The sequence below is a fragment of the Collinsella sp. An7 genome (genome assembly GCF_002159335.1).
GTDB lineage: Bacteria > Actinomycetota > Coriobacteriia > Coriobacteriales > Coriobacteriaceae > Coprousia.
The window spans coordinates 1-57,671 of record NZ_NFHP01000006.1 but is presented as its reverse complement, the minus strand read 5'-3'; the positions used below and the strand labels follow the sequence as shown (position 1 = coordinate 57,671).

Genomic DNA, 57,671 nt, shown 5'->3' with positions numbered 1-57,671 from the left:
ACTCACCGCGCTTCTTGCGCGCCAGGTACCCGGCGCCGGCAAGCGCCGCGCCAAGGGCGGCCGTAGCGCCCACCGCAAGCATCGCGGCGTCGCCCGTGGCAGGGATAACCTCCTGCTTGGGCTCCTCGGGCTTAGGCTCCTCCGGCTTGGGCGCCGGCGGCTCGGCAGGCTCGGTGTAGGTGTTGGTAAACACCGGCAGCGTCGCCTCGCCGTTTCTTTTCACCAGCGGAATAAATCTCAATCCCGCCGTTGTCCTCAGCCGGCTCGCCGGTAAAGAACGAGACGATCTGGTCTAATAAATTGGGAGAACCCCCGTCTGATCTTCGGCTGCGGCATACGCCGGAGCAGCGAACAACGCGGTCGAGGCAATCAGCAGGGCGGCGAGCGCCAAGACAAACTTGCGACTCCGCTGCGATCTCTTCCCCAAAACCATGAGCGACACCTATCCTTTTCTCCCAACATGCGCGTACGTTTCTGCTTCGTTTGCGCACAGCTATCGCAACGGTATAGCGATAGACATGGAACGTTCTATGTCGCCCGTGCTCAACAGTCGCTACTCAATAATGTACCTCCCCCTATATAAGAACCCTGCCACGATGCAGTATTTTTGCAGGTAAATATGCTTATTTTTGATTGGCAGAAAAGATTACCTCTGAGGGTCCATTTATATGTCCGTCTGGTAACAAAAACCGGTCCCTACACGAGCCTCCCACACTCTGGGCGTCGACAGGCCCGTTGCACCCGCCATGCCAACAGACGGCAAACCTCACGCAAACGCTGATGCGCCGTGGATGGAGTACGAACCGCATCGCGAGGGGTCAACGAGATACGGCGCAGTTAATGCACCTCATTTCCACTGTCCGACCGTCGAGATAGGTGATACGACTCGCACCAACCCCTCCTACTTGGATGCACCCTATCCCGCTAATCGACTGTGCGGTGCCTCCACCAGATGCCATCGCTCCCCTCCCGGCAAGAGCCTGCACATCCAAGCATTTTGCGATTCACTCCCCTACACATCATTTCAGAGCTGCATTTTGCCGTTTAGGTGAGTGAACCGCAAAATTGGAATGTCGCGCCAGTTGGACACGGCGACCGTGCGCCCGCACCAAAACGGACACACCGAACCAGGCTCGCGGCGAACTTCCGCAATGTTGTCACAAGTACGGACACCAGAATCGACGGTCCCACAACTTCTAACGTCAACTTTCCGTCGTTAGCGCCGCCAAGCAACCTCTAACGACAGGAAAACGCCTTTTCCCGTCATTAGAATCTGCGACAAAGCTCTAACGATGGGAGGTTGGCGTTAGCTGAGGGCGTTGAATGCCGACCCGTTGCAAACAAGCCGCCCCACGACGGCGTAAGACTGGACGCATTGGTTCGGTGGACTGATCGTTATAAGGAAAGGCTGCTGCTGGTCCTTTCTCATAGAAGGGGCTGGCGGCTCGGGCATGCTGGGTGTGGACCATTTTGTCGTTCACCCATCTAAACGGCATTTTGATTTTGCTGTTTACTCAGCTAAACGACGTTTTGAGGCTGGATTTTGCTGTTTAGATGAGTGAACGACGAAACTGGAGCCGGGTAAGCGAAAGACGTGGCTTGACCGCCGGCATGGGGCCGCCGCCGGCATGGGGCCGTCGGCAGCCCGCAGCGCCGCCCTTGGGCCGCGCCGGGCCACCGCCGCTCCCCAACCAAAAACGACGGGGCAGCCTCTCAGCCACCCCGCCGCCCTCGGCGTCCTATCGCACGAGCCTACTTCCAGGCATCGCGGCCGCGCAGCGCACGCAGACCAATGTCGTGGCGGAGCGTCTTGCCCTCAAAGTCAATCTTCTCGCAGGCCTCGTACGCCAGGTTGCGCGCAGCCTCAAAGGTCTCGCCCAGCGCCGTCACGTCCAACACGCGGCCGCCGCTCGTTACCAGCTCGCCGGCCTCGTTGACCGCCGTGCCCGCGTGGTAGACCGTCACGCCGTCCATCGCTGCGGCATCCTCAACACCCGTGATGACCTTGCCCTTCTCGTAGCTGCCCGGGTACCCCGCGCTCGTGAGCACCACGCTCACCGCCCACTCCGGCCGCCAGCTGAGCTCAACCTCGTCCAGACGCTGCTCGGCGCAGGCCAGCATAACCTCTACCAGGTCGTTCTTGAGCCTCGGCAGCACCACCTGCGTCTCGGGGTCGCCAAAGCGCGCGTTAAACTCCAGCACCTTGGGGCCGTCCTCGGTGAGCATAAAGCCGCCGTAGAGGCAGCCGCGATAGTCGATGCCCTCGGCCGCGAGCTCGGCCACGGTGGCCTCCATGATGCGCTCCATCTCGGCGTGCTCGGCCTCCGTCACAATAGGCACCGGGCTGTAGACGCCCATGCCGCCCGTGTTGGGGCCCAGGTCGCCCTCGAGCGCGCGCTTGTGGTCCTGTGAGGTGGCCATCGGGCGCACGGTCTTGCCGTCGGTAAACGCCAGGAGCGAGCACTCCGGGCCGGTCAGGCACTCCTCAATCACCACGGTGGCGCCGGCCTCGCCAAACGCGCCGGCAAAGCACGCGTGCACGGCCTCCTCGGCCTCCTCGAGCGTCGCGGCGACCACAACGCCCTTGCCCGCGGCCAGGCCGTCGGCCTTGACCACCACGGGAGCGCCCTGCTCGCGCACGTACGCAAGGGCCGACTCCTCGTCGGTAAACGAGCCGTAGGCCGCCGTGGGAATCCCCGCGCGGGCCATGAGCTCCTTGGAGAACTTCTTGGAGCCCTCCATCTGCGCGCCGGCCGCACCCGGGCCAAAGCACGCGATACCCGCCTCGCGAACGGCGTCGGCCACGCCCGCTACAAGCGGGGCCTCGGGGCCGATCACCACGAGCCCCACCTCGGCGCCACGGGCAAAGTCAGCCACCGCTGCCGGGTCGTTCTCGTCAAGCGCAACGTTCTCGCCCACCTCGAGCGTGCCGCCGTTGCCGGGCGCCACGTACAGCTCGCCGCAGCGCGGGCTCTCGGCCAGCTTAACGGCCAGCGCGTGCTCGCGGCCGCCACTGCCCAAAAGCAGGATGTTGATCTTGTTATCCATCGGTCCCGTCCTCCTCAGATAGCCTGTCTTTCCATCATACCAAGCCGCAGCGCACACACGGAGGGCCGGCACGCATGACCATGGGGACAGGGTATATTGTCACGTGACAATATACCCTGTCCCCATGGTCACCCTAGAACTGTGGGGTGAGGTAGTCGGCCAGATCGTCCAACTCGGGCGAATGCAGTGCCGCCGGGAAGGTAAAGATCCCCATCGCCCCGTTGCCCACGTGCGTGGCGATGACCGGCCCGATCGTCGCGTCGGTGAGCCAGCGCACGTGTGCGCCGGTCTTTTCCAGCGACTCGCGAATCTTGGCCGCACGGTCCGCCGCGTTGGTATGAAGCGCGTAATAGACCAGTTCGCCGTGCTCCGCCGCGTCGGCCGCCACCTGCTTGACCATATACGAGATGGCGCCCTTAACACCCTTGGCCTTGTGCTCCACCTCGATGGAGCCGTCACGCAAGAGCCCAATCACCAGCTTGATGTTAAGAAGCGCCGTTGCAAAGCCCTGCGCCTTGGTGGCACGCCCGCCCTTTACCAAGTTGTCGAGCGTGTTGGGCGAGAAGTAGATATGGTAGCTGTCTTGGATGGCCCTCACGCGCTCGAGCGCCTGCTCGATGGTACCGCCGTTCTGTGCGATTACCGCCGCCTCGAGCGCCATCGTGCCCTGTGCCACCGTGGCCGAGCAGCTGTCCACCACCTCAAACCGCACGCCCTCGGGCATCTGCGAAGCCAGGGCGCGGGCGCTCTCAATCGTGGCGGAGAGGGCGCGCGCCAGGTGGATAGAGAGGATCTGCGTATAGCCCTCATCGATAAGCTCCTGGTAGACCACCATAAAGTCGGCCGGCGTGGGCTGCGAGGTAACCGGCAGCGTGTTGGCGCCGTCCATAAGGCGCAGCAGCTCGGGCGTGGAGATATCGATGCCGTCGCGGTAATCCTTCCCCTCAAACACGCAGTGCAGCGGCACCACGCGGATCCCGTACTTCTGGGCAAGGTCGAGCGGAATATCGGCGGCGCTATCCGTCACGACGGCAAACTGGTTCATTGAGCTTCCCTCCCATGGCGGGCCGCGGCCCGTGGAGTGTAGACACGTATGCTCCCAGCCTACCCCTCTTGCGCGGCGGGGCGGCCCGGAGCGGCAGGTTTTCGGTAAAGTGCCCCAAAGATGCAAGTAGCCGGGGCGGCCGAGGGGCCTGTGCGCAACGCGCCTCAGCCCACGGGGCCACCCCGGCTCCCTTACCTCTCAAGCCCGGGTAGTGCAGCAGCGCTACTCCCAGCCGCAGTTGATGGTCTGGTCGCGATCCGGACCAACCGACACAAACGAGACCTTGGCGTGGGCGAGCTCCTCCACGCGGCGCACGTAGCTCTGCGCGGTCTCGGGCAGCTCGTCAAAGCTGCGGCAACCCGAGATGTCCACCCCGCGCCAACCAGGCAGCTCCTCGTACACGGGCACTGCCGCGTCAAAGACGAGCTCGTGCTCGGGCACGGTGGTGTAGCGCACGCCGTCGCAGTCGTAGGCCACGCACACCTTGATGGCGTCAAAGGCCGAGAGCACGTCGAGCTTGGTGAGTGCGATATCGGTCAGGCCATTCACGCGGGCGGCGTAGTTGGCGATCACACCGTCAAACCAACCCACGCGGCGGCGGCGACCGGTGGTAACGCCGTACTCGTAGCCCTCCTCGGTGAGGGTATGACCCTCGAGCGTCTCGTAGGCGAGCTCGGTGGGCATGGGGCCCGACCCCACGCGCGTGATGTAGGCCTTCATGATGCCGAGCACGCGGTCGATGTTCTTCATGCCCACGCCAGAACCCGTCACGGCGCCGCCGGCGGTGCAGTTGGAGCTCGTCACAAACGGGTAGGTGCCGTGGTCGATATCGAGCAGCGTGGCCTGGGCGCCCTCAAAGAGAATCTTCTTGCCGTCAGCGGCGAGGTCGCCCAAGAGCTGGGCGGTCTCGGCAATGTAGGGGCGCAGGCGCTCGGCCATGGGCAGATAGGACTCGCAGATCTGGTCCACGGTGTAGGTGGGCAGGTGGAAGATGAGCTCGAGCTGCGGGTTTACGCGGTCGAGTGCGCGCGCGAGCTTCTCGCGGAAGACCTCCTCGGAGAGCAGGTCCTGCATGCGGATACCGATGCGCGCCATTTTGTCCTGGTAGCACGGGCCGATACCGCGCTTGGTGGTGCCGATGTTGTGGTCGCCCAGAAGCGCCTCGTAGGCCCCGTCGAGGTCGATGTGGTACGGCATGATCACGTGCGCGTTGCCCGAGACCTTGAGGTTGGCCGTCGAGATGCCGTCGTGCTCAAACATATCGATCTCTTCGAGCAGCACGGCCGGGTTGACCACGCAGCCGTTGCCGATCACCGAGGTGCAGCTGGGGTACATGATGCCCGAGGGAACCTGGTGTAGACCGTACTTTTTGTCACCTACCACAATGGTGTGGCCGGCGTTGTTGCCTCCCTGGTAGCGCACGACGCAGTCAAAGTCGCCGGCGATCAGGTCGCAAATCTTGCCCTTGCCCTCATCGCCCCATTGGGTTCCGACTAACACGGTCGACGGCATGGTGTCTCCTCACCTAGCGCATAGAACAACCTTTTTAGTATAGCAATAAGGTTCTGCGGGAGGCAGGGGGTCGGCGCAATGGTTCATTTGGGGACGTGTTCCGTCTGACCCATTTGTCACCAAATGGGTCAGACGGAACACGTCCCCAAATGAACCATGTCAGTTCTCGTCGTGGACTGCGTCGAGCTCGTAGAACTTGGTCGAAGCCGGCACAAAGGCCAGGTCCACATCGCCAATGGGGCCGGAACGGTTCTTGGCCACGATGATGCGCGTTACGCCCAGGTCGGGGCGGTCGTCTCGCGAGGCCTCGGTCTCGTCGGCCGCACGGTCGAGAAACATGACGATGTCGGCGTCCTGCTCGATCGAGCCCGATTCACGCAGGTCAGAGAGCTGCGGACGCTTGCCGGTACGGCTCTCCACGGCACGGCTCAGCTGCGAGAGCGCAATCACGGGAATCTCGAGGTCCTTGGCCATGATCTTAAGGCCACGGCTCATCTCGGACACCTCGACGGTACGGCTCTCGGCGCGGCGGCCGGGCGGCGGGCTCACCAGCTGCAGGTAGTCGATGAGCACGATAGCGTGCTCCTTGTTGTGGAGCATACGGCGCGCCTTGGCACGAATCTCGGTCACCGTGGTGCCGGGCGTGTCGTCGATAAGAATATCGAGCTTAGAGAGCTCCTGCGTGGCCTCGTTGATACTCGACCACTGCTCGGGCGTGATGCGGCCCGTACGGAAATCCGAGATGGAGAGCATCGCGTGCGCGCAGATAAGGCGCTGGGCGATTTCCTTACCGCTCATCTCGAGCGAGAAGAAGCCCACGGTAAAGCCAGCAGCAGCGGCGTTCAGCGCCAGGTTGAGGGCAAACGACGTCTTACCCACGGCCGGGCGGGCGCCCACGATGATGAGCTGACCCTCGCGAAAGCCCAGCAAAAGCCGGTCGAGGCTCGGAAAGCCCGTGGGCACACCGTGCGCTGCCCCGCCCGCCGCGCAGACCTCGGCCGCCTCGTTATAGGCCTCGATCATAAACTCGGTGAGCGACTTGTAAGCCGTCGAGACCTCGCGCTCCGTCACCGAGAGGAGCATGCTCTCGGCGCGCTCCACAACCTCCTTGGTGTCGAGCGGCGCGTCGTAGGCGAGCGCGTTGATCTGGTTGGTGGCGCCGATGATCTCGCGCAGCATCGAGTCGCGCCGGACGATGCCCGCGTGGTGCTGCCAGTTGACGAGCGAGAGCGTATTGCCCACCAGCTCGAGAATGTACGCCTCGCCGCCCACGGCCGACAGCTTGTCGATAGAGGCGAGGTAGTCGATGACCGAGATGGAGTCGATGGGGATGCTCCGCTCGTTCATGTCGATGAGCGCCTGGAAGAGCGTTCGGTGGGCCGGGCGGTAGAAATCGTCCGGACGGAGCTGCGAGATCGCGTCCGAGACCACCTCGGGTGAGAGCAGCATGGCCGCAAGGACCGTGGCCTCGGCCTCGGCGTTGTTAGGGAGGCCCTGCCGGGCGCCGCGGTCGGCGGTGGCGAGCTCGTATCCGTAGTCGTCGGGCATCGGTCCTCCTTGCTGTGGCGTGGGCGATCTGCAAGAAAGCGCAGGGTCAACCCCCGCGTCTTTGTAATGGAGCACCCATACTACGCTATCGGGCGCGGGGCTGCGCGGCACAACACCCGCCCAGAACCCGTTTTTTCTTTCCACCGGGGAGGGGGATAACTCCATCCGGTACGTTCTGCGCAAACGGCGGTTTTCAACGTTTTCCACATTTTGTGGTTCTATGAAGTTCGCGTTTTCCACAAGCAAGCGCTCTACCTGCACATATGCCGTGCTTATGCGCCGCAGCCCCTGTTGAGACGCTTTTTTATTTGTAGGATTCGTGAAACCGCAGGTAGCAAGCGTAGAGATATACATTCCGCAGGTGAGCCGGCGTGTTTGCAAGCAGCTATCCGGCGTTGCAACAACGAGTTTTCCACGAACATCCGGTCGAATAACTCGCCCAGCACACCGCCTCACCTGTGAATTTCTCGCCCCAGAGATTTGTCAAGCATCATTGCGGCAAAACATCTGGCACAGGGTAGCGATATGGGTCATTTGGGGACGGGTCATTTGGGGACGTGTTCCAAATGACCCATTTTGACCCCGTCCTAAAATAATCTATTCGTGGCTCTTGCGCCAGAGCTCCAGATACCGCCCCACCTGGGAGGCCTCGAGCCGCTGGTAGGCCCCGGTGGGCAGCGAGCCCAGGAACTTCTTGCCGTAACCCTTGCTCACCAGGCGGGAGTCGGCCAGCACGAGCACGCCCGTGTCGGACGACGAGCGGATGAGCCGCCCCGCCGCCTGTTTGAGCTCCAGCACCGCCTCGGGGAGCACATAGCGGCCCCACGCGCCCTTTTCGCGGCGGTCGCGCTCGCACGAGAGCGGATCGGTCGGACGAGAGAACGGCAGCTTAGGGATCACCACACAGCGAAGGGTCTCGCCGCTCGCGTCAAACCCCTCCCAAAACGCCTTGAGCGCAAAGAGCGAGGAGTCCTTCTCAGCGATGAACCGCTCGCGCAGGCGCCGTGCGCTCGACTGGCGTGTCTGGCACGCCAGCGAGAGCCCCTCGCGCGCAAGCGTCGGCTCCACGCGCTCGTAGAGCTCCTCCATATCGCGGCGGTTGGTAAAGAGCGTGAGCACCGAGCCACCCATGGCGCGGTGCACGTCCACCAGCAGCCGCTCCAAGGCGCGCAGGTACGCGTCACGGTTGCGCGGATCGGGCAGGTCACCCGTCACCACCACGGCCATGTTGCGATCAAAGTCGTAGCTCGAGTCCAAATGGAGCGCCCGGCTTGAGCCCGGAGGCAGCTCGTCCAGTCCGATGGCGTGGTTAAAATGCGCAAAGTCGTCCGAAACCGAGAGCGTGGCCGAGGCAAAGATGAGGCTCCGCATCTCGGGGTACCAGCGCTCGGCAAAGACCGACCCGATGTCGATCCGCTCGGCGGACAGGGCCTCGCCGCCCGCACGGAGCCGCTGGTTTACCTGCACGGAGTAGACGTAGCGCTCGTCCTCGCCGTCGATGATGAGCTTAAGGCCGGCGAGCGCCTCGCCCAGACGCCGCTCGATATCGGCCAGGTCGACCACCCACTCCGGGCGCTCGCCCCCGAGCGTCTCGACGGCCGCCTTGAGGTTCTTATCGGCCTGGTCGAGCGCGTCGATTGCCACGCGCCCGGCGAGCGCGAGCTCCGTCCACTCGGAGGTGGCGCGGACCTCGGGGCTCACCCACACGTTGGTGCTATCGAAGCCGTGCTCGCGCGCAGCGCGGGCAAGGTCGCGCGCGCGGTCAAAGACGTCTGCCACAACTACGCTCGCACGCTGCACCGAAGCGTTGGCCTTGGCCAGAAGCCCCATAAAGAGCGTCGCCGCGTCGGACGACGCCACCTCGGAGAGGAGCCTGCCGAGCGAGCCCGTCTTGTCGTTTCCGAGCCGCTCAAAGAGGGCACGAACCTCCTCGGCCGAGACCGTGACGGCCCACTGGCGGCGTGCCTCGGCCTCGATGCCGTGGGCCTCGTCCACCGCCCAGATGCGAATGGGCGGCAAGATCTTGCCGTCGGCCTGAACGTTGCGGAAGAGCAGCGAATGGTTGGTTACCACCACATCTGCATGCGCGGCGCGGCGGCGCGCCCCGTGAACCAGGCACTTATCCGGGAAGAACGGGCAGAGCCGACGGGCGCACTCGCGCGAACCCGTGGTGAGGCTCGCACGGTCCACGCTCCGCCACCGGATGCCGAGGGCATCGAGGTCGCCCTCGGGCGATTGCGCCACGTAGGCGTAGATGACGGCGATGGCCGTGAGGGTGTCCGCCGGGTCGCGATTGGTCTTGATCTCTGCGGTGCTACGGCGCAGCCGCTCGAGTTTGCGCAGGCAGGGGTAGTGGTCGTACCCCTTGAGCGCGGTGAAGGCAAGGCCGTCGGGCAGCTCGCGCGCAAGCCGCGGTAGCTCGTGGAACATGAGCTGGTCGGCGAGGTTGTTGGACTTGGTGGCCACACCCACCGTCACGTTGTTGCGCTTGGCCGTGAGCGCAAGCGGCACCAGGTAGGCAACCGATTTGCCCACGCCCGTACCGGCCTCCACCACGCGGTGCGTGCCCGTAGCGAGCGCATCGCGCACCTCGAGGGCCATCGCCACCTGCTCGGGCCGCGGCTCGTACTCGGGGTACATGGCCGCCACGAGCCCACCCGGGGCAAACGCCGCCTCGATCTCGTCACGCGTGGGCACGTTGAGCGCCGGCAGCTCGTCCACGTCCACGTGCTGCGGCGTGGGGCCGGCCTCGAGCACGCGGGCGCGCGCCTCGATGAGCGAAAACGGCGCCTCGGCCACGGCCTCCTGCGCCAAGAACGAGAAGATGGGCCGGTACGACCAGGCAACTTCGGGGTGCATGTCGGCGAGCGCGCGGGTGAGTCCGTCCGGCAAGTCGCCCAGAGCCGTGAGCAGAATGGGCCACACCCCGGCGAGGGCGTCCACGTCGTCCACGGCACGGTGCGAGACCGCCGCGCAGCCAAAGACCTCGGCCATAAAGGCGAGCTTGTGCGAGCTCAGGCGCGGCAGGGCGATGCGCGAGAGGGCAAGCGAGTCGATCCAGAGCTCGCTCACCTCGGCGCCACCGGGCACTGCCTCCACAAACGCCCGGTCAAAGCTCGCGTTGTGCGCCACCACCGGGCAGCCTCCCACAAAGTCGGCGAGCATCGCCACGGCTTCGCGGGCGCTCGGCGCGTGGGCCACGTCGGCGTTGGTGATGCCCGTGAGCTCCATAATCTCGGGCGGAATGAGCCCGGTGGGGTGCACAAAGGCGTCAAAGCGCTCGGAGATGCCGCCGGCCGAGAGGCGCGCGGCGGCGATCTCGATCAGCTCGTTCTCCTGCGACGAGAGGCCCGTGGTCTCGGTGTCGAGGATCACGACGTCTTGGGTGAGCAGGCCAAAGTCACGCGTGCGGGCGCGCTCGGCGAGTGTGGCGTAGCGCTCGGCCACAAACGCCGGCGTGCCGGGGAGCAACACCTCAGAAAACGCGTGGCCGCCGATGGTCCGTGCCGCCACGCTAGGCCCCGATCTGCGCCGGCTCCGCACCCCAGAGCTGCGGATAGCGAGCCTCGGCGAGGTCGGCCGGCACGTCCGGGTCGGCCAGATGGTGCGCGGGAGCCCCCGTGCCCAGGGCGAGGTCGATCAGGCGCGCGCACACATCGGCAAAGGTCATGCCCGCATGGCGCACCTCGTCCGGGTAGAGCGAGGTGTCCGTCATACCGGGGATGGTATTGGTCTCCAGAATGACCGGGCCGCGCTCGGTAACGATAAAGTCCGTCCGCGAAAAGCCCGTGCAGCCGAGCGCCTCGTGCGCGCGGCAGGCGAGCTCCTGGGCGCGGGCGTAGTCGGCCGGAGCAATCTGCGCGGGAATGCGGTGGATATCGGTGGGATCGGAGTACTTGACGGTGAGGTCGTAGAACTCCGAGCCCTCCTGCGGGCGAATCTCCACGATGGGGAGCACGCGCAGGGCGTCGGGAGCGTCGTACACGCCCACGGTGATCTCGGTCCCCACCAGGCGCTCCTCAACGAGCACCTTGCCGCCGTGCTCGGCGGCGCGCAGGAGGGCGGGCATGAGCTCTTCCTCTCCGTGCACGCCCGACACGCCGTAGCTCGAGCCATTGACAGCCGGCTTAACAAAGAGCTCGCTGCCCAGCTCGGCCACGATCTGCGCCGGGTCGGCGAGGGCGGGATCCTCCACCACGGCATCGCGCGCCACGGGGATGCCCGCTCGCTCGTAGAGGGCCTTAGAGACGGCCTTGTCGGCCGCGCAGGCGCTCGCGATCACGCCCGAGCCGGTGTAGGGAATCCCGCAGAACTCCAGCACACTCTGGATCTGCCCGTCCTCGCCGCCACGCCCGTGCAGCGCGATAAACGCCACGTCAAAGCCACCGGCGCGCAGCCGGTCCAAGAAGTCGTCCGCGGCGGGGTCGAGCAACTCCACGGCGCCGTAGCCCGCTTCTTCTAGCGCGGCGCAAACGTTGCGCCCCGAGTCAAACGAGATCTCGCGCTCGTCCGAGATGCCGCCGGCGAGCACCGCCACGCGCAGCTCCCCACGGGTCTTATCAGCCATATCGCTCGCTCCCTCCGCGATGAATCCATCGCTTGTCGCGCTCTTCTCACGGTATCCTATTGTATAGATTGCACCCCTTGCGGACCGCGCGCGGCACCAGGTTGCCAGAGCTTTACCGTTTTGCCATGCCGCGGGGCCGCAGCCATGAGAAAGGTGTTCCATGGAACCCACCACGCCCCTGCGCGACATCCGCTCGCTCACGCACGAAGAGATCCGTGCGCTGGTAGCCGAGCTCGGCCAGCCGGCATTCCGCGCCAAGCAGCTCATCGAGTGGCTCGGACCCAAGCAGGCCGAGTCGTTTGACGAGATGACCAACCTCCCCAAGGCGCTCCGCGGCCAACTTGCCGAGCGCTTTGGCTTTAGCGTGCCCGTTGAGGTGGCCAAACAGGTCTCGCGCGACGGCTCGCGCAAGTACCTGCTGCAGTTCTCTGACGGCGTGGCGGTGGAGACCGTGGGCATGCCCTCGCGCGGCAAGCTCGCCGTGTGCATCTCGTCGCAGGCCGGCTGCGGCATGCATTGCGCGTTTTGCGCCACGGGCCTGGCCGGCCTCACCCGCTCGCTCACCGCGCGCGAGATGGTCGACCAGGTGCTCCACGTGCAGCGCGATTTTGGCGAGCGCGTGACGAGCGTGGTCTTTATGGGCCAGGGCGAACCGTTTGTGAACTTTGACGCCACGGTGGAGGCCCTGCGCATGCTCAACAGCGAGGACGGCCTCAATATCGGCGCGCGTCACCTTACGGTGTCTACCTGCGGCATCATCCCCAGCATCCGCGAGTTTGCCAAGCTGCCTGAGCAGTTTACGCTCGCCGTCTCGCTGCACTCCGCGGTGCAGAGCACGCGCAACCAGCTCATGCCGGGGGTTAAAAAATACACGCTCCTGCGTCTGCACGAAGCACTGCAGGACTACGTGGAAAAGACCGGCCGCCGCCCGACGTACGAGTACGCGATGATCGACAGCGTTAACGACACCAACCCCGAGATGCTCACGCTCTGCGACTTCTGCGAGGGCACGCTCTGCCACGTCAACCTCATCCAGCTGAACAACATTCCCGATAGCCCCTTTAAGCCCTCGCCGATCGAGAAGGTCGAGAAGCTCCAGAAGATGCTTGCCTCTCGCGGCATTGAGGCGACGATCCGTAACTCCCGCGGCGCGGACATCGACGCCGCCTGCGGCCAGCTCAAGCAGCGCATCGTCTTGGCGCGCTAAGACGGGGAGAGACGGAGCCCTGCCTGCTGCTTGCACCACAGGGGAGGGGTGAAAATGTGCCACCTTGGCTGCGCATCGCCAAGGTGGCACATTTTTATCTGTTTCCACATGGCATGCAACACGTGGTTACTAACAGACAGAAGCGCTCTGACGTTGGCGGTCGGAGCGCTTCACGTGAAACAAGCAGATGTGACTATCAGATAGTAAGGTACCTAAGTATTATACTTTCTATCGCTGTTGTTAGTAGCCGATGGCCTCCCACTGGTTCTCAACCCAGTCTTGGTTAATCTTGGGATTGCGCGTCATGCGAGCCGTGCGCATAGCCACATCTTCGGTCATGCCCGTTACTTTGCGCTTTGAGATATTGAAGGCATCTTGTAGATTGCGCACCATATAATCCCTGAGCTCCTTATCGGTCGCTATTTTATAGCCAACCAACGAACCCGCAACGATAGCCACACCACCAACAGCCAATGCAGTTGCAACCTTACGCATCTTCTTCACCATCCAAAGCAATCATCTCGGAGAGAATACGCCTGAGCTCATCTTCGTCCTTAAACTCAATCTCGATCTTGTTCTTACCTCTAGAGCTCTTAACTCTCACGTTGGTATTAAAGTGCTGACGAAGCACACGCGCCGCCTTCTTAAAGGACTGCGGAGTCACAGGTCGTGGCGCCTTTGGTGCATCTCCGACAGAAAACAACGGAGCAAGATGTTCTGTCGCACGGACCGACAAACCTTCGTCGACCACTCGCTCCGCCAACTTGATACGAGCATCCTCGTACGGCACCGCCAGGATCGCTCGGGCATGTCCAGCCGTGAGCTTACCCTCAAAGATCATCTGCTGAACAGCCTCGGGAAGATCGAGCAACCTGAGGGAGTTTGTGATAGCCGAACGAGACTTGGAGACCGCCTTGGAGAGCGCATCCTGGGTCATACCGCTGGCATCAATCAACTGGCGATAACCCTTGGCTTCTTCAAGCGGATTCAGGTCAGAACGCTGAAGATTCTCAATGAGCGCGAGGGCCAGCATCTCTTGATCGTCCACATCTTTGATGATGACGGGGACCTCGGTGAGGTCAGCAAGCTTAGAGGCTTGATAGCGACGCTCACCTGCAATGATCTCGTACTTAGAACCCTTCTTGCGAACAAGCAACGGCTGAAGAACCCCATGCTCACGAATCGATTCACTGAGCTCGTTAAGCTCGGTCTCGTTAAAATGGGTACGAGGTTGATTGGGATTGGGAACGATTTGCTCGATTGGCAGCTTGGTCTCTGCCGCACTATGACCCGTCTCGTACTGCGCTTCTCCTACAAGAGCATTCAGCCCACGACCAAGCGCTTTCTTCTTGGGGCTAGGCACGACGAATCACCTCTTTCGCAAGTTCCTTATACGCCTTTGCACCTTTATTGTTGGGTGCGTACTCAATAACCGGCATTCCAAACGAGGGAGCCTCTGAGAGCTTTACCGTACGCGGAATGAGCGTCCTAAATGTCGCATCACCAAAGTAGTTACGCACTTCCTCAACCACTTGGTTCGACAGTGATGTACGGGAGTCATACATCGTCATCAGCACGCCAAAGGTGTCAAGATCCTTGTTGATCCGACTCTTTACCATGCGCATCGATTCGAGAAGCTTGGTTACTCCCTCAAGCGCGTAGTACTCGCATTGAATCGGAATCAAAACACTATCTGCAGCTGCAAGAGCGTTAATAGTGAGGAGACCAAGCGAGGGCGGACAATCGATAAAAATAAAGTCGAAATCATCTCTTACCGGTGCAAGTAGCTCTTTTAGCCTTGTTTCGCGTGCCATTGCTGACACCAGCTCAATTTCTGCACCTGCAAGCTGAATTGTTGCGGGGACAACAAAGACCTTCTTGCTATCCGTGTCGTGAATCAGCTCTTCAACCGGCACATCATTTAGCAACGCATCGTAGATACACTGTTCAAGATCCTCCTTTTCGATTCCAAAACCGCTCGTGCTGTTACCTTGCGGATCAAAATCGACAAGAAGAACCTTTTTATTGCTCTCACCAAGCGCTGCCGATAGATTTACCGCTGTAGTAGACTTACCAACACCGCCTTTTTGATTGATGATCGCAATCACTCGCGTCGGTTTAGCGTTCTTTGAGCGCTTAACGTCCCGGAACCCCACACTGCCTCCCTTTAACTCTGTTTTAACTACATTTGGCGCAACGTAAGGAATGTTTCACGTGAAACACGTCTCATGAAACTTCTCTTGAACCTATTATGTTTCACGTGAAACAACCTGGCAAGCGTAAAGTAACATACTTTATGAAATACAAGCTGATGTTGTAGGGAACAAACGTTAGATAGCGACCTATCACTTCTGAAACTAGTAGTCAAAATTCTTCTTTAAACAACTAAATGAATCCAAATGAAACTATATAAATACACAAGGAATGGATAAGAAATAAGCAGTGTTTCACGTGAAACAACCGTGCATCACAACTCGTATTCCAATTTAAGCAAACCGCGAATTGATCAAATACTATTCATCTAATTGGTGAGTATAAAAACACACTTGGAGTATAGGCAGTAGTTTTCGTCAATTAAAAGAATCAAGATAACCAAGTATGTACTTAGAGTCATGAAAGTTGTAGAGAAAGAAAAGTCCTATAGTCAGCTGCTATATCCACCGTAAGCCATAAAACGAAGAATCTCAAACTGATCATGTCTTTATTGAAACAGATGACAATAAGTCCAGGCTATGCACACCAATCACAACAGCAAAACAAAATGGCCCTAATGTTTCACATGAAACATTAGGGCCATAAATCACAAAGGACGCACTACGAAAGAGGAGACTTCTTCGCAGTACCAACAGGTCGAGGTAAGGGAATAGAAGAATTACAGCTCTTCTCATACCGTAAAAGAACGCGGTGACCAAGATGCCTGGGTAACTCTAGTTCAGCATGTTCAACAAGCTGCAATCCACAAATCTTTGCAGCCTTCTTACCAGAAGAAAGCTCTTCATCGCTAGGATTGCCCTTACTCACAACCAAGCTACCGCCAATAGTTAGGAGCGGAGCGGCATACTCAACAAGCACTGGCAGTGAGGACATGGCGCGCGCTGTCACAACAGCAAACTCACCACAACGCTCAGAGGCAAAGGACTCAACACGGTCCTGCACAGCAACGCATCGGTCAGAGAGCCCAAGCTTAGCAATAAACCCATCAACAGCCTTAACCTTCTTGCCAACAGAATCAAGTAGCGTAAAAGACCGCTCAGTAGCAAGGCAGAGAGGAATCCCTGGGAAGCCTGCACCAGTTCCCATATCCAGAACAGCACCCTCAACACATGAATCAATACAAGGCAGCAAGGTAAGCGAATCGAGAATGTGAAGCACGAGAGCATCATGAACATCAACAATCCGTGTGAGGTTCATGACCTTGTTGGCTTCAAGTACAAGCATGAGATGCTCAACACAACCTTCAGCAACCTCACGCGAGATGCAAAGACCAGACTCATCGCCAAGCCCAAGCAACTCATCAACAAGCTCCTTGGAATCAACCTCAAGAATAAGATCAAGAGACTTAGACATGAGCAGCCACACTCCCATGACAGAAAACCACGAACCAGAAACTTCTGTCACAACGCAACAGAGACAAAAAGAAAGGGGCACCAACCGGCGCCCCTCAAGCATACCGTATCTAACCAGATGCTAGAGCGGAACAACCACCACATGACGCTCAGGATCAACACCCTCAGAATGCGTCTCAACCCGAGCGTTGTCACGCAGGGCAAGGTGCACCAAGCGGCGCTCATACGCAGTCATAGGAGCAAGACTTACCGGAGTCTGCTGGCGGATAGCGCGGCCGGCAGCACGCTCGGCCATCTCGATAACCTTATCATGGCGACGGCTCTTGTAGCCCTCGATATCAACCATAACCGGGAAGCGGAAGCCGAGTTTGCGGCTCACCAGCAGAGAGAACATCGTCTGGAGCGACTCAAGCGTACGCCCATGTCGGCCGATCAACACCGCAAGGTTGGGAGCGGTCACATCGAGAATGACCTCACCGTCGTCACCCTCGTACTCGTCGATGGGCGAGTCAGCGGCATCAAAGTGACCGAGCAGCTCACGAAGGATCGATACGGCAAGGTCAACGATCGTATCGGTCTCCTCGTCGGTAAGCTCTTCACCAGCCTTGTACTTAGCTGCAAGCTCGGCATACGGGCTTACGACCTCAGACTCAACGGCAGTAACCTCGACCGTCTCGTCCGAAGGGGAGACGGTATCCTCAGCCACCTCGACCTCTTCAACCAGCTCGGACATGTGCACCTCACAATAGTTAGGTACCTTATTACCAGTCAGACCCCAAGCACAACAGACAGGGTCAAACGGAACGGTACCGGTATCGGCAAGACAACAGCAGTATAAACAAAAAGGACGGCCACCCGTAGACAGCCGTCCCCCAACGCACGCTAGTGCTTCTTGTGCGGGCGCGCCTTGCGCTCGCGACGCACCACATCGACCTCGATGGGCGCATTTGCCAGGCGCTCCTCTTCCTCGGCCTTAGCCTTGTCGATCACGCGCTGCGTGATGAAGAGCTGCTGCACCACCTGCCACGCCGTAGAGACGTCGTAGTAGAGCAGCACGCCCGCGGGCAGACCCCAGCCGATAAAGAGCATCATGATGGCCATGACAACCGAGGTGGTGCGCATGGTCGAGGCCTGGGCGCCCGTCTGGTTGCGCGACATGTAGAGCTGCGGAATGAGCGTGAGCACCGCAAAGAGAATGAGCGAGATGAGGTACGGCAGAGCCGTCATAAAGCCCTCGCTCATGGTGCCCGCCGGAGTAGCGGTAAGGTCGGGCAGGATGTTGTAGAACGAGAACGTGTTGCCCTTAAAATAGGTGGGCAGGTTCTGCAGCAGGGTAAAGAGCGCAAACAGGATGGGCATCTGAATGAGCAGGGGCAGGCAGCCGCCGAGCGGGCTGAACTTGTTCTCGGAGTAGAACCTCTGCATCTCCTCGTTCATGCGCTGCGGGTCGTCGGCATAGCGCTCCTGGATCTCTTGCAGCTTGGGCTGGAGCACCTGCATGCGCGCCGTCGACTTGGTCGACTTGAGCATGAGCGGCGTCAGCAGCAGACGCACAATGAGCACCAGGATGATGATCGAGAGGCCCCAGTCGACCGCGAAGCTCTGAATGAGTCGCAGGACCTCAAAAAGAATGTTGACGATCCAATCCCACATAATGGTTTTCCTCCGTGTGCCCGTCCCTTACGGAACGGGATCGTAGCCGCCCGCGTGGAACGGGTTGCACCGCAGAATGCGGCGCACGGCCAGGAACATGCCGTATACGATACCGTGTCGCGCGATGGCCTGGATGGCGTACTGCGAGCACGTCGGCGTGTAGATGCAGGCATCCGGCAGCAGCGGCGAGATAAAGCGCTGGTAAAAGCGGATGGGTGCGATGGCACACCGGCGCAACCAAGAGACGCTAGCCGGCATGGCGTGCGCCCGCCCGGTTGCAGAGCGACGTAAGGGCCGCCGTGAGCGAGGCGGGTGCGGCCGTGGCCGTGCCGCGCGTGGCAAAAAGAATGACCTCCTTGCCGGCGAGAGGAAGCCCGCAGGCGCGGGCGCACTCGCGCATAACCCGCTTGGAGCGGTTCCGAAAGACGGCATTACCCAGACGCTTTGGAGCAGCGAAGGCGACCCGCCCTGGGCCGCCTTCGCTCTGAGAATCAAGTATCACCATGCGCATCAGGGGATGGTTGTACCGCCGTCCCTGGGAATACACGCGCTCAAAGTCCGAACGAGACTTGATGGTCTTCATACGGAACCTAGCGAGTGCCCTAGACGGTGAGGCGCTTGCGACCCTTGGCGCGACGACGGGCGAGAACGGCGCGGCCGCCCTTGGTGGCCATACGGGCACGGAAGCCGTGGGTCTTGGCGCGCTTGCGCTTGTTAGGCTGATAGGTACGCTTCATGGTTGCAATCCTCCTGCTGCGTTTCTAGCATGCGTACATGCGATTTGTGCACGTGAGCTTTCAGATTGTAGGGAATACCCGCGCGCGATGTCAACAAATCTTCGCAGGTTATCGACAACTCATCACAGCAACGTGCAGGGCTTTTCTGAGTTTTGAGCACTGCAGGGTGAATCTTTCAGAACCTTTCTGAAGTTTTCCACAGGTTGTGCAAGGTATGTGTAAAACTTTTCAACGCTTTTCTTCACTTTTCAACAAGTTTTGAAAAGCTGTGGAAAGCTTTGAAAGCGTGCAGGCTACGCTACTATGGAGGACAACGAAGCACAGACGCACCAAAGGACCGAACACCATGGCTGAGGACTTCTACCCGTTCGTCGACCCCACCACGCCGGCGCCAGACAACACGCATCTTACAGGCGCCCCGAGCGCGGGCAGTGCCCCCGTGGCGTCGCAGGCCACCGAAGAACCGGCAGGAGCGCGACCTGGCGAGACGACGGTGCGGCCGGGGGATGCGGCAACCGGGCAGGCAGAGGCCGAGCTTGCGGCATACGCCACGCGCATCTCGGTCTACGACGACATGTTCTCGACCCCGCACGTGATCGTGATCGACCCGGCGCCGGTGCGTCCCTACCTCGAAGAAGTCACCAACACGGTCTACCGCCTTATGAAAGAGCAGGGCGGCTCGCTCTCGCTCATGGTGATCCGCGAGATCGTGGAGAACTTTATCCACGCGCACTTTGTGGAACCCATCATCTCGATCCTGGACGGCGGCAACACCGTCCGTTTTGCCGACCAAGGCCCGGGCATCGGCGACAAGGAGCGCGCCTTTGAGTTTGGCGTGACCTCGGCCGACCGCAACATGAAGCGCTATATCCGCGGCACGGGCTCCGGTCTGCCCATGGTGCAACAGTACCTTGAGGCGGCGGGTGGGGCCATCTCTATAGAGAACAACCTGGGCGGCGGCACGGTGGTTACCGTAAGCACCGATGCCGCGCGCGTGGCCGAGATCAAGCGCGCGGGCGGTCGAGGCGCTGCCGTGCGTCCGGGGGAGGACCCGCGCGTAGCGGCGCAAATGCCGGGCGCAGGAGCTCCCGCCGGCATGGCCGCGGGGTCGGCGGGAACTGCGGCCGGGATGATGCCCGCGGGAGCGGGAGCGGGCGTGCCTGACGGCGCGGGGGCCATGACGCCAGCCGGCATAGCGGCAGGGATGCCCGGCTCGCCGGCTGCGGGCGCGGGCTCGGGCGTAGAGGCCGCGTACCTCGCACCGGGCGCGTACCCGCCCGGCTACGCAGGCGCATATCCCCCGCAAAACCCCTACGGAGCCTACCCGTATCCTGGCTATGGTACCGGTGCCTACGCCGCAGGAGCCTATCCCGCGGCCACCTGGCCCGGCGCCGAGGCCGCGCCGGGTACAGTGGGCTCCTACCCCGCACAACCCTATGCTGCGCCGGGCTACCCGGGCGCTGACATGGCACCGGTCCCCGGATATCCCATGCCGCCCGCCGGTTTTCCCCAGCAGGGCCGCGAGTTTTCCACAACCGCGCCGTACCCCGGCTATCCTGCGGCAACGCCGCAAGCGGCACCGGGTGCCCTAGAGCCCGTAGGCGAGCTCATCGTGAGCGACCGCGGCAAGCTCGCCCTCTCCTACCTGCTCGAACACGGTCACGCCGGCCCCTCGGAGCTCACCGGGGCCTACGGCCAGTCGGGCCCCACCTGGTCGCGCGAGCTTGCTACACTGGGCAAGCGCGGGTTCACCGTCAAGCAGGGGCAGAAATACTATCTCACCGAGCTCGGCGCCAACTGGGCTCGCGCACACGCGTAAGGAGGCTGAGGGGCAGTGGAAAACGAAGCGCAGATGATCCTCGACGACACCATCTCGTTCTGCGAGCGGGACGGCGTCGACGCGCGCCTCATCAACATGCTCCGGCAGTCCCGCGGCCGCGAGCTCACCGACACGACCCTCACCGTCGAGGCGCCGTCGCGCTTTGCCGGCGCCGCCCTCATGCGCCAGCGCGAGACCATCGAGCGCTACCTCGAGGAGATCGCCTTTGCGCCCATCGCGCTCAATGTGGTGACGGCGCTGCCGGCGGCCGGTGCGGCACCCGGTGACGTTTCACGGGAAACTTCACCGGGTGCCGCAGTGCCTGAGACACCCGTTGTGCCCCAGATGGCAGCAAATCCGCAGGATTCAGCTGATTCTGGGGTAACCGTTGCCCAAGTCGGCTCAACCCAGGCGCCGTTTTCCGCCGCAAACGCGGCAACAGGGAACGCACCCTTCGCCCCCGCACCGCCCATGAACCCCGCGAGCTCGGAGGTCCCCGTCGCGAGCTACGAATCGCCGGCACCCGCGCAGGCCGCGGGTATCGCAACCGCAACAGCCGCGCACCCCGCACCTCATCCGGCGGTAACCCCAACCATCCCCACCCCGGCCATCAGCCTCGCCAACCAAGACGAGACCCCTGCCGAGGCCGCGGGCGAGGGGCGCATCAACGTCACCAACACCATCAGCGCGAGCGACCTCAAGCGTCTCATGCAGACCATGAACCAGGGAGCCCCAGCGGTGCACCACCCCGCAGCGGTCCAATCCGCCGTCGCGGCCGGCGGCGCGCCCACAGCAGCCGCCACCAGCACGGGCGGCGCAGGGTCCTACCCCGCCGTGCCCCTCAACTCCAAATTTACCTTTGAGAACTTTGTCTACGGCGACGAGAACAAGCACGCCTACAACTCAGCCGTACGCTTTGCCGTAACCGCGGAGGACCCGGGCAGCTACAGCTCGCTTTTTATCTACGGCAAGTCGGGCCTGGGCAAAACGCACCTGCTCCTCGCCATCAAGAACTACCTCAACGAGAACTGCCCGCACCTCCGCGTCAAATACGCCAACAGCCAGGCCTACATCGACGACTTCATCAACGAGGTCGCCCTCCAAAAGGACGCGCACCGCGCGATCCTGCGCGACTACCACGACGCCGACGTGCTCATCATCGACGATATCCAGAACATCATCGGCAAGACGGCCTCGATCGACAACTTCTTTAGCCTGATGGACGAGTTCATCCGCAACAACAAGAAGGTTGCCATCGCCTCGGACCGCGCACCCAAGAACCTCGGCATGGACGAACGCCTGACCAGCCGCTTTAACGCCGGCATGCTCTGCTTGGTCTCGGAGCCGGGCTTTGAGATGAAGTTCATGATCTTAAAGCACTACTACGAGAACACCATCCTACCCGCCGCCGAGGAGTCAGCCGACGCAACGGCGGGTGCGGGCTCGCTCCTCTCGAGCATCCGCACAGGCGGCGGTCACCTCTCCGAGGAGGCCCTCAAGCACATGGCAAGCGTCTCGGGCACCAACATCCGTGAGCTCGAGAGCTTCTGCGAGCGCTGCGCGGGCGAGTCGTTTGAGCGCGAGCAGGAGGGCAAAACCCTCACCGGCGACGACATCGACCGCATCGCCAACGAGTACTTTGACTCGGCGCACAAGAAGATTAGCGTCGAGACGGTGCAGAAGGTGGTCGAGGACTTCTACCGCGTGAGCCACAACGACCTCATCGGCCCGCGGCGGCAGGCCGCCATCAAAAACGCCCGGCACGTGGCCGTCTACCTCACGCTCGACATGTGCGAGATGACGACCTCCATGGTGGGCGCAGCCTTTGGCGGGCGCGACCACACCACGGTGCTGCACTCCGTCAAGGTTATCGAGAAGCGGATGAAGGAGGACCGCAGCTTTGTGGACGACCTGCAGCAGCTGCGCAACAAGATCATTCTGCGGTCGTAACGCGGCGAAACGATGCAAAGCGGCTGGCCCCGGCCGCACGACAGAACAGGGACAGGCCGGTGGAAAGCGCGAGGAAAGGCGGGGAACAAACCGTGGAAAACCGATATGCTCTTGGGGAAAAGTTTTCCACCGAGCGCTCCCGTGGAAAACCAACCCGGTTCTCAACAGCGCCCGGTCGAAAAACTTTTGATGCCCCAGCTGGGCAAACGCAAGTAATCCCCACCATTAACCGACTTATTACTATCATTGGTTTTTAGAACTTATATATATAAAAGAAAGGCGCGCCATGAAGTTCACCGTAAGCCAGTCCTCACTCGCCGACGCGATCGCCACCGTCCAGAAGGGCATCGCCACCTCATCGACGCTCCCCATCCTCGCGGGCGTGCTCATTCGGGCGACGGACGGGGTGCTTGAGTTTCAGACTTCTAATTACACGACCTCCATCCGCCACCGCATCGCGGCGCACGTGGAGGAGCCGGGTGCCACGGTCATCCCGTGCAAGATGCTCTCGAACCTCATCAAGACCCTGCCCGACGCGGCCGTGGCGTTTGAGACGGTCGAGCGGCAGATTGCCATTACCTGCCAGAAGTCACACGTGCGCCTGAACACCCTTGACCCGGTGGACTTTCCGGAGTTTCCGGCGTACGCCATCGAGGCGAGCGTCGAGCTGCCGATGAACGTGCTGGCCGAGATGACCTCGCGCGTGTGGCGCGTCACCTCCACCGACAAGGCCCGCCCCATCCTCGGTGGCGTGCACATGACGGTGGAGAACAACACCCTGCGCCTGGTGGCGACCGACTCATTCCGCCTGGCCGTGTGCGACACGCAGGTCGAGACTTCCTCGCTCGAGGGCAGCTTTGAGATCAATATTCCGGCCGACGCCATGAACGACGCGCTCTCGATCATGCGCGACGAGCCGTCGATTCTGGTGGGCGCCACCGATACGCAGGTGGTGTTTGAGGCGGGCAACACCTGCTACGTCTCGCGCCGCCTGGAGGGCACCTACCCCAACTACAAGCAGCTCATCCCTACGTCGTGCGTGACGAGCGTCAAGATCGACGTCGAGTCGTTTAACGCGGCGCTCAAGCGCGTGGCCGTCATTGCGAGCAACAACCCCGCCGTTAAGATCGAGATCGACACCGAGGCCGGCACGCTCTCGCTCTCGAGCATCTCGGGCGACCAGGACCTCGCGCAGGAGACCATCGACGTGGAGGCCGAGGGCGAGTCGGGCACCATCGCCTTTAACTACCACTACATCTTTGGCTGCCTGAACGTGCTCAACCGCGAGAAGGAGATCACCCTCGAGCTCAAGAGCTACCAGGCTCCGGGCGTGTTCAAGAGCTACGACAAGATCAACTATCTCTATCTGGTCATGCCCGTCCGCATCTAATCGACGGACTGAGGCACCCAACCTCGACCCTCAAGCCTTCGGGCGCCGCACGAAGGCGTGCGCCCTCGGCTTTCGGGCCGATCTTGGGCACCTCAGCCGTCGGTTGTCGGTCCGCCGGGGCGCCGCGATTTGCGGCACCCCGGCGGACCTTGCGGGGTTGGTGGTTGAGGCGCGAATGGGTCATTTGGGGACGTGTTCCAAGTGACCCATGACTCGAAACGGACGGGGTTGTTTTGGGTCATGGCTCAAAACAACCCCGTCCCGTTTCGAGCCATGGAGAGGAGGTGTTGCGGTGATTTTTGCTCGGGAGCTTTCGGTGCGCGATTACCGAAACTTTGCGTCGTATACGCTTGAGCTAGCCGAGGGTGTGACGATTCTGGTGGGACGCAACGCGGTGGGCAAGACCAACCTCGTCGAGGCGCTGCAACTCCTCACCTCAGGTGCGAGCTTTAGGCGTCCCGCGCCCGCGGAGCTTGTGGCGGAGGGCGAGACGAGCTGCAAGCTCGCCCTGCGGCTCGAGGGCGAGGGGCGCGTCATCGACCTCGGCTGCGCCGTCCGCGAGGGCAAGCGTTCCTTTAGCCGCAACGGCAAAAAGTGCCGCGCTGCCGGCGTACGCGGCGTGGTGCCGAGCGTGCTCTTCTGCCCCGACGACCTCGACATGATCAAGCGCTCGGCCCGCGTTCGCCGCTCAGCGCTCGACGGCTTTGGCGTGCAGCTCAACGAGCAATACGCCCAGCTTCTCGGCGCCTACGAGCGGTTGGTCGAGCAGCGTAACGCCCTCCTCAAGGAGCGCTGGTGCACGCGCGAGATGCTTGCCGCCTGGAACGACTCGCTCGCCCAGACCGGCGCCTCGCTCCTTGTGCACCGCGTGGCGCTCCTCGCCCGCGTACGCGAGCGCTTTGTGGAGGCGTACGGGCGCATCGCGCCAGGGGAGCGGGTGGACATCTCCTACGAGTCCACCGTTGCACCCGCTGCTCCCGGGGCGCCCGGCGGTGCTGCGGCCCCCGCGCCCAACCTCTCCCGCGCGGAGCAAGCAGCGGCATGGAAGGCGGCCTTTCTCGCCGCGCTCGACGCCTCCTTTGAAGACGAGCTCCGCCGCGGCATCACACTCGTGGGCCCGCACCGCGACGAGATCCGCTTCTCCATCGATGGGCGTGACGCGCGGACCTTTGCCTCGCAGGGGCAGCAGCGCTCGCTTGTGCTTGCGTGGAAGGTGGCCGAGGTGGCCGTCACACGCGACATCTTGGGGCATCCGCCGCTGCTTCTGCTCGACGACGTGATGAGCGAGCTCGACGCCGAGCGCCGCGAGGCCTTTATGCACGGTATCGAAGACGAGGTCCAGACGGTCATCACCACCACCAACCTCGGGTATTTCTCGGACGCTATACTGAATCGTGCCAAGGTCGTACCAATCGGAGGGTGAGAATATGGGGACGGGTGCGTTTTTCTCAGTTTTGGGAAGAGGGGGCCTGGCCCCCTGTTCCCAAAACTGAGAAAAACGCACCCGTCCCCATATTCTCACCCCGCAGCGCAAGGAGGTGCGCATGGAGCTCAACGACTACCTCGACGCCGAGCGCCGGCGCATCCTCGGCGCTGCCTCGCCCGAGCGCCGCGAGCAGATGGCCCGTGCCGAGCAGTCGCGCTCGGTCTACCGCGCGTGGAACGCCGTCTGCGGCGGCACGCGCGAGGGCGAGCACGTAACGGGTCTGCGCTATCTGCCCGACACCAACGAGCTCCTCGTCTACCTCGACGCCCCCTCGTGGACGCAGGAAATGACCATGCTCCGCGAGATCATCCGTGCCCGCATGGAGCGCGAGGGCGTTATGCTCAGCGGGTTTCGCTTCAAGACCTCGCGCGAGGGCTACCCCCGCAAGAGCCACGCCCCGGTCGCCCGCCCCGGTACCAACACCCCCGCCGGAGCATCGCCAAAGACGCCCGTCGTGGGCACCGCGCCCGGCGCGCACGCTCCAGCGCCCTCCCTTGTCCCTCTCACCCCGGAGGAGGATGCCGCCCTCGATGCCGCCATGGCCCCCATCTCCGACGACCGACTCGCCCAAGCCCTCAAAAAGGCCATGAAGGCAAGCGCCGAGTGGAAAAAGACGCAAAACCCTTCAACGGGGGATTAACGGCAATCTGGTGGCCTTGTAGAACCTTTTGCACGGTATAGGGACGCCCTCATAAAACCGTTATCATAAATAAGATTGCACGAGCAGCGCTCAGTCGCGGCCCGTGGCGACGGACGGGAGCGCGCTTCCGTCCGTCGCCCGCGCACGGACAGGGCCTGGCAAAGGCCCGGCGTCGAGCGCCGCGCGAGGTATGTGGTAGGGAGAAAACGTGGCGAAAAAGAACGAGTACGGCGGCTCTGAGATTAAGATCCTCGAGGGTCTCGAGGCCGTGCGCAAGCGCCCGGGCATGTATATCGGCTCAACGAGCGCGAGCGGTCTGCACCACCTCGTGTGGGAGATCGTCGACAACTCCGTGGACGAGGCCATGGCCGGCTTCTGCACCAAGATCGAGGTCACGGTCCACGCCGACAACTCCATCACCGTGGTCGACAACGGTCGCGGCATCCCGGTCGACAAGCACCCGGTCAAGAAGATCCCCACGCTCGAGGTCGTCATGACGATCCTCCACGCGGGCGGTAAGTTCGACAACTCGGCCTACAAGGTCTCGGGCGGCCTGCACGGCGTGGGCGTCTCGGTGGTAAACGCGCTCTCCAAGAAGATGATCGTGCAGGTCAAGCGCGACGGCCACATCTACGAGATGCAGTTCAGCCGCGGCAAGACCACCCAGAAGATGAAGATCGTGGGCGACGCCAAGACCACCGGCACCACCACGACCTTCTGGCCGGACGACGAGATCTTTGAGACCACCGTCTACGACTACGAGACCCTGCGCAACCGCCTGCAGGAGACGGCGTTCCTCAACCGCAACCTCAAGATCGTCCTGCGCGACGAGCGCGAGCTCACCCCGCGCGTGGACGAGTTCTGCTACGAAGGCGGCATCGTGGACTTCGTCAAGTTTCTCAACGAGGGCAAAGAGATCCCCGACGGCCTCAAGCGCCCGATCTACCTCTCGGGCAAGAGCGAGCCCGACGCCCCAGCCGACAAGGTCGGCGAGGTCGAGGTGGCCCTGCAGTGGAACACCTCGTACTCCGAGAACGTCATGAGCTTTGCCAACGACATCTACACCCCCGAGGGTGGCATGCACCTCGAGGGCTTCCGCACGGCGCTCACCCGCGTGATCAACGACTACGCGCGCAAGCAGAACATGCTCAAGGAGAAGGACTCCAACCTCACCGGCGACGACGTGCGCGAGGGTCTCGCGGCCGTTATCTCGGTCAAGCTCGCCGACCCACAGTTTGAGGGCCAGACCAAGGCCAAGCTCGGCAGCTCCTTTATGCGCACGCTCACCCTCAAGGTGGTGACCGAGGGCCTCACCGACTATCTGGAGGAGCACCCTAAGGCCGCGCGCGAGATCGTCAAGAAGGCCCAGCAGGCCAGCAAGGCGCGCAACGCCGCCCGCAAGGCCCGCGAGGCCACGCGCCGCAAGAGCCTGCTCGAGACCGCGTCGCTTCCCGGCAAGCTCGCCGACTGCTCGGTGCGCGATGCCGAGATGACTGAGCTCTTCATTGTGGAGGGCGACTCCGCAGGCGGTTCGGCCAAGGATGGCCGCCGGCGCGACATTCAGGCGATTCTGCCCCTGCGCGGCAAGATCCTGAACGTCGAGCGCGTGGGCGACCACCGCGCGTTCTCGTCGGACACCATCCAGTCGCTCATCACGGCCATCGGCTGCGGCGTGACCACGAGCTCGGGCGAGGGCGGCGACTTTGACATCACCAAGGCGCGCTACCACAAGATCATTATCATGACGGATGCCGACGTCGACGGCGCGCACATCCGCATCCTGCTGCTCACGTTCTTCTACAAGTACATGCGCCCGCTCATCGACGCGGGCTACGTGTACGTGGCGTGCCCGCCGATCTTTGGCATCAAGGTGCGCAACAAGATTCACTACGTCTACCCCAACGGCCGCCAGCCCGAGGACGAGATTCTGCGTGAGACCATCCAGAGCCTCGGCCTCAACCCCGACGACGGCGACGACGCCGAGGCGGGCGCGGCCGGCAAGGTCACCAAGAAGCGCCGCGGCTACACCGTCCAGCGCTACAAGGGTCTGGGTGAGATGGACCCCAAGCAGCTCGCCTCGACCACGATGGACCCCAAGACGCGCATCCTGCAGCGGGTGACCATCGACGACGCCATGGCCGCAGACCGTGCAGTGCGCGAGCTCATGGGCAACCAGGTGGAGTATCGACGGGAGTACATCGAGAAGCACGCGCAGGACGCTCGGTACTTGGACGCGTGACGCGTCTTTCCCAGGCACCGCACCTCGGGGTTCAATCGTCGGTCGCCGCACGCAAGGCGTGCGCCCTCCTCTTTCACCCCGATCTGCGGCACCTGGAAAACCCGCGTCCAACCTAGGAGGTTGGTCTTGGTGACTCATTTGGGGACGGGGTTATTTTGAATGGGGCACTTGGAACACGTCCCCAAATGACCCACATGACGGTGACCACGATCTGAGTAGGAGGATTACGTGGCAGACGATATGAACAACGCGCCTGGCGCCGATACCGGCGGCGAGGGGCTTTCCGAGGACCTCAAGCGGCTCTTGGCCCGCGCCGAGGCTGACGACGAGGGCACCGACGTCTACGTGGAGGACGCCGAGGACGACGAGGAGTCGGAGGACGACGGCGAGCTCGAGGAGAGCTTTGGCACCGTCGAGCGCGGCGAGTCGGCCGGCGAGGACATCAACGGCGGCCAGCTCCAGATTTCGGAGTTCGGCCACGAGATGCGCCAGAGCTTCATCGAGTACTCGATGTCGGTCATCACGGCGCGCGCCCTGCCCGACGTGCGCGACGGCTTGAAGCCGGTGCACCGCCGCATCCTCTACGCGATGAACGAGAGCGGCATCTACCCCAACCGCCCGCACAAGAAGTCGGCCTGGACGGTCGGCGAGGTTATCGGTAAGTACCACCCGCACGGCGACTTCGCGGTCTACGACACGATGGTCCGCCTGGCGCAGTGGTTCAGCATGCGCACCCCGCTCATCGACGGTCACGGCAACTTCGGCAACATCGACGGCGACGGTGCCGCGGCCATGCGCTACACCGAGAGCCGTCTGGCGCGTCCGGCCATGGAGCTCCTGCGCGACCTCCAGAAGGACACCGTCGACTGGCAGCCCAACTACGACGAGTCGCTCGCCGAGCCGCAGGTGCTGCCGGCGCGTTTCCCCAACCTGCTCGTCAACGGCTCTTCGGGTATCGCCGTGGGTATGGCCACCAACATCCCGCCGCACAACCTCACCGAGGCCGTCGAGGCCACCTGCTACCTCATCGACCACCCGGACGCCACGGTCGACGAGCTCATGCAGATCATGCCCGGCCCGGACTTTCCCACCGGCGCGGTCATCATGGGCTCCGACGGCATCCGTCAGGCCTACGAGACCGGTCGCGGCTCGATCACCGTGCGCGCCAAGGCGCACGTGGAGTCCACCAAGACCGGCCGCAACCGCCTCGTCTTTACCGAGATTCCCTACCAGGTCAACAAGGGCACGCTGCAGGAGAAAATCGCCCAGCTCGTAAACGAGAAGCGCATCGAGGGCATCTCCGACATGCGCGACGAGTCCACGCAGAAGGGCATCCGCCTCGTCATCGAGCTCAAGAAGGGCGTTATCCCGCAGGTCGTCCTCAACAACCTCTACAAGTTCACCTCGCTGCAGACGACCTTTGGCGCCAACAACCTGGCGCTCGTGGACGGCGTGCCCAAGTGCCTGTCGCTCCCGCAGATGTTGCGTTACTACATCGACCACCAGGTCGACGTGGTCACCCGCCGCACCCGCTACGACCTCAAGAAGGCCCAGGCTCGCGCGCACATCCTCGAGGGCTACCTCATGGCGCTCGACCACATCGACGAGGTCATCAGCATCATCCGTTCCTCCCAGACCGACAGCGAGGCGAGCGAGCGGCTCATCGCGCGCTTTGGCTTTACGCCCGAGCAGACGAGCGCCATCCTCGAGATGCGCCTGCGCCGCCTGACCGGTCTCGAGCGCAACAAGATCGAGGAGGAGCTGGCGGGCCTGCGCCAGGCCATCGCCTACTACGAGGACCTGCTTGCGCACGAGGAGAAGATCCTCGGCGTGATCAAGGACGAGATGCGCGAGATCTCCAAGAAGTACGGCGACAAGCGCCGCACCGAGATTCGCGCCGCCGAGAAGGACCTCGACGTGGAGGACCTTATCGCCGACGAGGACATGGTCGTGACGATTACCCACACCGGCTACGTTAAGCGCATCCCGGTGGCCGCGTACCGCGCGCAGAAGCGCGGCGGCAAGGGCGTCTCGGGCGTGAGCCTCAAAGAGGACGACGTCATCTCGGAGATGTTTATCGCCTCGACCCACGAGTACGTGCTCTTCTTCTCCAACCGCGGCAAGGTGTACCGCCTCAAGGTGCACGAGCTGCCGGTGGGCACGCGCCAGGCGCGCGGCACGGCGATTGTGAACCTGCTGCCGTTTGAGGACGGCGAGAAGATCGCGAGCGTTATCAGCTGCCGCGAGTTCCCCGACAACGAGTACCTGCTGTTTGCCACCAAGAGCGGCATGGTCAAAAAGACGGTGATGAGCGCCTACGACCGCTCGAGGCGCGACGGCATCATCGCCATCAACCTCAAGGCGGGCGACGCGCTGCTCGACGTGCGTCGCGTGCGCGAGGGCGACCGCGTGATCATGGCCACCACCGAGGGCAAGGCCATCATGTTTGAGGAGGACCAGGTCCGCGCGACCGGCCGTGACACCTCGGGCGTACTGGGCATTCGCATGAAGGGCGACGCGCAGGTGCTGGGGATGGAGATCTCCAACGGGCGCGGCGACCTGTTTGTGATCACCGAGCGCGGCTTTGGCAAGCGCACCCCGGTGGCCGACTACCCACTTCAGCACCGCGGCGGCCAGGGCGTCTACACGATCCAGATGACCGACCGCAAGGGCAAGCTCGCCGCCATGAAGACGGTGGGGCCGCAGCACGAGCTGTTCATCATCACGGAGGGCGCGACGGTGATTCGCGTCAAGACCGACGAGATCAGCCAGACCGGCCGCGCCACGCAGGGCGTAAAGATGATGAGCGTGGCCGACGGAGACCGCGTGACGGCTGTGGCGCGTATGACGAGCGCCAAGAAGAAGCCGGCCCGGGCCGCTGCGGTGGCCGAGGGCCAGGAGGCGCTCGACCTCGGTGCGCTCGATGCCGCGGGCGAGGAGGACCATGTGGACATCGGCGCGGGCGATACGGGCCTTGAGGACCTGCTCGAGGAGTAGCGCTGCGCGCGGATAGCTGCGACGAGGGGTGTTCTGGCTTGGTGCCGGGGCGCCCCTCGTTTTTGCGCGCGACGGCGGGTGCTGGACGCTGCCAGGTCTCGTGGGCTGGCTAGTTGGGTACGGTTGGCTGGTCAGGACGCTCGTTTCGGTTCGATATGGCCTGCAAGTTTGGCTGGAACGCACCGTGCGAGAAACTCGACCCCCGATGTGAGTGCATCTTTTGGGAACCTTGAGTAGACCGACGGTTTTCGTCCTCTTTTGCCCGGAAAACCCCAGGTGAGCACTTTACTAAAATAAAGTACTACTCCGAGATTTGAAAAGATGCACTCACATCAGGGGTCGAGTTTTCCGAGACGGCCTGCCGGGCGGCGAAAGTCTAGAAATCGTCGGGCGAGAGTGTCTGGACAAACTGGTCAAACTGCCGGAGCTCGTCCTCGGCGGCGTTGGCGTCGTGATGGCGGACGATGGTGCCGGCGCGGTTCATGACGTCATCCTCAACGTAGATGGGCGCGTTGGCGCGGACGGCGAGGGCGATGGCGTCGCTTGGGCGCGCGTCGACCGCGACCTCGCGGGTAGCGCCGTCGTCGGTGGGCGTGGAGAGCACGAGCCGCGCGTAGAAGATCGGCGCGTCGACCCGGTTGACCTCGGCGCGCTCGAGCTTGACGCCGAGCTGATCGAGCGTGTTGACAAAGAGGTCGTGCGTGATGGGGCGGTTCTGCTGCGAGCTGTCGAGCCCACGGCTGATGGAGGCCGCCTCGTACGAGCCGGTCTGGATGGAGAGCGCGCGTCGCGGTGCGCCGTCGGCCTCGGCATCCTTGCGTTCCCGGAGCACGATGAGCGACGGAACGGGCCCGGAGGCCATTACGATGGTCTCGATATCAACACGAATCATGATGGCACCTCCCGTACCCGTTGGTTTATTGCGCTGACTGCGCGTCGGCGTTGCCTGCGGCCCCCGCGGCGACAACGCGCTTGCAGGACCGCCCGGCCCCGGAACCGCGCAAATCGATACGCTATGATACCCAAAACCCAACGCCCAAGTGCCTTTCCACGGGCTTTTCATGTGCGGGGTGGTCTGGTGCGCGCGAGGACTAAAATAACCTAGGTGAATACAAAACGCACTCGCCGATAAGCCTTGTGGCATATCGAGCGGTCATCCATAGCTAGCAGAAGGGGAGCCTGCATGGCGTATCAACAACGTCGCAACGCCTGCATACCAGATACTGGTGCTTCCTCTCCCGAGGTGCCGCTTGTGCGCTCCGCAAGTGGGACCATGGCAGGTAGGGCCCTCGAGCTTGTGTTAGCTGGCTGCGTGGTGCTCTTCTTGGCTGTCACGTCGTTTGCCACACTGGTGTGCACGAGCACCTATCCCGATTATTCTGGCGCCTACAGCCTTTCTTTTACGACGGCCCCCATCGCCATCATCTCCATGGTCCTCATTGTTGGTTTCATCTGGATACTTTGCAAAATGGGGCTGCTCGATCGCATTGATGAGCGTCGGTTTGCCCTGCTGCTCGCGGGATACACGTTGCTCGCCGGTGTGGCGTGGGCGGTACTCGCGGACGTCTGGCCTGATTGGGATTCGGGCGCATTGTTTGACGCGGGTAGAACCTTTGGCGAGCAAGGGGTCCACTACTACGAGCCGGGCAGGTATGTGGAGCGCTTCCCGTATCAGATGACCTACGTGATGGTGATCCACGCGATGTCCCTCATCACGAGTCATTATTACGCGGCCATGGAGGTGCTCAACGCCTTGTTTACCGCTTGGCTCGCATACCTCATCGCTGCCATCGCGCGCGAAGTGTTTCAGAATCGGCGTATCACCAATATCTGCATCGTGCTGCAGTTTTTGTATCTGCCGCCGATCTTCTACACGACGTTTGCCTATCCCAACATGATTTCTCTGGCATTTGCGGCATTTGCCATGCTCTGTCAGGTTAAGCTGATTCGCGCTTATGAGGGCCACCGCTCCGGCGGCCAAAAGCTGTGTCCGAAGCGCGCGACATATGCGGTGGGCTTTTGCCTGGGGTGCGCGTTCTCCTACCTGTTCAAATCGAGCATGCTGCTCGCACTTGTGGCCATGGGTGTTGTGTGGGTGGTATATGCCGTGCGCTGGCTAAAGGTGACCCCTCTAATCGTGGTCCTCGCAATGGCGGGTGCGTGTGCGCTGAGCGTCATGGCGGTTAACGGCTACGTTGAGTATAAGACCGGTATCAGCACCTCTCGGAGCATGCCCTCGTCGGCGTATATCTCTATGGGCCTCGACCTCGAGACGACGGGTTGGTACAACGGATTTCTCTGGTCGCTCGATAACGGCGACGAGACAACCTATGACCCCGAGGCGTACGACGCGGCCGCCCTCGCGGAGATTCGCGGGTCGATCGAAACGCTGCTTGCCGATTCCGCTTTTGCGGCAGCGTTTTTTGCGGAGAAATACTGCTCAGAATGGTGCGATCCAACCTCGGAGTCGTTGCTGGCGAGCAATTGGAGTCATGCTTCGCCCGGGGTCGATGTAATGTCTGAGCGTCCCCTGATCCCACTTGTGCGCGCGGTGTACTATGGGCCGCTTCACGAGGCGATCGTGGCGCTGCTCGACGGCATGCAGACGCTCATTATGGGCGGGTCGCTTGTTGCAGTTGTGGCGGGCATCCGTGCGCGCCGGCGTACCAATGCTCAGGGGTGGCCGTTGCAGATCGGCGATATGGCTCCCCTGTTGTATGCCGCGGGATTGGGCCTTTTCTACCTCGTTTGGGAGGCCAAGGCTCAGTACACGCTTCCCGCTTATATTGTGCTCATTCCGTTTGCGGCGGCTGCGGTGTCATATCTTATTCAGGCGGTGGACCATCTCCGGAGGCCTCGCAGCGAGTCGATTGAAGAAGTGGAGTAACGGAATGGCGGACTCTCTCTACATCGTGATGCCGGCCTACAACGAGGCGGCCAACATTCACGAGACGCTCGAGCAGTGGTATCCGGTGGTGGAGCGCGTTGGCGGCAGCAGCGCTCTTGTTGTGTTTGACGATGGCAGCAAAGACGACACCTACCGCCTTATGTGCGAGTTTGCCAAGACGCACCCGCGCTTCTTGCCGCAAACCAAGGCCAACTCCGGGCATGGTGCCACGCTGATCGAGGCCTATCGGTTTGCGCTCAAAAGCGGGGCTGACTTTGTATTTCAGACCGATTCCGACGGGCAGACAAACCCAAACGAGTTTTGGAAGTTTTGGGCCGCGCGAAACGACTACGACATGGTCATCGGGTGGCGCCGCGGGCGTGAGGATGGGTTTTCGCGCGTCATTGTTACCAAGACACTCAAGCTGGTCGTTCGCATACTCTTCGGCGTGAGCGTGACCGATGCCAATACGCCGTTTAGGCTCATGACGGCACAGAGTTTGCGCGAGAATCTGAGCTTTGTGCCTGACGACTTCAACCTCACCAACGTGGTGCTCTCGGTGGTGTATGCCAAGCGCCGCGAGCCGGTAAAGTATCTCCCCGTTACCTTTAGGCCGCGCCAGGGTGGGGTTAACTCCATCAACCTCAAGAGCATCTTTGGGATCGGCCGCCGCGCGCTCCGCGATTTTAGGCAGCTGAATCGCGAGATTGATTGGCGTTTGGCCGCGGGTGAGCGCTAGGCAGAGCTCACGGCCACGTTGCGCATGCGCGCCGAGTGAGCTTTCCAGCACATAATTTGATACCAAAAGGGCCCGCGGTGTACCCGCGGGCCCTTTGCCATGCGATGTTTGGCTTGAGTGCCTTGGCTTACCGCTTTATTGCCAGCCGGCGATTCCCTGCGCGGTCGGCGTCTGAACGATGGTAAGCTCCTCCGTCGCTTCCGGCGAGGTTGTGACGTTGTAGGTAAAGGTCGTCGTAGCCCCGCCAAGCGTCTGCACGAAGTCTACGTAGACCTGGTTGCCGTTGTAGGTCGCCAGGCCGCCGCCGTTAGAGTAGCCGTCGACGGTCACGTCGCTGATGGTGCCGCCCGCTGGCGCCGCGATATAAACACGGTTGAGCATGTCGGTCACATCGCGCTTCATGGTGCTGTAGCCGGTGATGTACTGATCTTGGTTTGCAGCCTCAGCGGGAGTGAGGTTGTTGGTGATTGTCGAGGTAACGTTGTACGTGGTCGAGCCATCGGCATTCTTGGTGGAAGAGTTGATCGTGGTGTTCAGCGAGATGTACCAGCTGATCTTAGAGGCTGTGTCATCGGCAACATAGAAGCCAAGCTGAGGAGTGGTCGGGTCGGTCTCGACCGCACCGCTCATGCCGAGCTTCTCGATGACCTTCTCCTCGTCTTCGTTGGCCATCCACACACGGAAGCGGCCCTCGGGGATGCCCCGCTCCAGAACACCAAGGAGGTCGGTGAGGCTCACGTTACCCAGGTTGGACATCATGTTGTTAAAGGCCGCTCCCGCCACGGCGGAGAAGAAAGCGTCCTGCGTGTCGGTGTCAAAGAGGTTGTAGGCGTCGTGCATGAGCAGGCTTGCGGCGTTATCGCCGTTGACCGCAACGCCGTTGACATCTACACCGCCGGTGATCTGCAGCATGTACTGGAGGAACACGGGGTCGATGGCAATGACACCGTCGATGGATCCGCCCTTTTGGTCGAGGTACATCTGGGTAAAGAGAGAGTAGGCGCGCGGGAAGTCGTAGATAAAGGGCGTGTCGGCGGGAATCTTGCCCACGCGGTCACCAAAGATGGCGATTTCCTCGCTGGTGACGCCAAACCCCGCCTGATCGTACCAGTGCAGGCCACCATCGGCGGTTGTTCCAACGCTGACAAAGTCGCCGAGTGAGATGGCGCCGTTTGACACGCTCATAACGCCAACAGAACCCGGGAAGCCTCCCGTAGAGCGGAGCTCGACGTTGTTCTGGGCAACGAGGAGGTAATGACGCACGCCGTCGGCGCCGAGCATCTGGGGCAGGTAAGGGGCAATCTCATTTATGGCGGTTACGGCAGAGTTGGCCTTCTCAAAAACGCCCTGCACCTTGGTGACGACCTCGCGCACCTTGCCGATGTTGGGCTCGGGCAGGTCGGCGATGGTCTCGGCACTCTGCTCAACCACGGGCGCGACGCTCTGGAGCGTGTCGGCGAGCGACTGGAGCAGGCCCACGTTGATGGCGCCGTCGGTCATGAGGTTGCTGAGGTTGAGGTCGCCCAGGCTGTCGCACGCGGGGATGAGTGCGTACTGGCAGAGGCGGTCGGCCTCGGCCACGACGGTGCGGACGGTGTTCACGTCGCTTCCGACGACCGGCACAAACGAGGCGAGCTTCCAGGGGATGCCTTCAAGGCGATTGTGAATGTCGGAGACCTGCCCGGCAATCTCGGCCGCGGTGTTGCGCACCGTCTCCCCGTCGCCGGCCATCACGGCGTCTTTGAGGGAGCCGGCCTCCTCCATGAGGTTGGGTACCTGCGCGTTGATCTCTTGATAGTCGCGCAGCATAAAGAAGCCGCACACGCCGCCGACGACCACGATAACGGCGAGCACCGCACCGACGATGCCGGCGATGAGCTTGCCGCGTCCGCGCTTGCGGGGAGGTTGCTGGTCGTAGTAGGAGGAGTGGGGCGCGCCGCCGTAGCCATTACCACCGTTGCCACCACTGCCAGAAGCGATGCGGGGAGCCTGCGTTGCGCGGACGGGCGTCGCGGCAACAGGCTGGGCTGCCTGGGGCTGTGCGGTGTGACGCGCTGTAGTAGGCTGGGCGCCCGTCGCAGATGCAGACGCACCCGCAGCGTGGGTTGTGCGGCCCGCGTTTGCCGTCGGCGCCTGCTGGGCGCTCGCAAAGTAGGCGCTCGTGTAGGCTGCCGTCTCGTCGGGGGCAACGGTTCGCTGCCGGGTGGCTGCCGAGCTGGCTCCTGCCGCGCGGGCCGCACCGCGCGCGGATGCTGCGTCGCCGCCGTTGGAGGAGGGGCCGCTCGAGAAATGGTTGCCTCGCCGCGGGGCGGGCGCCGGATCTGATGCGAGGGGTTCGTTGGTGAGGTCGGTGTTTCGCATAACGTCCTCCCGTAGGTTGTACATACACTCTCATGATAGGTGAGCTGCCCCGGAATCCCATGTTTTACATGGGAAACAAACAGCAGGGGAGGGTACAGGCGGTGTTGGGACCACGGCAGACGCTGCCGCAATCCGCCACATGCTCCGCGGGCGTGCCGCCCCTCACGTTTGTGTCGCTCCGCTGAAACACCCCACCTTTACACAACCTTCAACCCATGCTTCAGGGTTCTGCGATATGCTTAAGCCTACATATCCTGGTGGCTGGCAATCGTCGCTGCGCGCGCGTTGCCGATGCGATGCAGGGGAATGAATAGTCGTTGCTGGTAGCTGGCTTGTTTGCTGGTTGGGCGGAGCTATAGGCCTTTTGGTCGAGGGCTGGCTCAAATAGTGGGCAAGGCACTGCCGCAGAGGGGGTGCCATGCGCATCTACGTGATTCAGGTGATCGGTGGGCGAGAGCGCACCGGTGCGGAGCTATTGCGCAGACACGCGGCCGACGCGATTGAGGAATGCTTTTTGCCGACCTTTGAGCTGATGCGCCGCAAGGATGGGGCGTGGCGTAAGGTGCGGGAGCTGCTGTTCCCGGGGTACCTCTTTGTAAAGACAGCCGACCCCGAGCGGTTGGCGGCGCGCCTGCGTCGCGTGCGGTGTTTACGGCTTACAGTTCGGCGCCGTTTGTCTCGATTACATGCTTGTACCAGGCAAACGAGTCCTTGCGCGAGCGGTTGAAGGTTCCATTTCCCCAGTCATCCGCATCTACGTAGATATAGCCGTAGCGTTTGCTGCGCTCTGGGGTGCCGGCTTTGCTTCTCGGTGGCTCATCCAAAGCACAGCATTGCGAGTTGTGCATCATGCATGCTTGCCCCATGTGCACCTTCTGCAAAAGCGGTGCTTAAAGCGTCAAAACCATCCGTCGGCGTTATAATCCCCTCGGTAGATAGATTGGGAGAGGGGGCACAAATTGTCTACCCCCCCCTGTACCAAGTCGAACTTGCACGAAAGGCTAACGATGACACTGCTTGAACTCCTCACGCTGTTGCGCAAGCACTTGCGGCTGGTGGTGACCCTGCCTGTTGCCTGCGCCATCATCATGGCTTTTGGCAGCCTGCTCTTTATGCATAACACCTACACCGTTTCGACCAGCATGTACGTGCTTGCTTCGAGCACCACTGACAGCTCCTCGGCGCTTTCGAGTGATCTTTCCGCCAGCCAGATGCTCACCAACGACGTTGCGACACTGCTCGAGAGCGATCGCGTCACCGCCGACACTGCAAAGCAGCTCGGCCTCGAGGACCTCAACGCCTTCGACATCTCGGTCGAGAGTGAGTCAACCACCCGCGTCATCACCCTTTCGGTGACCGGCGACAATGCTGAGGACGTAGCCGCTGTTGCCAACGGCCTTGCCGCCAACGTTTCGGCGGTGGCACGCGAGGTCATGAACGTCGAGAGCGTCAATGTGATCGACGAGGCCGTCACGCCCACGGCACCGAGCGGCCCCAATCGCATGCTGTACGTGGCCGTTGCATTTATGGCTGGCCTCTTTGCCGCGGTTGCCATTGTGGTTCTCATGGACATCCTCGATACGCGCGTCCGCGACGCTGAGGATATCGAACAGCTGCTTGGAGTGCCTGTAATCGGACGCATCCCCGAGATGAAAGGAGGGCGATAGGCCATGCCGCGCAAACACGCCCCGGCGAGTGCTGAGGTTGCCCAAAACGCCGCCAAGACCCTCTATGCCAACATCCGTTTTGCCAGCGTAGACGCGCCGGTAAAGTCAATCGTCCTCACGTCGTCGGTGCCCAATGAGGGCAAAACCACCGTTGCGCATCATCTGGCGGTGGCTATTGCCTCGAGCGGCAAGCGCGTGCTTTTGGTTGAATGTGACATGCGTCGTCGCTCGCTCGCCGATGAGATAGGCGTCCGCGCTCGCTACGGCATCTATGCGGTACTAAGTGGCCAGATTGACCTTGAAGATGCTGTTTCGGCCACCAGTCAGCAGAATCTTTTCTTCCTCGATTCCGAGCCGCACATTCCCAATCCGCCCGACATCCTCTCGTCCCAGCGCTTCAAGCGTCTTGAGGCCGCCATGGAGGCGAGCTACGACTACGTGCTGTTCGACACTCCTCCGGTTGGCACCTTCGTGGATGCGGCCATCATCTCGACGCATGCCGACGCCACGATTCTCGTGGTGCGCGAGAACTTTGCAAAGCGCGAGGAGGTGATGGGGGCGTTTGAGCAGCTTAAGAAGGCAGACGCCAACATCATCGGCGCGGTGGCCAACATGTGCGCGGCCGATGCGAGCGACCATTACTACTCTTATTACACCAAAGATGGTAAGCGTGTGCGTAAGGGCGGCGGAGAGTCGCTGGAGGCTCCGAGCATGCCGGCGGCGCGCGGCGCCGCGGTGGGTGCACAGGCGCCGGCCCCGGCTACTTCGCACCGTACCGGCCACGCACAGAGCGGGAGCCGTTTTTCGCGCGGGTAAGGCGCTGAGGTAGAGCTAAGGGTTCGCTGCTCCACGGTAGTGCAGCGCAAGTACGACGTATAGAGAGAAGGTGCACACGATGAGAGACATGCACTGCCATATTTTGCCCGGAGTCGATGACGGGGCATCCAACCTGGATGAGAGTCTGCACATGCTTGATGCCGCTCGGCGCGCGGGCGTGACGAGCATCGTGTGCACGCCGCACTGTCGCGACCCGTACTTTGACTACAATGCCATGTGGGACGCCTTTGAATTGCTACAGGAGCACGCTGGGGGCTTTCCGTTGCGGATGGGCTTTGAGGTAAACCATGCTAAGCTCATGGAGCTGGGAATGCAGTGGGTAAGCCGGCTGGCGTTTGACGGCGGACACGAGTTTCTGCTCGAACTCTCCACGGTTGCCGACAAGCTCAAGTTCGACGAATACGAGCGCACCATTTTTGAACTGCAGGGCATGGGCTATACGGTGATCATCGCACATCCGGAGCGCTATCGAGCGGTGCAGAAGGATATCGAGGTTGCGCGCCGCTTGGTTAAGATGGGTTGTAAGCTGCAGGTTTCAGCTGACTTTGTAGCTGGCGGACGCCTCGGTCGAGAGAAAAAGCCCGCAAAGCGCCTGTTTGAAGAAAACCTCGTGAGCTTCATCGCAAGCGATGCGCACCGGCCCGAGCACTATGACTACCTGGCGCGCGCTCGCCGCGACTATTCGGTGCGGGGTGCACACTTTAAATCGTAGCAAGAAGCGCCAGTCAGGCAGTGTAAAACAGATGGTTGACTGACGCAGTGGCCAAAAATACGCGTAAGGGCAACTAGTAACCCCTCTTAACACCATCTATATATGCTTAAGCTGAAAGAAAGCGCAGGATTCGCTTAAGCAGGTCATGGTATTAGACCAAAATGAGGGGCTACTAGTTGCCCCTACGCGCATTTTTGGCCACTGCTTGATATGAAAGGTGGCGTAGCGGGTGGCATCAAGCCGAATATGACGCTTTGCACCAATTCGATTGATCGCGTCGGTCCACCGATGGCCGCGTGGCGTCCAATCGCCTGCTACTAATGCCGTTTGGCGCGTCCGACGGCATCAAGCCAGCGCTGCCGGTCATCCTCAAAATCGTCGCCGGTAGGTATGCGACTGCCCGTGCGGTTTGCGGAGTTGTCCATGACGCGCCTTTTTGTGTGTGGTCATGCTGCGGGTATAGCGGCTCGATTGGTCGGTCTGACCGGGGAGATGCTGCGCGAATTGCGACCGTGCGCCCTACGCCGGCCAACGGCGATGTCGTGTACCTTAGGATGCAAACCCACAAAAAATCGCAACCATGGCCAAAAACAGCGCCGAAAAAGTAATTCGTCGGGCAAGGTCGGCCCGACGGGGCTTCATATGACGCTCTAGCCGCCTCTCGGAGCGCCCTTCTTGCCCAAAATGGCTGCCCCGAGCTGCAATCCGACGCCCGCGGGGCATCGAGCCTATGTCCGGTTTACTTTTTCGACCTCATTTTTGGCCACACTTGCTATTCGTTTCGCTCCACCCATGCTTTGTGCCCCTCAAACAGCAGGTGCAGCACCACGCGCATCGTCACAAACGAGCTCGACGACAAGTTAATGCCGTCGAGTCCGTCTAAATGTTCGCTGCGCGTTATGTGCGGAAAGCGTAGCAAGGGGATAGGGTCGTTTGACGTCCCCTCGCGCCCGGTGCGCGCAACTTTGGGTACCCTGTAGAAGACCAACCGGCGCGATAGGGGAGGCACTATGGCCGAGGAGAGCTGCGTAAACGAGCAGGCGGAGGGCATCGAGGTCGAGGACGGCGACCGCACCGAGGAGAACGCCTCGCCCACGCCCGAGATGGAGGACCTGCCCGCGCTCGTGCTGGGCGACGAGGCCGAGCACGATGCCGACCTGCGCGAGGAGGTCATCGACAGCGAGATCGCCTGGCGCGGCAAGATTTTTGACGTCGAGCGCCTGAACGTGCGCCTCCCCAACGGCCATACCTCCACGCGCGATGTGGTGCGCCATCGCGGCGCCGCAGCCGTGGTGGCCCTCACCACGTCGGGCAAGATCGCCCTTGTGCGCCAGTACCGCACGTCGCTCGGCCGCGTGACAGTCGAGATTCCCGCCGGCAAGCTCGACCCGGGCGAGGACCCGCTCGACTGCGCCAAGCGCGAGCTCAAAGAAGAGACCGGGTTTGCGGCGGGCAAGATTGCCTACCTCACCACGATAGCCACGAGCTGCGGTTTCTCCGACGAGCTCATTCACATCTACCTGGCCACGCAGCTCTCGTTTGAAGGCGCCCGCCCGGACGACGACGAGTTCCTCAACGTCGATCTCGTGCCGGTCAAGGAGCTTGTGGACGCGGTGCTCGACGGCAAGATCGAGGACGCCAAGACGGTCGTCGGCGCGCTGGCCTGCGAAGTCATGGGCCATCGGCTCGCGGATATGCAGTAACAAACGCGCCTTAGTGCAAAACAGCCGCTCTGGCCGGCGGCTGTTTTTGTGTGCGGGCTCACCAAATGTCAACAGGCGGGAAGACCGGTTCTCTCCCTGCCGCCAGTCCCGTTTGAAGCTTCTATAGGCGCACCATGCCGACGCACGCTGTCGTATACTAGGGCGTTGCTTCAATGCCCAAGAGATAGGCTCAACGCCCAAGAGATAGAAAGTGTTCCCATGAGCAAGCACAAGACGATGTTCCGCCGCTTTCTTGCCTACTACGGCCCCGAGCGCGGCCTGTTTATCGCCGACACCGTTTGCGCGCTGGTGATCGCCGGCATCGACCTTGCCTTCCCGAGCATCCTCCGCACGCTCACGGGCGGCCTCTTTACCGAGGGCCGCAGCGCCATCCTCGGTTCCCTTGGCATGATCGCGGTGGGGCTCATCATCATGTACCTCATCCGCATGGGCTGCCGCTACTTCGTTTCGGCGCAGGGGCACATCATGGGCGCGCGCATGGAGTCGCGCATGCGCGAGGACCTCTTCGATCAATACGAGCGCTTCAACTTTGCCTACTTTGACGCGCACAGCTCGGGCGACATGATGAGCCGCGTGGTCAACGACCTCTTTGACATCTGTGAGGCGGCGCACCACGTGCCGGAATGGGTCATCATCTGCGGGGTTGAGATTATCGGCGCCTTTGTGATCCTCTTTACCATCTCGCCGGTGCTTGCGGGCGTCATGGCCGTGGTGACGGCAATCTTCGTGATCATCATGGTGCGCCAGAACTTTCGCATGCGCGAGGTCTTTGCCGATAACCGCCGCAAGATCTCCGAGGTAAACTCGCAGCTCCAGGATTCGCTCTCGGGCATCCGCGTGGTCAAGTCGTTTGCCAACGAAGAGACCGAGCGCGCCAAGTTTCGCCAGTCCAACGACCGCTATCTCACCTCCAAGGTCAACCAGTACCACGCCATGGGCGCCTACCAGGCCACCAGCGCCCTCATGACCGGTGCGCTCTTTACCATCATCGTCGTGCTCGGCGGCTACCTGGTGGCCGAGGGGCAGATGACCGCTGTGGACATGGCCACCTTTGCGCTCTACATCAGCCTCTTTACCACCCCGATTGAGACGCTCGTCAACTCCACCGAGAACATCCAGAAGGCCATCGCGGGCTTTAAGCGCATGGACGAGGTCATCTTGAGCATGCCGGACATCGAGGACGCGCCCGACGCGCGCCCACTCGAGGTGCGCGAGGGCGCCATCGAGTACCGTGACGTGTGCTTTAGCTACGACGACGTCGAGCTGGGCGAGAACGGCCGCGGCCGCCTGCACCCGGTAATCGACCACCTCAACCTCTCGATCCGCCCCGGCGAGACCATCGCGCTGGTGGGTCCGTCGGGCGGCGGTAAGTCGACCACCTGCTCGCTGTTGCCGCGCTTCTACGACGTTGATGCTGGCTCCATCTCGATCGATGGGCAGGACGTGCGCTCGGTTACGCAGGAGAGCCTGCGCCGCGCCATCGGCCTGGTGCAGCAGGACGTCTACCTGTTTGATGGGACCATCGGCGAGAACATCGCCTACGGGCGCCCGGGAGCCACGCAGGCCGAGATCGAGGACGCCGCCCGCCGCGCCAACATCCACGACTTCATCGCGAGCTTGCCCGAGGGGTACGACACCGTGGTGGGCGAGCGCGGCAGCCGGCTCTCGGGTGGGCAGAAGCAGCGCGTGGCCATCGCACGGGTCTTTCTCAAGGACCCCAAGATTCTGATCTTGGACGAGGCCACCTCGGCGCTCGACAACGAGAGCGAGGAGGCGGTGCAGGAGTCGCTCGAGCGCCTCGCCGCCGACCGCACGACCATCATCATCGCGCACCGTCTCTCGACGATTAAGGGCGCCGACGAGATCGCCACCGTGGAGGCCGGTCGCGTGGTGGAGCGCGGCACGCACGAGGAGCTGCTCGCGCACGGCGGCACCTACGCTCGTTACTACCGCATGCAGTTTGAGGGCGCCCGCGCCCACGAGGTGGCGTAGGCGGGCCGACGGGCGCGCCATCGCGGTCGCTTGGGGACGTGTTCCATCTGACCCATTTTCAAAAAAAAATCAGATGGAACACGTCCCCAAACGACCCACCCTGCGTGCCTCTGCTTCTTGCATGATAATTGCCCCCGACCCGCCCGCGCCGCGCAGTGCCTGCGTATAATGGCGGCGCGGCTGGGCGGCATGGCGCCTCGTCGCCTTAGGCAACACCACCCGTGGCTGCAAGGTTGGCGCATGGCAAAGAAGGCACAGAACACCCCCCTTACCCCCGAGGAAGTCACCGAGCTCTTCTCGCAGCTCGACGACTCGGGCGTGCTCGACCCCGCCAGCCCCCGCAAGCGCAACCTCCGCCCCGTTGACCCGCTCTCGGGCGACGACCCCTCGGGTTCCAAGGTGGACAACGCCATCTCGCGCGTCGCCATGGCGGTGCTCATTGGCGTGCTGCTGCTCGTACTTGGCATGCAGGTCTGGTACGGCGTGAGCCGCCGCCTCAACACAGCCAACCTTTCCGACACGGTCAACGGCCAGACGGTCAGCCTGGCGCTCGAGGGCGGCGTTGAGTGGGGCAACGGCTTTACGCAGTTCCCGCGCGACTTCACCGTAGACGAGGCCGACGAGCGCTCGGGCATCGTTGAGGTCAGCGTGGTCGATACCGACTCCGCCAACGAGCTTGAGCTCTTCTCCAACAGCCAGATTCAGGCGGCGGCCCTCGCCACCAATGCGCTCCTCAACGACAACATCAACCAGGTCGTCTACAACGTGAGCGCCCGGCTCGATGCCGACGGCAACATCACCTGCGACCACCTCTTTGGTCAACTGCCGGCGCAGGGCGACGAGCGCGAGATCTTTACCTTCATCTGGACCAAGTACCACTCGGGCGACTCGGCCAACATCGACTGGGAGCTGCGCATCATCGGCATGGACGAGGATATTGCCGGGCGCATCCAGGAGCAGGTCAACTCGGTCTCGTCGCTCATCGAGACCCCGGGCATCGACCAAGACGACCTCGACGCGGAGCGCCTGGAGCGCGAGCTCGAGCGCAGCCTCCAGGGGAGCGAGCGCTACCTCGGCGGCGAGCCGGAAAAGCGCCTCGAGGACGTGCTGTCGAGCGCAGAATAGCGCCGCAAAAAACTCGACCACAATACAAAAGCGGCCCCGGTGCGCGCGTTTGAGCTGCACACCGGGGCCGCCGGGTGACGAGGCGCCGACGCCGCCTTAGCGCAGCAGGTCGGTGACCTTGCCGAGCACGGGCTCAAAGCTCACGCCGCGCACCTCGTAATCGGGCTGCTCGCGGGTAACGCGCATCGCGTCGCGCACCAGCTCGCCGGCAAACGCCACGGCCTCGGGCAGCGTGCGCCCGCAGAAGATGGCCGCGGTCAGGCCGCTTGCAAAGAGGTCGCCCGTGCCGTGCAGCATGTAGGGCAAAAGCTCGCTCGAGACCTCCGTCGCGCGCCCGTCGTCCACGTCGGCGGCGGCAAGGTAGTTGCGGATGATCTGCTCACCCGCGTGCACCACGCCCTTGACGACCACCGTCTTGGCGCCCATCTCGAGCAGTCTGTCGATGTTGCGCTGCACAAACGCAACGTCCACGTCCTGGCCCTCGTAGGGAATGCCCGTAAGGATCGAGGCCTCGGTGAGGTTGGGGGTCAGCACGTCGGCGCCGTCCACCAGCCCGGCCATGGCCTCGCAGAGCTCGTCGGTGTAGGTGGGGTACTTGGAGCCGCCGTCGCCCATGACCGGGTCGACGATGCGCAGCGCCTGCGGATGCTCGCGGTAGAGCCGCTGAATGATGGCGACCTGCTCGGCCGAGCCAAGAAACCCGGAGTAGATGCCGTCGAGCTCTATGCCTTCCTGCTGCCAGGCGTCGAGGTAGTCGGAGAGGATGGGCGTGGTGTCGTGCATGTAGAACACGGGGAACTTGGTGTGCGCCGAGAAGAGCGACGTGGGCACCGGGCAGACGTCGCAGCCGGCGGCGGAGAGCACCGGGATGGCCACGCCGAGCGAGCACTTGCCGTAGCCGCACATATCGTGCACGGCGGCGATGCGGGGGATATACGCCCCTTTGCGCTGGTAAAGGGGATGTTCTGAGCTGCTGATTCCGTTGGACATGGGTAGACCTCTTTCTTCCGCGGACTTATGGACCAGCGTACGAGTCCCCAGCATAGTACGGGCGCGCACGCCGGGCGGGGCGAATCGGTATCGAAACAGAGTGCGCACATTGGGACGGGCTCATCGGCGCGGGCGCTTCGAGAACCTTGCAACCCCCTCGCCTGCGGAAAAACTGCGCAGCTCCCCTGCACCTCCCCGTCCTGCGCAAAAACGCCTACAATGAGGTGCAGCCTATCCACCTTTAAGCCGGTCCGGCGAGGCCGGGAAGGAGTGTCTATGGCGGTACCAGACGTGGCGTGCCCCGCCGCACGTCCCCTAGACGGCAACCGCGCCGTTCGCAGCGCTGCTCCGAGCGAGCTGGCGCAACGCATGCTTTCCAAAACCAGCAAACAGTCGAGCGCACCGGGCATCTTGATGCTCGCCGACGGCACGGTCTTTTACGGTCGCGCCTGCGGAGCTGCGGGTACCTCTACGGGCGAGGTCTGCTTCAACACCTCGCTCGAGGGCTACTTTGAGGTGCTGACGGACCCAAGCTACGCGGGGCAGATCGTCACCATGACCTACCCGCAGATCGGCAACTACGGCATCGACCTCGCTGACACGCAGATGGCCCCCGGTATGCCGGGCGAGTACGCCGGCAACCCGCGCCCGGCCCTGCGCGGCATGATCGTGCACGACATGTGCCGCACGCCCTCCAACTGGCGCAGCGCCCAAAGCCTGCCGGACTACCTCGCCGAGCGCGGCATCGTGGCCATCGAGGGCATCGACACGCGCGCCCTCGTCCGGCACCTGCGCGACAACGGTGCCCAGAAGGGCATCATCTCCACCGAGATTTTCGACCTCGACGAGCTCGCCCGCGCCCTTGCCGCCGCGCCCGACCTCGTGGGAACCAATCTCGTCGAGACGGTGAGCTGCCGCGAGTCCTATGCCTACGGCGCCGCTGACCTCCCGGCCGATCACGCCTTTGCCTCCGCCGACCCCGCGCCCGCGCGCCACAAGGTCGTTGCCTACGACTGCGGCATCAAGCGCGGCATCATCGAGGGGCTCGTCCGCGCCGGCTGCGACCTCACGCTCGTGCCGTGGAACACCCCGGCCGCCGACGTGCTCGCCCTCCAACCCGACGGCGTCTTTCTCTCCAACGGCCCCGGCGACCCGGACGCGGTCGACGCCACCTACACCCAGGTGCAGCAGCTCATCGGCAAACTCCCCATCTTTGGTATCTGCCTGGGGCACCAGATGATCAGCCTGGCCTGCGGTGCCGAGATGGAAAAGCTCAAGTTTGGCCACCGCGGCGGCAACCAGCCGGTCATGAACCTGCTCACCCGCCGGGTAGAGATTACCGCCCAAAACCACGGCTTCGGCCTGCTCTTCCCGAGCCTCGGCGCGCTTGTGCCCGAGCTCTCGGGCGGCGAGACCGAGCACCCCGGTGGCCTTCACGGCGACCTGCGCTTCTGGGTCGAGCGTGGCATCGCCCCCGTGGTGCAGAACGAGTGCTTCGGCCGCATCCGCCTCACGCACGTCAACCTCAACGACGGCACCGCTGAGGGCATTCAGCTCCTCGACCAGCCGTGCTTCTCGGTGCAGTACCACCCCGAGGCCTCGCCCGGCCCCACCGACGCGCACTACCTCTTTACGGCGTTCGCGCGGCTCATGGACGGCGACCCCGACTACCTCAACATCGACATCTCGAAGGACCGCCTCGCCGGGTGGAAGTTCGCAGACGAATCGGTCGCGTAGCCGGCGCGTTCAAGAACGGAGACGGCTTTTCCAGGTGCCGCAGGTTCGGCTGAACGAGGAGAGAGCGCCTTTGGGCGGCGACCGACGAGTGAAGACGAAGATGCGGTGGCTGGGAAAGCCGCAGGGATCGACAACCGTGCGTGAGAGTAAACGGAAAGACGGAGGCGAACATGCCTAAACGTACAGATATCAAGCGAATCCTCGTCATAGGCTCCGGCCCGATCGTAATCGGCCAGGCCTGCGAGTTTGACTACTCGGGCGCCCAGGCCTGCAAGGTGCTCAAAGAGGACGGCTACGAGGTCATCCTCGTTAACTCCAACCCGGCCACCATCATGACGGACCCGGGCCTGGCCGACCGCACCTACGTGGAGCCGGTCACGCCGGAGTTTATCGAGAAGGTCATCAAGCGCGAGCACCCCGACGCGCTGCTCCCCACGCTCGGCGGCCAGACCGGTCTCAACGCCGCGGTCGAGCTCGCCAAGTCGGGCGTGCTCGAGCGCGAGGGCGTCGAGATGATCGGCTGCGACCTTGCGGCCATCGAGCGCGGCGAGGACCGCAAGCTCTTTAACGAGGCCATGGCCGAGATCGGCCTCGAGGTGGCCCGCTCGGGCTACGCCTACTCCATCGAGGACGCGCTCCAGATCGTCCAGCGCGTGGGCTACCCCTGCGTGCTGCGCCCGAGCTTTACGCTCGGCGGTGCGGGCGGCGGCATCGCCCACAACGAGGACGAGCTGCGCGAGATCGTGCGTCAGGGCCTCGAGCTCAGCCCGGCCGGCGAGGTGCTCGTTGAGGAGTCCATCGAGGGCTGGAAAGAGTACGAGATGGAGGTCATGCGCGACCACGCCGGCAACGGCATCATCGTGTGCTCCATCGAGAACTTCGACCCCATGGGCGTGCACACCGGCGACTCCATTACCGTGGCGCCGGCGCAGACTCTCTCCGACCTGGAGTACCAGCGCATGCGCGTGGCCTCGCTCGCCATCCTGGAGAAGGTCGGCGTAGAGACCGGTGGCTCCAACGTGCAGTTTGCCATCAATCCCAAGAACGGCCGCATCATCGTTATCGAGATGAACCCGCGCGTGAGCCGCTCCTCGGCGCTGGCCTCCAAGGCCACGGGCTTCCCCATTGCCAAGGCCGCCGCGCGCCTGGCCGTGGGCTACACGCTCGACGAGATCGTCAACGACATCACCAAGGCCACCCCGGCCTGCTTTGAGCCGTCGATCGACTACTGCGTGGTCAAGGTGCCGCGCTTTGCCTTTGAGAAGTTCAAGGGCACCGACACGCGCCTCACCACGCGCATGAAGGCCGTGGGCGAGATCATGGCCATCGGCCGCACCTTTGAGGAGAGCTTTGGCAAGGCCATGCGTTCGCTCGAGGACGGGCACGCGGGCATCTTTGCCGGCGGCAACGAGCACGCCGAGGGCCTCTCGGACGAGGAGCTGGAGCAGCACGTGGCCGAGCCCACCGCCGACCGCGTGTTTTGCCTGGTAGAAGCGCTGCGTCGCGGCTGGACCCAGGAGCGCGTGCACGAGCTCACGCGCATCGACCCGTGGTTTATCGCGCGCATCGCCGACATGGTGGCCGTGCAGGAGAGTATCCGCGGCCTGCGCGTGGAGGATATCGACGCCGACGCCATGCGCCTGCTCAAGCAGTACGGCACGAGCGACGCCGAGATCGCCGCGCTCACCGGCTCCGACGAGCGCTTTGTGCGCGCATACCGCAAGGGCCTCGGCGTGGTGCCGTGCATGAAGACCGTCGACACCTGCGCCGCCGAGTTTGCCTCGGCCACCGAGTATCACTACAAGACCTACGAGAGCCTGCTGCGCCCCGAGCCGGAGGCCAAGAAGCGCGTGGCGGCCGACGAGGTAACGCACACGCACAAGAAGAAGGCCATGATCCTGGGCGCGGGCCCAAATCGCATCGGCCAGGGCATTGAGTTTGACTACTGCTGCGTGCACGCGAGCTACGCGTTGGCGAGCCGCGGCTACGAGACCATCATGGTCAACTGCAACCCCGAGACCGTCTCCACCGACTACGACACCTCCGACCGCCTCTACTTTGAGCCGCTCACGTACGAGGACGTGATGGACATCATCGACGTGGAGCGCCCGGACGGCGTGGTGGTAACGCTCGGCGGACAGACGCCGCTCAAGCTGGCGCGCGCGCTCGAGGAGGCCGGTGTCAACATCATGGGCACCAAGCCCCGCGCCATCGACCTCGCTGAGGACCGCGAACGCTTCTCGGCCGTGCTCGACCGCCTGCACATCATGTATCCGCCGGCGGGCGAGGCGCGCTCCTTTGAGGAGGCCGAGCAGGTGGCCGCGCGGATCGGGTTCCCGCTGCTCGTGCGTCCGAGCTACGTGCTCGGCGGCCGCGGCATGATGATCGCCTACGACGCGCAGCACCTGCGCGAGTACATGGCCGAGGCCACCAAAATCAGCCCCGACTACCCCGTTTACCTCGACCGCTTCCTTGAGGGAGCCATCGAGTGCGACGTCGACGCGCTCTGCGACGGCGAGCAGGTCTACATCGGCGGCATCTTGGAGCACATCGAGGAGGCCGGTATTCACTCCGGCGACTCCGCCACGTGCATCCCGCCGTTCAGCTTCTCTGACTCGCTCATCGCAAAGCTGCGCGACACCACCACGCGCATTGCGCTTGAGCTGGGCGTTCGCGGCCTGGTTAACGTGCAGTACGCCATCCAGGGCGAGACCGTCTACGTCATTGAGGCCAACCCGCGTGCGAGCCGCACCGTGCCGTTTATCTCCAAGGCCACGGGCGTGCCGCTTGCCAAGGCCGCGGCGTGCATCATGTCGGGCGAGTCCATCGCCGACCTGCATCTGCCGGCCGACGATCGCCAGCTCGACTGGTTCTGCATGAAGGAAGCCGTCATGCCGTGGGGCCGCTTCCCGGGGGCCGACGTGGTGCTGGGGCCCGAGATGAAGTCGACTGGCGAGGTTATGGGCATCGCCAAGAGCTACCCCGAGGCCTACGCCAAGACGCAGCTGGCGATTGACTACAAGCTGCCGAGCCCTGAGGCCGGCAAGGTCTTTATCAGCGTAAACGATCGCGATAAGCGGCACATCCTGGCCGTGGCGCGGATCTTCCGCTACCTCGGGTTTGATATCGTCTCTACCGAGGGTACGGCGCGGGTGCTCCGCGGCGGCAACGTTAAGTGCGAGGTCGTCAACAAGGTGAGCGAGGGCCACCCCAATATCGTGGACATGATCGCCGACGGCGAGATTGCGCTCATCATCAACACGCCGTACGGCCAGGGCGCGCGCGGCGACGGGTACATGGTGCGCACCGAGGCCATCCGCCGCGGCGTGACCTGCGTGACCGCGCTTTCGGGCGCTAACGCATTTGTCTCGGCCATCGAGGCGGTGCAGACCGCCGACGAGACGGGCGAGGGCATGGACGTCATCGCGCTGCAGGACCTGCCGCAGTACGAGGTCTAAGCTGTAGGTAGGCGGGGCGCGTCGGCCTGGTTGGCCGGCGCGCCCCGCTTTTGCTGCGTGGGGGCGGGAGGCGCTGGCGCGCGGATGCTGCCCTGCGCAAGAACAAATGGCATTACATGGGGCCGGGTTTGCCTGCTAAGGCGCGCCCGACCTCGTTTTTGGAGTGGCCGGCCATATTGGGAGATGCTTCTGGCCAAAAACGCGGTCGAAAAAGTACATCGACCTGCCCAAAAGGTGGCGGAGCGCGCTGTGGCCATCGTAACCGCTTGGTTACTGGTATAAAACATATCTATTTGCAGCATTTCTCAAACGGCCAGAGGCGCTCATCGCCGTTTGCGAGTGCGCTGGCATCCCCAAAATACTTTTTCGACGCCATTTTTGGCCACGCTTGCATTTCATTACCGTCAGCACTGGCTAGCGAGGTGGTGGGGTCTTCTTTCAGGCACGCAAGGGCCATTTTGCCATATCGCCAGTCTGGTCTGGGATAGCCCTTCTAGCTTGGGAAACGCAAAGTCAGTTTCGTTTTCCGAGGGCTTCGTAGATCATTTTCCGAACTTTCCGTTTTACGTTTTCCGAATCTCCGCGCAACACCGCTACGCCGTTAAACAGCGAATGGGAATGACGTAGATGTTTTCGTCAACCTGTCGGGCATATTGAGAAAAGCCCGTAATGACCGCCATAAACTCCGGCTCGCGCGTGCGCGCAGCGTCGCCGCGGCAGAGTTTCCGCTGCAGGCGTCGCAGGGAGTTCACGGCATCGTCCACCTTGTCTTCGCTGAGCTTGATCTCCAGCGCCGCCCACCGACCGTCGGCGAGCTCGATGATGGCGTCGATCTCCAAACCGGCGTCGTCGCGGTAATAACTCACAGGCTCAAACCCGATATCGGGAAGAGCCTCGGCATACACGAGCAGGTCGCGCATGCACAGGTTCTCAAAAGCCAAGCCCAACGTTTGGTAATCGCGCATGAGCGCCTGCGGATCCATGCCAAGCTGCGCCACAGCAAGCGACGGATCGGCTAGGTAGCGCTTTGGCTTGGTGGCCATGCGTTTGCGGGAGCGGGTAGCGGGGACCCACCCCGGAATCTCGTCAATAAGATACGAGTTCTTAAAGAACGCGAGGTAGTCCGAGATGGTGGCAAGACTCGCAAGAGCCTCGCCCGTTTTGTCAGCGAGGGAATCGGGCTCACTCATGTCGGCAACAAGGGTTTTGCGTGTCACGGCCTGGCCAAGGTCACGGGCTAGAGAATAGATGAGCAGGCGGGCGACGTTTCCATCGCGGCCGGACTGCGGGACGCTCTCCGTGCAAAAAAGCTGGAGGTACTGCCGGGCAATCAGCTGTGCCTGCGCGGTATCGAGGTCGAGCGCTTCGGGCCATCCGCCCCGGCAGATGATGTTGATGAGCTCCTGCGAGTCGTCGGGGACAACGGCTGGGGAGAACTCGCCGTTAAACAGCGCAGAAAGAGAGACGCTCTTTGTGGAATCGGAGGTTTCGGAAAGCGTCATGGGGTGCATGCGGATGCGCCCGATGCGCCCGGCACCGCTGTGAAGCGGTTGGGAGTCTTCGACCCGGCGCAAAAACGGAGTGGAGGAGCCGGTGAGAATCCATCCGCCGCGGAGGTTGCGGGTGCGGTCGATGGATCGGCGGACGGCATTCCAGATTGCGGGGACGAGCTGCCATTCGTCGATGGCATGCGGCTGCTCACCTAGGGTGACGAGGTAGGGGTCGCTGCTCGCAAGCGCGTAATCGTCGTCGATGTAGCTGACGCTTTGGGCGTGCGCAAGGGCAGTCCAGGTTTTGCCGCACCATTTAGTGCCGGCAATCTCCACGGCGCCAAACACAGAGAGATAGCGCTCAACCTGTGTATCGGCGATACGCGGAATGTAGCCCTCTGGAGTGAGTGGGGATGCCGCCATAAAAACCTCCTGAGATTGGCTTCTCTAGCTGGAATTATAGAAGCAGTTTACGTTTTCCGAGAGTTTCATTGTTCACTTTCCGAACTTTTCGTTTGACGTTTTCCGAATTTTGGCGAGGGGCAGGGCTGTGCGGAGGGATGCTGAGTCGGTTGCAACGTGCGGCTGGTGGCACGCTGCTGGGTGGTTACACGCCGCGGCTGCGTGGTTTGCGTTGCCTCCGCGCGTTAGTTAGGTGCCCGGCCATTACACCAGCGGAAAATCATGGTCTAAATCGGGCATGATTTGCCGCTGATGTAATGGACGGGTACCTAACTAATTAGTCCAGCGGGTGTTTTTGAGCTGGTTTTGGGTGAGCGCGTTGCCGATGGGGAGGGGATTGCCTGCGGGAGGCCATTTGGTGCAGGAACCAAATGGCCGAAACGGTCCAACTCGCCAAGTTGATGTGTTCGCGGGTGTCGCGCCGGCTTCGCACCGCGCGCCGCGCCGCGGTGCGTTGGGCCGTCCGCCCGCCGCGGCCGCGCGCCCCTCGTGTGCCCCAACATAATGTGCTTTCGAAATAGCACTTTACAAGTTCTTGATAAACTGGCGGGGGAGGTACCGTTTATCCCGCCGAATTGGCCGCCCAGAGGGGTGTTACACACCCAATCTGACAAACTTTATGCACCCCGGCGCATTTTCTACACAAAATGAGCTAGACTTGGCTCCGTAGGAGCTTATGTCTCGAATGCGTGTGCTGCGGTGCCGTGCGCTCAGACATTCTGTCCCCGGGGGTGCAAAAGCTGCGTGCGCCCGGGCTCCAGAACTCGCAACGGCAAGCGACGCCGCAGCCACGAATTGGGGGCGAGGCGAGAGGGGCGGGCCCGGTGTAGCCCGCTGACATGTTGGGAGTGGTACAGATGCATGTTCCACAGAAGTTGCGCAAGGAGCTGAAACGCAAGGGCACGAAGGCGCTCGCCTTCTTCTTGGCATTTGTTTTGGCCGTCCAGTGCATGAACCTGCCGGTGATCGTGGCAGCGGCAACCGACGCCGCGGGCAACGCGCTCGCGACCGTTGAGGACACGCCGTCCAACGATCAGGCAACGAGCGCGGCCACCGATCAGGCGGCCGACCAGGCTGCGACGGAAACCGAGCAGCCGGCAACAGAGCAGGCGCCGGTTGAGCAGCCGGCAACAGAGCAGGCGCCGGTTGAGCAACCGGCCGAGCCCGCTGAACCTGCTGAACCCGCGACCGAGGAGCCCGCGGCTACGGAGGCCCCGGCGGCCGATCAGCCCGCCGAGAGCACGACTCCCGCAGGCTCAGAAAACGTAACGGAGGGGGGCGCTTCTGAGAATGGCCAAGCGCCGGTAGCACCCGCGGCGGACACCACCGCAACCGTTGCCCTCTCGCTCGCCCAGAGCACACTTACCGTTGGGGCGGACACCTACACCGCCACCGACAAAACCATGGAGGCCCCTGCCAATCAGGAGCTCAAGTTTAGCGTCGTCCCCGAGGGCGGCTTTGCCGTAAAGACGGTCAAGCAGATCGCGGCCGACCACACCGAGACCGAGCTTTCTGCCGACGCGTCCGGCACCTACACCGTTGCCCCCGAGGCGGTGGCCGACGGTCTGGAGATCAAGGTCGAGACCGAGGAGGCCCCGGCCGCCGAGGAGCAGCCCGCCGAGGAGGCTCCGGCCGAGGAGCCGGCGACCGACGAGTCGACCGATGAGACGACCGAGCCCGCCGAGGACGAGGCCGCAACCGAGGAGCCCGCTGAGGACGAGACGACTGCCGACGACGAGCAGACCCCGGCCGACGAGGCAACCGAGGATGAGGCTGTCGAGGAAGCGATGCCCGATGCCAGCAACGGCATCTCGACCCTGAGCATCAGCGGGCAGAAGCAGGTGGCGATTGGTGAGACTATTCGCCTCTCGTCTGACAGCCCGGCTTCTTCTGGAGGGTGGAGACCCCAGACTTACACCCATAAATGGACCGCTTCTCCCAGCAATGCCGTATCCTTCAGCAACACGAGCAACTCCGGCGCTGATGTCACGGGTAAACGTGCTGGCACTGTCACCATCAATCATGAGTGGGGATACAACAGCTGGGGTTGGTGGCAGAAGGAGGGCTCAGAGACCTACACGATTACGGTCTACCAGGCTGACGAAGAAGACTTCTGCACCATCACCTTTGATACCAACGGCGGTAACTGGAACAATTCCCTGAAGGGCACCCACAAGTTCGTGATGGGACATGAGCTGTGGCCCGAAGGACAGGACCTTTCGGTTCCCACGCGCAACGGATATGTGTTTGAGGGCTGGACGCCGGCCGTAAGCCGCGTTGTTTCCGACGATGCGACGTATACCGCGCAATGGAAGCCGGTTAAAAACAATCTTACTCCTGTTTACGTTTATCTTAAGGTGAACGGCGATACGTCCGGTCTTATTCTTAATTATTCAGGCTGGTACACCGTTGGCGTTATATACATGCCGAGCAATTTGGTGCCCAACACGGGTCTATATCAGGATCAAACCGTCAATCTGAATAACCAGCGTGTTGCTCAGGCTCTTGATGAGGCCATGAAGGGTATCGTCCGCTATGGGCCTAACGAGTCTCTCGTTATTGATGACGCAACGTGGACGAAGCTTCATGTGCAGGCCGGCGCAAACGACTATGTTGCAGAGGGTTCGGCGTGGCATCTCGACGGTGAGATTGACGCAAAGTACCTTGCAAATCTGACGGTCAATCATATTGATATGGACACTCGGGCAATCATGCGTACGGATACCTCTGTGCGTACGGTTGGAACGAGTGTCAATCCTGGCGATATGGTGCGTTCCTTCAAGAACTACACCTATGACCACAGCGAGCCCAATCACGCCATCACGATCCAAAAGAATGGCGAAAACGTCATCAATATCTACTATCAGAAGAACGGCGACCGTTTGTTCTACGACGCAAATGGTGGCCAAGGCACCATGCTTCCTTCCCTCGGCAAGGCCGAAGAGCAGGTTGATGTCAAGCCAAACGAGTTCACGCGCGACGGATACGAGTTCACCGGCTGGAACACCGAGGATGATGGCTCTGGTATAGATTACAAGCCCGGTGATAAGTACACGCTGACCGATGGCAAGGACTGCCTCTACGCCCAATGGAAGCAGGTTGTCTTCGAAGGCGATGCAATTACCGTTAAGCTTAAGATGGACGGCAAACTCGTTCCCGTCGGTAATACCGTAAGAGCATCGGAATACACAGATGGCGGAGGCACGGATAATTTTAAGGTTGAGCATTCTGGCGACAACCTTAGGATTACCTATACCTATACCAACCTGAATTGCGCAGACATCGCGCTCGATATCGACGTGCCTGAGGGCTATGACGTCCAGGTTGAATCTGATAAAACCAATGAGACGGTTGGTAAAGTCGACAGCAGCAAGGTTGCGCAGTTCAAGCTGAACGGAAGCGGCGAGAACTGGACACTGGATAACACTCCCGGCGGCGCAACCGTTACTGTCAAGCTCACGAAGAAGGAATTCACTGTTAGCTATAAGGCCGACAACGGTGGTCGGGTTAGTGAGGATTCCGAGACGGTCAGATATGGCGCAGACGCCAAGGGCTCCACTGCTACTCCGAGCGAAGGCTATTACTTCGTTAATTGGACCGACGAAGATGGCAATGAGGTAAGCACCGACGCGGAATTCGCTCCCAAGAGTGTCAAGGAGAACGCAACCTACACGGCGCATTTTGCCAAGAAGATGGAAGTTTCCATCACTGGTAAGTCTGCGACCGATCTCGTCTATAACGGGTCTGAGCAGTCCGTCTCTGGTTTTGTGGGTGAGGCTGCGGACGGCGTTCCCGTCAACGTCGACGGTCAAACTTATTATGTAAAAGGTGCGACTTCGACCGCTTCTGGCACTAACGCCATGGACGAGGCTGCAAACACCACCGTCAATACCGATAAGGTTCAGGTTGTCGACGCTAACGGCAACGACGTGACTGATCGTTTTACGGTTACCGTCAGTCCTGGTCAGTTCAAGATCAACAAGCGCGTCATCACGGTGACCGACTCCAAGAGCGTCCCGTACAGCGGCTCCGAGCAGGCGCTCGTCATCGGCGAGGGCGACGAGGGCCAGTACAAGGTCGACGGCG

39 protein-coding genes and 1 pseudogene (1 of these 40 running past the window's edge) are annotated in these 57,671 nt (G+C 62.2%); 19 read left to right on the top strand and 21 right to left on the bottom strand.

The features are described from left to right. The 7 genes from B5G20_RS07775 to B5G20_RS07745 all read right to left on the bottom strand — a co-directional run. Nucleotides 1-223 carry the 5' portion of an LPXTG cell wall anchor domain-containing protein gene (locus B5G20_RS07775; RefSeq protein WP_087356349.1) on the bottom strand. The gene continues 2 nt to the left of window position 1, outside the view, so 223 of the gene's 225 nt are visible here — the first part of the coding sequence; the start codon lies at nt 221-223; only part of the stop codon is in view: it crosses the left edge, with 1 base visible at nt 1. Nucleotides 224-1,752: 1,529 nt separating this feature from the next. After that, the gene (gene purD, locus B5G20_RS07770) at nt 1,753-3,048 is read right to left on the bottom strand and encodes a phosphoribosylamine--glycine ligase (protein WP_087356348.1); all 1,296 of its coding nucleotides are present in this window, start codon (nt 3,046-3,048) and stop codon (nt 1,753-1,755) included. A 133-nt stretch (nt 3,049-3,181) separates the two neighbouring features. Continuing rightward, entirely contained in the window at nt 3,182-4,093 is a 912-nt protein-coding gene (locus B5G20_RS07765; RefSeq protein ID WP_087356347.1) for a DegV family protein, read from the bottom strand. Nucleotides 4,094-4,315: 222 nt separating this feature from the next. Continuing rightward, nucleotides 4,316-5,605, bottom strand: a complete 1,290-nt coding sequence (locus tag B5G20_RS07760) for an adenylosuccinate synthase (protein WP_087356346.1) — start codon at nt 5,603-5,605, stop codon at nt 4,316-4,318. A gap of 159 nt (nt 5,606-5,764) precedes the next feature. Beyond that, entirely contained in the window at nt 5,765-7,153 is a 1,389-nt protein-coding gene (dnaB, locus tag B5G20_RS07755; protein ID WP_087356345.1) for a replicative DNA helicase, read from the bottom strand. Nucleotides 7,154-7,750: 597 nt separating this feature from the next. After that, nucleotides 7,751-10,666 carry a helicase C-terminal domain-containing protein gene (locus tag B5G20_RS07750; protein WP_239286928.1) on the bottom strand — a complete coding sequence of 972 codons (2,916 nt, stop codon included), beginning with the start codon at nt 10,664-10,666 and terminating at the stop codon, nt 7,751-7,753. 1 nt (nt 10,667) lies between these two features. Continuing rightward, a complete protein-coding gene (locus B5G20_RS07745; RefSeq protein WP_087356344.1) occupies nt 10,668-11,720 on the bottom strand; it encodes a D-alanine--D-alanine ligase in 1,053 nt (350 codons plus the stop codon). A gap of 160 nt (nt 11,721-11,880) precedes the next feature. On the opposite strand from B5G20_RS07745, the gene rlmN reads away from it, so the two are divergent. Then, complete coding sequence (rlmN, locus tag B5G20_RS07740; protein ID WP_087356343.1) at nt 11,881-12,927, top strand: 23S rRNA (adenine(2503)-C(2))-methyltransferase RlmN; 1,047 nt, start codon at nt 11,881-11,883, stop codon at nt 12,925-12,927. 240 nt (nt 12,928-13,167) lie between these two features. On the opposite strand, the gene B5G20_RS07735 is transcribed toward rlmN, so the two are convergent. From B5G20_RS07735 to rpmH, 9 genes are all read right to left on the bottom strand, one after another. Beyond that, nucleotides 13,168-13,434, bottom strand: a complete 267-nt coding sequence (locus B5G20_RS07735) for a hypothetical protein (RefSeq protein WP_239286927.1) — start codon at nt 13,432-13,434, stop codon at nt 13,168-13,170. Further along, nucleotides 13,415-14,290 (bottom strand): ParB/RepB/Spo0J family partition protein, encoded by an 876-nt coding sequence (locus B5G20_RS07730; protein ID WP_204207720.1) that lies wholly within the window; start codon nt 14,288-14,290, stop codon nt 13,415-13,417. Before B5G20_RS07730 ends, B5G20_RS07735 begins: the two co-directional genes overlap by 20 nt. Beyond that, a complete protein-coding gene (locus B5G20_RS07725) occupies nt 14,283-15,083 on the bottom strand; it encodes an AAA family ATPase (protein WP_087356341.1) in 801 nt (266 codons plus the stop codon). Before B5G20_RS07725 ends, B5G20_RS07730 begins: the two co-directional genes overlap by 8 nt. Before the next feature lie 658 nt (nt 15,084-15,741). After that, nucleotides 15,742-16,494 carry a 16S rRNA (guanine(527)-N(7))-methyltransferase RsmG gene (gene rsmG / locus B5G20_RS07720; protein WP_087356340.1) on the bottom strand — a complete coding sequence of 251 codons (753 nt, stop codon included), beginning with the start codon at nt 16,492-16,494 and terminating at the stop codon, nt 15,742-15,744. A gap of 120 nt (nt 16,495-16,614) precedes the next feature. Beyond that, the gene (locus B5G20_RS07715; protein WP_087356339.1) at nt 16,615-17,226 is read right to left on the bottom strand and encodes a R3H domain-containing nucleic acid-binding protein; all 612 of its coding nucleotides are present in this window, start codon (nt 17,224-17,226) and stop codon (nt 16,615-16,617) included. Between the two features lie 149 nt (nt 17,227-17,375). Continuing rightward, entirely contained in the window at nt 17,376-18,146 is a 771-nt protein-coding gene (locus tag B5G20_RS07710) for a YidC/Oxa1 family membrane protein insertase (RefSeq protein WP_087356338.1), read from the bottom strand. A gap of 27 nt (nt 18,147-18,173) precedes the next feature. Next, nucleotides 18,174-18,404, bottom strand: a complete 231-nt coding sequence (gene yidD / locus B5G20_RS10475) for a membrane protein insertion efficiency factor YidD (RefSeq protein WP_204207719.1) — start codon at nt 18,402-18,404, stop codon at nt 18,174-18,176. Beyond that, on the bottom strand, nt 18,394-18,729 hold the full coding sequence (gene rnpA / locus B5G20_RS07700; protein ID WP_087356336.1) for a ribonuclease P protein component: 336 nt from the start codon (nt 18,727-18,729) through the stop codon (nt 18,394-18,396). The genes yidD and rnpA overlap by 11 nt, the downstream gene beginning before the upstream one ends. Before the next feature lie 19 nt (nt 18,730-18,748). Beyond that, complete coding sequence (gene rpmH / locus B5G20_RS07695; protein ID WP_019127408.1) at nt 18,749-18,883, bottom strand: 50S ribosomal protein L34; 135 nt, start codon at nt 18,881-18,883, stop codon at nt 18,749-18,751. A 346-nt stretch (nt 18,884-19,229) separates the two neighbouring features. Between rpmH and B5G20_RS07690 the strand changes: the two genes are divergently transcribed. From B5G20_RS07690 to gyrA, 7 genes are all read left to right on the top strand, one after another. After that, nucleotides 19,230-20,702 (top strand): ATP-binding protein, encoded by a 1,473-nt coding sequence (locus B5G20_RS07690; protein WP_087356335.1) that lies wholly within the window; start codon nt 19,230-19,232, stop codon nt 20,700-20,702. A gap of 15 nt (nt 20,703-20,717) precedes the next feature. After that, complete coding sequence (locus B5G20_RS07685; protein WP_239286926.1) at nt 20,718-22,652, top strand: DnaA/Hda family protein; 1,935 nt, start codon at nt 20,718-20,720, stop codon at nt 22,650-22,652. 286 nt (nt 22,653-22,938) lie between these two features. Continuing rightward, nucleotides 22,939-24,042, top strand: coding sequence for a DNA polymerase III subunit beta (dnaN, locus tag B5G20_RS07680; RefSeq protein WP_087356334.1), 1,104 nt, complete (start codon nt 22,939-22,941; stop codon nt 24,040-24,042). Nucleotides 24,043-24,334: 292 nt separating this feature from the next. Continuing rightward, complete coding sequence (gene recF, locus B5G20_RS07675; protein ID WP_239286925.1) at nt 24,335-25,465, top strand: DNA replication and repair protein RecF; 1,131 nt, start codon at nt 24,335-24,337, stop codon at nt 25,463-25,465. Nucleotides 25,466-25,586: 121 nt separating this feature from the next. Continuing rightward, on the top strand, nt 25,587-26,168 hold the full coding sequence (locus tag B5G20_RS07670; RefSeq protein ID WP_239286924.1) for a DciA family protein: 582 nt from the start codon (nt 25,587-25,589) through the stop codon (nt 26,166-26,168). 208 nt (nt 26,169-26,376) lie between these two features. Further along, nucleotides 26,377-28,407: a DNA topoisomerase (ATP-hydrolyzing) subunit B gene (gene gyrB / locus B5G20_RS07665; RefSeq protein ID WP_087356332.1), complete on the top strand. Its 2,031-nt coding sequence runs from the start codon at nt 26,377-26,379 to the stop codon at nt 28,405-28,407. Between the two features lie 240 nt (nt 28,408-28,647). Next, nucleotides 28,648-31,404 (top strand): DNA gyrase subunit A, encoded by a 2,757-nt coding sequence (gyrA, locus tag B5G20_RS07660; RefSeq protein ID WP_087356440.1) that lies wholly within the window; start codon nt 28,648-28,650, stop codon nt 31,402-31,404. A 376-nt stretch (nt 31,405-31,780) separates the two neighbouring features. Here the strand turns inward: gyrA and B5G20_RS07655 are convergent, their stop codons facing one another. Next, the gene (locus B5G20_RS07655) at nt 31,781-32,296 is read right to left on the bottom strand and encodes a bifunctional nuclease family protein (RefSeq protein ID WP_087356331.1); all 516 of its coding nucleotides are present in this window, start codon (nt 32,294-32,296) and stop codon (nt 31,781-31,783) included. 432 nt (nt 32,297-32,728) lie between these two features. Between B5G20_RS07655 and B5G20_RS07650 the strand changes: the two genes are divergently transcribed. Beyond that, nucleotides 32,729-34,291: a hypothetical protein gene (locus tag B5G20_RS07650; protein ID WP_158094423.1), complete on the top strand. Its 1,563-nt coding sequence runs from the start codon at nt 32,729-32,731 to the stop codon at nt 34,289-34,291. Between the two features lie 4 nt (nt 34,292-34,295). After that, nucleotides 34,296-35,030 (top strand): glycosyltransferase family 2 protein, encoded by a 735-nt coding sequence (locus B5G20_RS07645; RefSeq protein ID WP_087356329.1) that lies wholly within the window; start codon nt 34,296-34,298, stop codon nt 35,028-35,030. Between the two features lie 135 nt (nt 35,031-35,165). Here the strand turns inward: B5G20_RS07645 and B5G20_RS07640 are convergent, their stop codons facing one another. Both B5G20_RS07640 and B5G20_RS10575 read right to left on the bottom strand, forming a co-directional pair. Then, nucleotides 35,166-37,391: a DUF4012 domain-containing protein gene (locus B5G20_RS07640; RefSeq protein WP_158094422.1), complete on the bottom strand. Its 2,226-nt coding sequence runs from the start codon at nt 37,389-37,391 to the stop codon at nt 35,166-35,168. Between the two features lie 656 nt (nt 37,392-38,047). After that, a pseudogene (locus B5G20_RS10575) lies at nt 38,048-38,191 on the bottom strand (family 1 glycosylhydrolase); the annotation flags it as partial. 207 nt (nt 38,192-38,398) lie between these two features. Here B5G20_RS10575 and B5G20_RS07625 point away from each other — a divergent pair. The 6 genes from B5G20_RS07625 to B5G20_RS07600 all read left to right on the top strand — a co-directional run bounded on the left by B5G20_RS07625 (nt 38,399) and on the right by B5G20_RS07600 (nt 45,448). Further along, nucleotides 38,399-39,058, top strand: coding sequence for a Wzz/FepE/Etk N-terminal domain-containing protein (locus B5G20_RS07625; protein ID WP_087356325.1), 660 nt, complete (start codon nt 38,399-38,401; stop codon nt 39,056-39,058). A 3-nt stretch (nt 39,059-39,061) separates the two neighbouring features. Next, nucleotides 39,062-39,874, top strand: a complete 813-nt coding sequence (locus B5G20_RS07620) for a CpsD/CapB family tyrosine-protein kinase (protein WP_087356324.1) — start codon at nt 39,062-39,064, stop codon at nt 39,872-39,874. Nucleotides 39,875-39,953: 79 nt separating this feature from the next. Next, nucleotides 39,954-40,607, top strand: coding sequence for a CpsB/CapC family capsule biosynthesis tyrosine phosphatase (locus tag B5G20_RS07615; RefSeq protein WP_087356323.1), 654 nt, complete (start codon nt 39,954-39,956; stop codon nt 40,605-40,607). A gap of 1,103 nt (nt 40,608-41,710) precedes the next feature. Continuing rightward, entirely contained in the window at nt 41,711-42,310 is a 600-nt protein-coding gene (locus B5G20_RS07610) for an NUDIX hydrolase (RefSeq protein ID WP_087356439.1), read from the top strand. A gap of 237 nt (nt 42,311-42,547) precedes the next feature. Beyond that, entirely contained in the window at nt 42,548-44,323 is a 1,776-nt protein-coding gene (locus B5G20_RS07605; protein WP_204207730.1) for an ABC transporter ATP-binding protein, read from the top strand. Between the two features lie 240 nt (nt 44,324-44,563). Continuing rightward, on the top strand, nt 44,564-45,448 hold the full coding sequence (locus tag B5G20_RS07600; RefSeq protein WP_087356321.1) for a hypothetical protein: 885 nt from the start codon (nt 44,564-44,566) through the stop codon (nt 45,446-45,448). A gap of 96 nt (nt 45,449-45,544) precedes the next feature. On the opposite strand, the gene B5G20_RS07595 is transcribed toward B5G20_RS07600, so the two are convergent. Next, entirely contained in the window at nt 45,545-46,438 is an 894-nt protein-coding gene (locus tag B5G20_RS07595) for a bifunctional hydroxymethylpyrimidine kinase/phosphomethylpyrimidine kinase (RefSeq protein WP_087356320.1), read from the bottom strand. 369 nt (nt 46,439-46,807) lie between these two features. Between B5G20_RS07595 and carA the strand changes: the two genes are divergently transcribed. Further along, complete coding sequence (gene carA / locus B5G20_RS07590) at nt 46,808-48,175, top strand: glutamine-hydrolyzing carbamoyl-phosphate synthase small subunit (protein ID WP_239286935.1); 1,368 nt, start codon at nt 46,808-46,810, stop codon at nt 48,173-48,175. Between the two features lie 170 nt (nt 48,176-48,345). Next, nucleotides 48,346-51,633 carry a carbamoyl-phosphate synthase large subunit gene (carB, locus tag B5G20_RS07585; protein ID WP_087356318.1) on the top strand — a complete coding sequence of 1,096 codons (3,288 nt, stop codon included), beginning with the start codon at nt 48,346-48,348 and terminating at the stop codon, nt 51,631-51,633. A gap of 593 nt (nt 51,634-52,226) precedes the next feature. On the opposite strand, the gene B5G20_RS07580 is transcribed toward carB, so the two are convergent. After that, nucleotides 52,227-53,546 carry a DUF4143 domain-containing protein gene (locus B5G20_RS07580; protein ID WP_087356317.1) on the bottom strand — a complete coding sequence of 440 codons (1,320 nt, stop codon included), beginning with the start codon at nt 53,544-53,546 and terminating at the stop codon, nt 52,227-52,229. An 896-nt stretch (nt 53,547-54,442) separates the two neighbouring features. On the opposite strand from B5G20_RS07580, the gene B5G20_RS07575 reads away from it, so the two are divergent. Then, nucleotides 54,443-57,671 (top strand): InlB B-repeat-containing protein (locus B5G20_RS07575; protein ID WP_204207715.1); only part of this gene is annotated, 3,229 nt, incomplete at its 3' end.

Excerpts from the sequence above, each read along its gene's own strand:
- purD (WP_087356348.1), bottom strand. The coding sequence starts at position 3,048 with ATGGATAACAAGATCAACATCCTGCTTTTGGGCAGTGGCGGCCGCGAG.
- B5G20_RS07765 (WP_087356347.1), bottom strand. The coding sequence starts at position 4,093 with ATGAACCAGTTTGCCGTCGTGACGGATAGCGCCGCCGATATTCCGCTC.
- B5G20_RS07760 (WP_087356346.1), bottom strand. The coding sequence starts at position 5,605 with ATGCCGTCGACCGTGTTAGTCGGAACCCAATGGGGCGATGAGGGCAAG.
- dnaB (WP_087356345.1), bottom strand. The coding sequence starts at position 7,153 with ATGCCCGACGACTACGGATACGAGCTCGCCACCGCCGACCGCGGCGCC.
- B5G20_RS07745 (WP_087356344.1), bottom strand. The coding sequence starts at position 11,720 with ATGGCTGATAAGACCCGTGGGGAGCTGCGCGTGGCGGTGCTCGCCGGC.
- rlmN (WP_087356343.1), top strand. The coding sequence starts at position 11,881 with ATGGAACCCACCACGCCCCTGCGCGACATCCGCTCGCTCACGCACGAA.
- B5G20_RS07735 (WP_239286927.1), bottom strand. The coding sequence starts at position 13,434 with ATGGTGAAGAAGATGCGTAAGGTTGCAACTGCATTGGCTGTTGGTGGT.
- rsmG (WP_087356340.1), bottom strand. The coding sequence starts at position 16,494 with ATGTCTAAGTCTCTTGATCTTATTCTTGAGGTTGATTCCAAGGAGCTT.
- B5G20_RS07715 (WP_087356339.1), bottom strand. The coding sequence starts at position 17,226 with ATGTCCGAGCTGGTTGAAGAGGTCGAGGTGGCTGAGGATACCGTCTCC.
- B5G20_RS07710 (WP_087356338.1), bottom strand. The coding sequence starts at position 18,146 with ATGTGGGATTGGATCGTCAACATTCTTTTTGAGGTCCTGCGACTCATT.
- yidD (WP_204207719.1), bottom strand. The coding sequence starts at position 18,404 with ATGCCGGCTAGCGTCTCTTGGTTGCGCCGGTGTGCCATCGCACCCATC.
- rnpA (WP_087356336.1), bottom strand. The coding sequence starts at position 18,729 with ATGAAGACCATCAAGTCTCGTTCGGACTTTGAGCGCGTGTATTCCCAG.
- rpmH (WP_019127408.1), bottom strand. The coding sequence starts at position 18,883 with ATGAAGCGTACCTATCAGCCTAACAAGCGCAAGCGCGCCAAGACCCAC.
- B5G20_RS07690 (WP_087356335.1), top strand. The coding sequence starts at position 19,230 with ATGGCTGAGGACTTCTACCCGTTCGTCGACCCCACCACGCCGGCGCCA.
- dnaN (WP_087356334.1), top strand. The coding sequence starts at position 22,939 with ATGAAGTTCACCGTAAGCCAGTCCTCACTCGCCGACGCGATCGCCACC.
- B5G20_RS07670 (WP_239286924.1), top strand. The coding sequence starts at position 25,587 with ATGGAGCTCAACGACTACCTCGACGCCGAGCGCCGGCGCATCCTCGGC.
- gyrA (WP_087356440.1), top strand. The coding sequence starts at position 28,648 with ATGAACAACGCGCCTGGCGCCGATACCGGCGGCGAGGGGCTTTCCGAG.
- B5G20_RS07655 (WP_087356331.1), bottom strand. The coding sequence starts at position 32,296 with ATGATTCGTGTTGATATCGAGACCATCGTAATGGCCTCCGGGCCCGTT.
- B5G20_RS07645 (WP_087356329.1), top strand. The coding sequence starts at position 34,296 with ATGGCGGACTCTCTCTACATCGTGATGCCGGCCTACAACGAGGCGGCC.
- B5G20_RS07640 (WP_158094422.1), bottom strand. The coding sequence starts at position 37,391 with ATGCGAAACACCGACCTCACCAACGAACCCCTCGCATCAGATCCGGCG.
- B5G20_RS07625 (WP_087356325.1), top strand. The coding sequence starts at position 38,399 with ATGACACTGCTTGAACTCCTCACGCTGTTGCGCAAGCACTTGCGGCTG.
- B5G20_RS07620 (WP_087356324.1), top strand. The coding sequence starts at position 39,062 with ATGCCGCGCAAACACGCCCCGGCGAGTGCTGAGGTTGCCCAAAACGCC.
- B5G20_RS07615 (WP_087356323.1), top strand. The coding sequence starts at position 39,954 with ATGAGAGACATGCACTGCCATATTTTGCCCGGAGTCGATGACGGGGCA.
- B5G20_RS07610 (WP_087356439.1), top strand. The coding sequence starts at position 41,711 with ATGGAGGACCTGCCCGCGCTCGTGCTGGGCGACGAGGCCGAGCACGAT.
- B5G20_RS07605 (WP_204207730.1), top strand. The coding sequence starts at position 42,548 with ATGTTCCGCCGCTTTCTTGCCTACTACGGCCCCGAGCGCGGCCTGTTT.
- B5G20_RS07600 (WP_087356321.1), top strand. The coding sequence starts at position 44,564 with ATGGCAAAGAAGGCACAGAACACCCCCCTTACCCCCGAGGAAGTCACC.
- B5G20_RS07595 (WP_087356320.1), bottom strand. The coding sequence starts at position 46,438 with ATGTCCAACGGAATCAGCAGCTCAGAACATCCCCTTTACCAGCGCAAA.
- carA (WP_239286935.1), top strand. The coding sequence starts at position 46,808 with ATGCTTTCCAAAACCAGCAAACAGTCGAGCGCACCGGGCATCTTGATG.
- carB (WP_087356318.1), top strand. The coding sequence starts at position 48,346 with ATGCCTAAACGTACAGATATCAAGCGAATCCTCGTCATAGGCTCCGGC.
- B5G20_RS07580 (WP_087356317.1), bottom strand. The coding sequence starts at position 53,546 with ATGGCGGCATCCCCACTCACTCCAGAGGGCTACATTCCGCGTATCGCC.